Genomic DNA, 57,671 nt, shown 5'->3' on the forward strand with positions numbered 1-57,671 from the left:
GCCGTGGGCGGCGACGAACGCGGTCACCGGCTTCCAGGCGTCGATGTGCGCGCCGGACCAGAGGCCGGTGTCCTGCGGGCTGATCCGGCCCTCGGGGAGTACGGCGGTCGCCTCGGTCAGCACCAGGCCGGCACCGCCGACCGCGCGGCTGCCGAGGTGGATCAGGTGCCAGTCGGTGGGCAGGCCGTCGGGGCCGGCGGAGTACTGGCACATGGGTGCCATGGCGATCCGGTTGGGCAGTGTGACCCCGCGCAGGGCCAGGGGAGTGAACAGGGAGCTCATGGGGTCATCCTCTCCGACACGGCGACGGGCCCCCGGGGAGAGGGGCCCGTCGCCGTACTGGTGAATCGGTCAGGCAGGAACAGGGCTGAGCTCGGGCCGGGTGTCGGCGACCGGCCCCGGGTCGGTCAGGTCACGCCGGCCTGCGGACTCGTACGCGGCGCGGTCGAGAGTGCCCTCGCGGGCGGCGACCACTGTCGGCACCAGCGCCTGCCCCGCGACGTTGGTGGCGGTGCGGATCATGTCGAGGATCGGGTCGATGGCCAGCAGCAGGCCGGCGCCGGCCAGCGGCAGGCCCAGCGTGCTGAGGGTCAGGGTCAGCATCACGATCGCGCCGGTCAGGCCGGCGGTGGCTGCCGAGCCGACCACCGAGACGAAGGCGATCAGCAGGTAGTCGCCGATGCCGAGGTGCACGCCGAACACCTGGGCCACGAAGATCGCGGCGAGGGCCGGGTAGATGGCGGCGCAACCGTCCATCTTCGTGGTGGCGCCGAAGGGCACCGCGAACGAGGCGTACTCGCGGGGCACGCCGAGCCGCTCGACGGAGCGCTGGGTCACCGGCATGGTGCCGACCGAGGAGCGGGACACGAAGCCCAGCTCGATCGCCGGCCAGGCACCGGCGAAGAAGCGCAGCGGGTTGAGGCGACCGGCCAGGATCAGCACCAGCGGGTAGACCACGAACAGCACGATGGCGCAGCCGACGTAGACGGCTGTGGTGAACTTCGCGAGGGGGGCCAGCAGGTCCCAGCCGTACGAGGCGACGGCGTTGCCGATCAGGCCGAGGGTGCCGATCGGGGCGAGCCGGATGACCCACCAGAGCGCCTTCTGGACGATCTCCAGCAGGGAGCGGTTCAGCGCCACGAACGGTTCGGCGGCCTCGCCGACCAGCAGGGCCGCGGCACCGATGACGACGGCGAGGAAAACGATCTGGAGGACGTTGCCCTCGACGAACGCGCCGACCGGGTTGGTGGGCACGATGCCGGTGAGAAAGTCGGTCCACGAGCCGGTCTTCTTCGGCGCCGCGGCGCCACCCAGGTCGAGGGTCACGCCCTTGCCCGGGTTGGTGAGCAGGCCGAGGCCGATGCCGATGCTCACCGCGATCAGCGCGGTGATGCCGAACCACATCAGGGTCTTGACGGCGAGCCGGGCGGCGTTGGCGACGCCGCGCAGGCTGACCACGCTGACCACGATGGCGGTGAAGACCAGCGGCGGCACGGCCAGCTTGAGCAGTTGGACGAAGAGGCTACCGACGGTGTGCAGGGTGCTGGTCAGCCAGCTCAGGTCGTTGCTGCGGGCAAGGAAGCCCAGCGCGACGCCGAGCACGAGGCCGAGCAGGATCTGCACGGAGAAGGGAATTTTGCGCAGGCTGAAGGGCATGAGGATGTATCCAATTGTCCGGTCCGATCGGGGCAGGCGTAGGAACGCGGCTAGCCCGGACAGATGCCACTGGCCTGCAGTCGGAGATCGACATACAGGCGGACAGTGAGGCCCCAGACATTGGTCATCGCTGGCCGACGATACGCCGATTCCCGCTCATCGGAAGGACCGGAACGCGTGAGGCTCCTTACAGAGGGCCAGCGCGGTGGCGGTACTCACGCCCCACAGCACCGCGAGGGCGAGGATCAGCCGTTCCAGCACCCCCACCACCGGGCCTCGACCGATCACGAGCATCGCCAGCCCCACAGTGGCGCAGAGCGGCAGGGCCAGCGCGGCGGCCATGCCGGCCAGCCGACGCACCGTCCGGCCGACCGGCCCGGAGACCGCCAGCGTGATCATGGCGAAGACCACCGCAGCGGTCGCCGCGATGCTCGCGCCGCCGTGCACCAGATCCGCCGCCGTCGCGCGCTCGAACGGCGGCAACGGGCAGCCGCCGGAGCAGGTCACCGCCCCCGACACGGCGGTGAACACGGCCCCGGCGGCGAGCAGCGCCGGGGCCGCCGCCCACACCCCGGGGGGCAGCGCCGCGCCGATCAGCAGCAACGCGCCGGCAAGGGCAAGGATCCCGATCCGGTACGTCGCGGCGTGGGCGCTGCCGGCGATGCCCGCCTCGCTGACGTACCCGGTGAACCCTGGACCGGGACCGGCGACCACGGCGAGCGTCACCGCCACCGCACCGGCCAGGGTGCAGCCGGCCGCCGCGGACCCGGCGACCCGACGGGCGACCTCGCCGCGGGCCCTCGACACGGTCGGGGAGGCCGGCCGACCCGGCTCAGCCACGCCCGTGCGGCGTGCTCCAGCCGGACTCGTCCGGCCCGAGTGGCACGATGCCGCTGGGATTGATCTCCCGGTGTGTGCCGTAGTAGTGCCGCTTGATGTGGTCGAAGTCCACCGTCTCGCCGAAACCCGGCGTCTGGAACAGGTCCCGGGCGTACGCCCAGAGCACCGGCATCTCGGTCAGCTTGTTGCGGTTGCACTTGAAGTGCCCGTGGTACGCGGCGTCGAAGCGGACCAGCGTGGTGAACAGCCGCACGTCCGCCTCGGTGATCGCTCCGCCCATCAGGTAGCGCTGCCCGGCCAGCCGCTCGGAGAGCGCGTCCAGCCGGGCGAAGAGCGCCCGGAACGCCTCGTCGTACGCCTGCTGGGAGGTGGCGAACCCGCACCGGTAGACGCCGTTGTTCACGTCGGTGTGGATCTCGGCCATCAGCGCGTCCATCTCGGGGCGCAGTTCCACCGGGTACAGGTCCGGTGCCCCCGCACGGTGCAGCGACCGCCACTCGGTGGAGAAGTCGAGCGTGAGCTGCGGATAGTCGTTGGTGACCACCCGGCCGGTCAGGGTGTCGACGAGCGCCGGCACTGTCACCCGGCCGGTGTAGTCCTGGTCGGTGGCCAGGTACGCCTCGGACAGGAAGCTCACGCCGAGGACCGGGTCGAAGCCGTCCGGGTCGAGGGCGAACGCCCAGCCCCGCTCGTCCCGGATCGGGTCGACGGTGCCCAGCGAGATCGCGTCGTCCAGCCCGAGCAGGCCACGCACGATCCTCGCCCGGTGCGCCCACGGGCAGGCCCGGCACCAGATCAGCCGGTAACGGCCGGCCTCCAGCGGCCAGCGGTCCTGCTCGTCCGGGCCGCCGCCGGGTGGCGAGGTGGAGTCGGCGGTGACCCGACCGGTGAACCGGTTCGGCTGGCGGACGAACGCTCCGCCGCCGCTGGTCTCTGCGCTGAACTGGGCCCGGGCCATGCCGTCAACCTATCCGTTGCCGACGCGGATATCCTGGCGGCCGGCAGCCCTCGTGACCCGGTGGGCGTGCCCCACCCCCGCCGTCTGCACCCCCTAAGGACTCGCGATGACCGTGGCATACCTGGTGGCCGGTGTCCGCACCCCGATCGGCCGGTACGCGGGCGCGCTCGCCGGCGTCCGCCCCGACGACCTGGCCGCGCACGTGATCCGGGAACTGGTCGCCCGCCACCCGTCGGTGGACTGGGCGCGGGTCGACGACGTCGTGCTCGGCTGCGCCAACCAGGCCGGCGAGGACAACCGCAACGTGGCCCGGATGGCGGCGCTGCTGGCCGGTCTGCCCGAGGGGGTGCCGGGCAGCACTGTCAACCGGCTCTGCGGCTCGGGTCTGGACGCGCTCGCCACCGCCGCCCGGTCCATCGTCGCCGGCGATGCGGAGCTGGTGATCGCCGGCGGGGTGGAGAGCATGAGCCGGGCGCCGTTTGTCATGCCGAAGGCGACGTCGGCGTACTCCCGCTCGGCCGAGGTGTACGACACCACACTGGGCTGGCGGTTGGTGAACCCGTTGATGCGTGACGGGTGGGGGGTCGACTCGATGCCGGAGACGGCGGAGAACGTGGCCGCCGAGTACGGCGTGAGCCGGGCCGAGCAGGACGCCTTCGCGTACCGGTCGCAGCAGCGTGCGGCCAAGGCGCAGGCCGACGGCCGGTTCGCCGAGGAGATCGTGGCGGTGTCCGTGCCGGCCGGTCGTCGCGAGACCCGGCTGGTCGAGGTCGACGAGCACCCCCGGGAGACCTCGCTTGCGAAGCTGGCGGCGCTGCCCACCCCGTTCCGCGACGGCGGCACGGTGACCGCCGGCAACTCCTCGGGCGTCAACGACGGCGCTGTCGCGTTGCTGGTGGCCAGCGAGGCGGCTGTCGCCCGGTACGGCCTCACCCCGCTGGCCCGGATCGTCGGCGCGGCGGCGGCCGGTGTGCCACCCCGGATCATGGGGATCGGCCCGGTGCCGGCCACCCGCAAGCTGCTCGACCGCGTCGGCGTCGAGGTGGGCGCTGTGGACGTGGTGGAGTTGAACGAGGCGTTCGCCGCGCAGTCCGTGGCGGTGTTGCGGGAGCTGGGGCTGCCCGTGGACGCCGACCACGTCAACCCGAACGGTGGGGCCATCGCGCTGGGTCACCCGCTCGGCGCCAGTGGCGCGCGGCTGGCGCTGACCGCAGCCCTGGAGCTGCGCCGTCGCGGCGGGCGCCGGGCTCTGGCCACCATGTGCATCGGCGTTGGTCAAGGCATTTCGCTGTTGCTGGAGTCAGCCGCCTAGAGTGGTCCACACCACACGACCCGCGGGTCGACCGGTGCCCACGCGTGCCCGCTGCGCGCCCCGACGCCGGTGCCGTCCCGCGCCGCGGCGATGAACTGGGGAGCACGCTGATGCCGGACGGACTGCCGACCGAGATCGATCTGACCAGGCCGAGCGCGGCCCGGGTGTACGACTACTTTCTGGGCGGAGCGCACAACTTCGAGATCGACAGGCAGTTGGCGGAGCAGATCGCCAGCATGACCCCGAATCTCGCCGCCACCATGCGCTCCGGCCGGGAGTTCCTGCGCCGGGCCGTCCGGGTGCTGCTCGACGCCGGCATCGACCAGTTCCTCGACATCGGCTCCGGAATTCCCACCGTGGGCAACGTGCACGAGGTTGCGCAGGGGGTGAACCCCAAGGCCCGCGTCGTGTACGTCGACATCGACCCGGTGGCGGTCGCGCACAGCCGGGAGTTGCTGGCTGGCAACGAGCTGACCGGGGTCATCCACGCCGACCTGCGTGAGCCGGAGCGGATCCTCGCCGAGACCCGACAGCTCGGGCTGATCGACTTCAGTCGTCCGATGGGCATCCTGCTGGCCGGGGTGGTGCACTTCATCCCGGACGCCGACCAGCCCGAGGCGATCCTGGCCACCCTGCGGGCCGCAGCCGCGCCCGGCAGCTTCCTGGTCGTCTCCCACTCCACCTTCGAGGACCAGCCGCAGGAGATGTTGGACGCCCAGCGCCTCTCCGCCCGCACCGCCACCGAGATCACCCTGCGCTCCCGCGCCCAGGTCACCGGCTTCTTCGGCGACTGGACCGTAGTGGAACCGGGCGTGGTGCACATGCCGCTCTGGCGCCCGGACTCACCGTCCGACGTGGACGAGCACCCGGAGCGGTTCGGCGCCTTCGGGGGCGTCGCCCGGTACGACCAGCCCGCCGGCTGATCCCGTGGCCGCCGTCCCGGACCCCGCCGGGGTCGATTCCGGCCGGGACCCCGCCGGGGTCGTCGCCGGTCGGGCGGACGCCCAGGGGTACGCCGCCGACTGGGCCCGCGCGGTGCGCCGGCTCGGTTTCGTGCCGCTTAGCGTGGCCGAGACCGAGCGGCTGCTGCTGGCGCACACGATCCGGCTGGCTCAGGCGGTACGGGCGGAGCCCTTCAGCGCCTACCCGGCCGAGGAGGTCGGGCGGGCTCTGGTGGAGGCGCACCTCACCGAGCCGCAGGCCCTGGAGTGGACGCTGCACGCGCTCGGCGCGACCTTCGGGCGTCGGGTGCTGTGCGACGGTGACCGGCCGGCCGACCTCGCCGACCGGATCGCGGCGTTGCAGGGCGGGCTGGCCGCCGGGTTCGCCCGTGCGCTGCGCGACCGCACCTTCAGCCAGCAGGAGCGGATCGCCCGGTCCGCCTGGCAGGCGCGCGACGAGGTCGAGCAGGCGCTACGCGAGAGTGAGGCGCGGTTCCGGGCGGTGTTCACCGGCGCGGCGATCGGGATCGGGATCGCCGGCGTGGACGGTCGGATCATCGACGTCAATCAGGCGTTCGCCGACATGCTCGGCTACTCGATCGAGGAATTGCGCGAGATCAACGTGGCGTCGCTGTTCCACGCCGACGACGCCGCCGGGATGTGGGAGCTCTACCAGGAGCTGATCGAGGGAAAGCACGACGCCGCCCGGGTGGAGAAGCGCTACCACCGTAAGGACGGCACAGTGGTCTGGACGGATCTCGCCGTATCGCTGATCCGACACGATGGCCGGCCGCGATTCACCGTCGCGATGATCGAGGACATCACCGAGCGGTACGAACTCCAGCAGCGGCTGCGCTTCCAGGCGCTGCACGACCCGCTGACCGGGCTGCCCAACCGGACGCTGTTCTTCGAGACGTTGGGACGGGTGCTCGACACCGCGGACACCGGGCAGCGCGTCGGGGTGTGCTTCCTCGACCTGGACGGCTTCAAGGCGATCAACGACAGTCTCGGCCACGACCTCGGTGACCGGCTGCTCGTGATGATCGGCCGGCGGCTGGCCGCATGCGTGGCCGACCACGGCCACCTGGTCGCCCGGATGGGCGGCGACGAGTTCGTGATCCTCGTCGACGGAGGGGACGACACCGACGACCCGGTCGCCGTCGCGCAGGCCGCGCTGGCCGCCGTCGCGGCCCCGGTCCACGTCGGCGAGCACCAGTTGGCCGTCTCGGCCAGTGTGGGCATCGTGCAGTGCCCGGCCTCGGAAACCAGCGCGTCGGAGCTGATGAAGGCCGCGGACACCACGCTCTACTGGGCCAAGGCGGCGGGCCGCGGCCGGTGGGCGGTCTACGACCCCGAGCGCGGTGCCCGGGACATCGCCCGGTCGGCGCTGGTCGCCGGTCTGCCCGCCGCACTGGAGCGGGGCGAGTTCGTGCTGCACTACCAACCGATCGTGTCGCTGCTGGAGGGCACCATGCTCGCGGTGGAGGCGCTGGTCCGTTGGGAGCATCCGGAACTGGGCCTGATCGGGCCGGACCGGTTCATCGGCCTGGCCGAGGAGACCGGCCTGATCGTCCGGCTCGGCGAGTGGGTGCTGCGGCGGGCCTGCGCCGACGCCGAACGGTGGTGGCGGGAGTTCCCCGACGCTCGGCTGGTGGTCAGCGTCAACCTGGCCGCCCGGCAGGCCGACGAACCGGCCATCGTGGACACCGTCGCCGACGCGTTGCAGACCAGCGGGCTGCCCGCGGAGCTGCTCCAACTGGAGCTGACCGAGAGCGCCGTGATGGGCAGTGCCGGTGAACCCCTGCGCAGCCTGCACCGGCTCGCCGCGCTCGGCGTCCGGCTGGCCGTGGACGACTTCGGCACCGGGTACTCCAACCTGGCGTACCTGCGCCGGTTGCCGATCCACTGCCTGAAGCTAGCCGGTCCGTTCGTCGAGGGCATCCGCGCGGACGGGACCGACGCGGCGGCAGACCACCGCGACGAACGGATCGTCGACGCGTTGGTCCGGTTGGCGCACGCCCTGGAGTTGTGGGTCACGGCCGAGGCGGTGGAGACCGGCGTGCAGGCGGAACGGCTGCGGGCGCTGCGCTGCGACACCGGGCAGGGCCGATACTTCGGTGCGCCCGCCCCGGGCGACGTGATCACCGCCCGGCTGCGCGGCGGAGCGTTGGCGTGAGTGGGGACCGAACCGGTCCGGAGGGTGGCGACGGAGGGCAGCGGCGTGGACCTGACGGACTCGCAGACGGCGGTGACAGTGGTGGCCGGGCTGGCCATCCTGGCCGGGTTGGCCGGCGTGGTGGTGCCCGGTCTGCCGGCGCTGCCGCTGTGCTGGGGTGGCGTGCTGCTCTGGGCGATCTTCGGCGGCGCCGGCCTGGGTGGCTGGGCGGTGTTCGGCGCCGCCACAGTGGTCGCCGGGGGTGGCGCCGTGATCAAGTACGCGTGGCCGGGCCGGAACCTGAAGCGCACCGGTGTGCCGACGTCCACGCTGCTCGCCGGTGGGGTGCTCGGCATCATCGGGTTCTTCGTGGTGCCGGTCGTCGGCCTGGTGCTCGGCTTCGTCGCCGGGGTGTGGGCGGCCGAACGGCTCCGACTGGGCAGCAACCAGCTCGCGTGGCCCTCCACCGTGCAGGCCCTGAAGGCCGCCGGCCTGTCGATGCTGGTGGAGTTCCTGGCCGGCCTCCTGGTCGCGGCCCTCTGGGTAACCGGCCTCCTCCTGACCTGACCCACGCCTCTACCGGGTTGATCAAGAGCTTTCGGTCGGGCACGGCCGGAAATCTGACGCAAACCTCTTGATCACGAGGGGGAGTGGGGCGCGGGGCACTTTTCGGGTACGGCGGAGTGGCCGTACGTGAGAGAGAGGCGTGCCCCGCGCCACCGGGTCGGGCGGTCCGAGCGCCCGGGGTGGGCCCTTGTCGGGCCTGGTCACTGGTCCAGGATGCGGCGCGGGCGGCCGGTCGGCAACGCAATTAGCCCGACGGCGGTGAGATTCCCACCGACTACGTATTGACCGCCTTGATCGGCCGGGACGACACTTTGCCCACTCGCACGCGGAACCACCTCAGGGAGGTGTGCAGTGGCCACGACGCCCGTGCCGACCGCCGAGCAACCAATGGACGAGGATGCCCGACGGCTCGCCGAACTCGGCTACAAACAGGAGTTGCGCCGTAAGTGGAGTGGCTTCTCCAACTTCGCCATCTCCTTCTCGATCATCTCGATCCTGGCCGGCTGTTTCACCACCTTCGGTCAGGCGTGGAACAACGGCGGGCCGGTCGCCATCTCCTGGGGCTGGCCGCTGATCTCGCTGTTCATCCTGATCATCGGCTTCTGCATGGCGGAGCTGGTGTCGGCGTACCCGACAGCGGGTGGGATCTACTGGTGGGCGGCCACCATGGGTCGCCCGGTGCACGGCTGGTTCACCGGCTGGCTGAACCTGATCGGTCTGGTGGCGGTCACCGCCTCGGTGGACTACGGCTGTGCGACGTTCCTCAACCTCACCCTGTCGGCGCTCTTCGACGGCTGGGCCGGGACGCTGCGTCAGGCGTTCGTCCTGTTCGTGATCATCCTGGTGCTGCACGGGCTGATCAACATCTTCGGGCACCGGATCATCGACGTACTCCAGAACGTCTCGGTCTGGTGGCACGTTGCCGGCGCGGCTGTCGTGGTCGCCATCCTGGTCTTCGTGCCCGACAACCACCAGAGCTTCCAGTTCGTGTTCACCGAGCGGTTCAACAACTCCGGCTTCGGCGACGGGGACATCGGCGGACTGACGTTCTGGTTCTACGTGCTGCCGCTGGGCTTCCTCCTGACCCAGTACACGATTACCGGCTTCGACGCCTGCGCGCACGTCTCTGAGGAGACCCGGGGCGCCTCCCAGGCCGCGGCCCGCGGACTCTGGCAGTCGATCTTCTACTCGGCGGTCGGCGGCTGGATCCTGCTGCTGGCGTTTCTCTTCGCGGCCACCGACGTCGAGGCGGTCAACGCCGCGGGCGGCTTCTCCGGCGCCATCTTCGAGTCCGCGCTGACCCCGGTCTTCTTCAAGATCGTCATCATCATCTCGACCATCGGCCAGTTCTTCTGCGGCATGAGCTGCGTGACCTCGATGAGCCGGATGGCGTACGCGTTCAGCCGGGACCGTGCCGTACCCGGATGGCGGCTGTGGTCGAGGGTCGACCGCAACGGCACCCCGGTCAACGCGATCATCGGCGCCACTCTGGCCGGCCTGGTGCTGACCCTGCCGGCGCTGTACGAGAGCTCCGCCGGTATCCCGATCGCCTTCTACGCGGTCGTCTCCGTCGCGGTACTCGGGCTCTACCTGTCGTTCCTCATTCCGATCGCGCTCCGACTGCGGATGGGCGACCGGTTCGTCCCGGGGCCGTGGACGCTGGGCCGCAAGTACAAGCTGCTCGGCTGGATCGCGGTGATCGAGATCGCGATCATCGCCGTCTACTTCGTGCTGCCGATCGTGCCCGCCGGAGTGCCCGGCAACGACGAGTTCACCTGGTCGGCGGTGAACTACGCGCCGCTCGCCGTCGGCGGGGTGCTACTGGTGGTCGCCGTCTGGTGGTACGCCTCGGCCCGCAAGTGGTTCACCGGCCCTGTTCGTACCGTCGAGGAACCCGCTGTGGCGGCCGACCCGGCGCCGGTCGACGGCCCGGTCTGATCGGCACCCGGCGGGACGGGCGGTGCTGCCGTCCCGCCGGCCGACGGCCGGGTTTGCCGCACGTGCCGCCGGGGGCATTGACGGTGATCCGGTTTGCCAGTAGACCTTGGTGATGGAGGCCCGCGAATGAGGAAAGCTCCGCTCACGCTGGAACAACTGCGGGTCGCCGTCGCCGAGGGTGAGATCGACACCGTGGTGCTGGCCCTCGTCGACATGCAGGGTCGGTTGCAGGGCAAGCGGTTCCACGCGCCCTTCTTCCTCGACCAGGTGGTGACCAACGGCAGCGAGGGCTGCAACTACCTGCTCGCCGTGGACGTCGACATGAACACAGTCGACGGGTATGCGATGTCGAGCTGGGAACGCGGCTACGGCGACTTCGCGATGGTGCCGGACTTCGCCACGTTGCGTCGGGTGCCCTGGCAGCCCGGCTCCGCCCTGCTGCTGGCAGACCTGACCTGGCTCGACGGCTCGGGTGACGTGGTCGCCTCGCCCCGGCAGATCCTGCGCCGGCAGCTGGACCGGCTGGCCGAGCACGGGCTGACCGCGTACGCCGGCACCGAGTTGGAGTTCGTGCTGTTCCGCGACTCGTACGAGGACGCCTGGCAGCGTGGCTACCGCGACCTCACCCCGGCCAACCAGTACAACGTCGACTACTCGCTGCTCGGCACCGCCCGGGTGGAGCCGCTGCTGCGTCGCATCCGCGTCGAGATGGCCGGCGCGGGGCTCACCCCGGAGAGCGCCAAGGGCGAGTGCAACCTCGGGCAACACGAGATCGCCTTCCGGTACGACGAGGCGGTGGCCTGCGCCGACCATCACGTCATCTACAAGAACGGCGCCAAGGAGATCGCCGCCCAGGAGGGGATGTCGATCACCTTCATGGCCAAGCCGAACGAGCGGGAGGGCAACTCCTGCCACATCCACTTCTCACTGCGGGACCAGTCCGGCTCGTCGGCGATGCTCGGCGACGGACCGGCGCACCTGTCGCAGACCGGGCAGCGGGTGCTCGCCGGGCTGCTGGCCACCATGCGGGAGTTCAGCCTGCTCTTCGCCCCGAACATCAACTCCTACAAGCGCTACCAGCCGGGATCGTTCGCCCCGACCGCGCTGCGCTGGGGTGTCGACAACCGCACCTGCGCACTGCGGGTGGTCGGGCACGGGCAGGGCATGCGCGTGGAGAACCGGGTGCCCGGCGCCGACGTCAACCCGTACCTGGCGATCGCCGGGCTGGTCGCCGGGGCGCTGCACGGCATCGACGGCGAGCTGGAGCTGGGTGCGGAGTGCACCGGCAACGCGTACGACGACCCGGAGGCCGAGCGGGTTCCCGGCACCCTGCGCGACGCCCTGGCCCTCTGGGAAGGTTCCACTGTGGCCCGGGAGGCGTTCGGCGCCGAGGTGGTGGCCCACTACGCCAACCAGGCGAGGGTCGAGCTGGCCGCCTTCGACGCCGCGGTGACGGACTGGGAGCTGACCCGTGGTTTCGAACGCCTCTGACCACGTGAGGATGGAGGTGGCGGTGTGACGGTCCTGGTGGACCCGGCTAGTGGGGTGGGGTTTCGGGAGGTTGCGGCGGCCTCGGTGGACGAGGTTGACGCGGCCATCGCACGGGCGGCCGCCGCCTTCGAGACCTGGCGTCAGGTGGGTGCGGGTGATCGGGCACGGTTGCTGCGGCGGTTCGCCGCCGTGGTCGACGCGCATCTGGACGAGTTGGCAGTGCTGGAGGTGGGCAACTCCGGGCACACCGTCGGCAACGCCCGGTGGGAGGCGGGCAACGTCCGCGACGTCCTGGACTACTACGCCGGCGCGCCCGAGCGGTTGACCGGGCGGCAGATTCCGGTGCCCGGCGGGTTGGACGTCACCTTCCACGAGCCACTCGGTGTGGTCGGCGTGATCGTGCCCTGGAACTTCCCGATGCCGATCGCCGCCTGGGGGTTCGCCCCGGCGCTCGCCGCCGGCAACACAGTGGTGCTCAAGCCCGCCGAACTGACCCCGCTGACCGCACTGCGCCTGGCCGAGTTGGCCCGCGAGGCCGGCCTGCCCGACGGCGTCTTCACCGTCATCCCGGGCGAGGGCTCGGTGGTGGGGGAGCGGTTCGTCACCCACCCGGCGGTCCGCAAGATCTGCTTCACCGGCTCCACCGAGGTCGGCACCCGGATCATGGCCGGCTGCGCCGCCCAGGTGAAGCGACTAACCCTGGAGTTGGGTGGCAAGAGCGCGAACATCGTGTTCGCCGACGCCGACCTGGAACGCGCCGCCGCGACCGCGCCGGGCGCGGTCTTCGACAACGCCGGCCAGGACTGCTGCGCACGGTCGCGGATCCTGGTCCAGCGTTCGGTGTACGACCGGTTCCTGGAACTGCTCGAACCTGCGGTACGGGCGGTGCGGGTCGAGGACCCGTCCCGCGACACCGCCGAGATGGGCCCGCTGATCTCCGCCGCCCAACGGGACCGGGTAGCCGGTTACCTCGCCGGGGCGACTGTGGCCTTCACCGGCTCCTGCCCCGACGGCCCCGGGTTCTGGCACGCGCCCACAGTGCTGCTGGCCGACTCGCCGGCCGACCGGCACTGGCGGGAGGAGATCTTCGGCCCGGTGGTCTCGGTGCTGCCGTTCGACGACGAGGCGGACGCGGTCCGGCTCGCCAACGACACCGAGTACGGCCTCTCCGGCTCGATCTGGACCCGGGACGTGGGTCGGGCCCTGCGCCTGGCCCGCGCCGTCGACTCGGGCAACCTCAGCGTCAACTCGCACTCCTCGGTGCGCTACTGGACCCCGTTCGGCGGGATGAAGCGCTCCGGGCTCGGCCGCGAGCTGGGCCCGGACGCGCTGCACTCCTTCACGGACGTCAAGAACGTGTTCATCGCGACGGAGGAGTGACGCCAGTGCAGGGTCGGTTGCAGGACCGGGTGGCAGTGGTCACCGGAGCGGGCAGTGGCATCGGGTTGGCCACCGTGCGGCGGTTCGCCGCCGAAGGGGCCCGGGTGGTGTGCGTGGACATCGACGCGGCGGCCGGTACGAAGGCCGCCGAGGAGTGCGGCGGAGAGTTCGTGGCCACCGACGTGGCCGACGAGTCGGCGGTACGCGACCTGTTCGACGGGGTGGCCGACCGGCACGGCCGGGTGGACATCGCGTTCAACAACGCCGGCATCTCCCCGCCGGACGACGACTCCATCCTGGACACCGGCCTGGACGCGTGGGAGCGGGTGTTGCGGGTCAACACCACGAGCGTCTACCTGTGCTGCAAGTACGCCATTCCGCACATGCGTCGGCAGGGCAAGGGCTCGATCATCAACACGGCCTCGTTCGTGGCGTTGATGGGTGCGGCCACGTCGCAGATCGCGTACACCGCGAGCAAGGGCGGGGTGCTGGCGATGACCCGGGAGTTGGGTGTGCAGTTCGCCCGTGAGGGCATCCGGGTCAACGCCCTCTGTCCCGGCCCGGTGGCCACCCCGTTGCTGCTGGAACTCTTCGCCGCCGACCCGGAGCGGGCCGCCCGTCGGCTGGTGCACGTGCCGATGGGACGCTTCGGGCAACCGGAGGAGATCGCCGCCGCGGTGGCGTTCCTGGCCAGCGACGACGCCTCGTTCATGACCGCCGCGCAGTTCGTGGTCGACGGCGGCATCACTGGCGCCTACGTCACGCCTCTGTGAGCGCGAGGAGTGAGCCGGGTTTGCGAGCCCCGCAGTCGCGAACCGTGCCAGCTATGAGAAGGCCGCTGATCGGGGTCAGCGCGTACGTCGAACCCGCCGACTGGGCGGTCTGGCGGGGTGTGCGGGCGGTGCTGGTACCTGAGGCGTACCCGCGGGCGGTGGCGGCCGCGGGTGGCCGGGCGGTGGTCCTGCCACCGGACGACGTGGACGCGGACGTGGTGGCAGTCCTCGACGGGTTGCTGTTGGCGGGTGGCGCGGACGTCGGTCCGGGGCGGTACGGCCAGCCGCCCGACCCCCGTACCGAGGATCGGCCGGACCGGGACGCCGGCGAGTTGACAGTGTTGGCCGCCGCGCTCGCCGCCGAGGTGCCGGTGCTGGGCGTGTGTCGGGGGATGCAGTTGCTCGCTGTCGCGTACGGCGGCACCTTGCACCAGCACCTGCCCGACGTGGTGGGTCACGAGGCGCACCGCCCCGCGCCCGGGGTGTACGGGGCGCACGCGGTGCGGTTCGCGCCGGGGAGCCTGGCCGCCTCGGTGCTGGCCGGTGTCGACCAGGTCAACTCGTACCACCACCAGGCGGTCGCCGATCCGGGCCGGCTCACAGTGACCGGTTGGGCCGGGGACGGCGTGGTCGAGGCGGTGGAGGACCCGGCCCTGCCCTTCGTGCTCGGAGTGCAGTGGCATCCGGAGAACGAGTCGGATCCAGCCCCGATCACCGCGTTGGTGCAGGCCGCCGGCCGGCGGGTGTGACTGAGATCGCCCCCGCCCGTCGATGGCACCGGTGGGAGGATCGGGGCATGGGCAAGGTTTATCCGGAGATCGACTGTCGACTGCGTGACTTCATCGTGGCGCAGCCGCTCTTCTTCGTGGCGACCGCCCCGTCCGGGGTCGAGGGGCACGTCAACGTGTCTCCGAAGGGCATGCGGGGCACGTTCGTGATCCTCGGCCCGCACCGGGTGGCCTACCTCGACTATCACGGCAGTGGGGCGGAGACCATCGCCCACCTGCGGGACAACGGCCGGATCACGCTGATGTTCTGTGCCTTCGACGGCCCGCCGAAGATCGTCCGGTTGCATGGTCGGGGCAGCAGCGTCGCGGTCACCGAGGACGCCTTCGCCGATCGGCTCGCCGAGTTTCCCGCACCGCCGGACGTGCACGCCGTCCGGGCGGTCATCACGGTCGAGGTGGAGCGGGTCAGTGACTCCTGCGGATACGCGGTGCCACTGATGGACTTCCGCGCCGAACGTGATCTGTTACTCACCTCACACTCTCGCCGCAGCGCCGATGATCTGGTCGCCTACCGGGCCACCAGGAACGCGGCAAGCATCGACGGACTGCCGGTCTTCTGACTCGTCAGAGCGTTCCGCCCGCCGCCGTTCGACGCCGCCGTCCACCCGCACTGTCCGGTGCCCGACGACCCAGGTGTACGTAACCAGCGTCCGTCGCTCGTGATGCGTTACGTTGCTGGTCCGCTGGGGTACAAGTCGAAGCACGGCGGGTGAAGATCAACGGTCGAGGGGTACGGCCGGAGCGGGAGGCTGCATGAGCTCGGCCCAGGGGGGCGCGGACATCGGGCATCCCGCCCTGTCCGGTCGCGAGACCCCGCCGATGCTGGCGGCCGCGTTCGCGGCCGGCGGCGAGATGGGCGAGCGGCTGGCCTCCTTCGACTGGTCCTCCGGTCCGCTGGGCGAGCCCGGTCAGTGGCCTCCGGCGCTCTCCAACGCGGTCGGCATGATGCTCGCCTCCAGCGCGCCGATCGTCATGTTCTGGGGCGACGAGCAGTTGGCCTTCTACAACGACGCCTACCGGCCGACCATCGGCGGCAAACACCCGGACGTGATCGGCCAACCGGCCCGCGCGAACTGGGCGGAGACCTGGCCGGTGCTCGGCCCGCTGCTCGACAGCGTCCGGAGCACCGGCCGCTCCTACCGGGGCGAGGACCATCCCTTTCTGCTGGACCGTTACGGCTTCGTCGAGCAGACCTACTTCAACGTCTCGTACGACCCGATCCGGGGGGACGACGGCTCGGTCAGTGGCGTCTACTGCATCGTCAGCGAGACCACCGGGCGGGTGCTCGGCGAGCGTCGACTGCGAGCGCTGTCCGAGCTGGGTGCCGAGCTGACCGATATCGGCAGCGCCACGGAACTGGGTCGGACCGCCGCCGGGGTGCTCGGCCGGCACCGGGCGGACGTGCCGTTCGCCCTGATCTATCTGGCTGACGACAACGACCAGTTCACCCTGGCCGGTTGCACCGGCACCACCCCGCCCGCCGTCGATGTCACAGCGCAGTTGTTGGCCCGGCTGACCGCCGATGGCGCGCCCGCCACGATCGAGGTGGCCGCTCTGTTCGACGCGTTGCCTGTCGACGCCGCCGACCAGGCCCTCGTGCTGCCGCTCACGGCGACCAACCAGACCGTCGGCGCGCTGGTCGTCGGCGTGGCCCGTCAGCTGCCGCTGAGCGACGACTACCGCGACTTCCTCGGCCTGGTCGCCGCCCAGATCTCCCGGGCGGTCGGCATGCAGCGGGCGTACGAACAGGAACGGGCCCGCGCTGCCGAGTTGGCTGCGCTGGACCGGGCGAAGACCAACTTCTTCGCCAACGTCAGCCACGAGTTCCGCACCCCGCTGACCCTGGTGCTCGGCCCGCTGGAGGACATGCTGGCCGACCCGGAGCTGCCCGCCGCCGAAACCGACCGGCTCACCATGATGCACCGCAACGCGCTGCGCCTGCTCAAGCTGGTCAACACAGTGCTGGACTTCTCCCGACTGGAGTCCGGTCGGCTCGCGGCCCGCTACCAGCCCACCGACCTCGCCGGTTACACCGCCCGGCTGGCCAGTACCTTCCGCTCGGCCACCGACCGGGCCGGGTTGCGACTGGTGGTGGACTGTCCGCCGCTGCCGACGCCGGTCTTCGTCGACCGGGACATGTGGGAGAAGATCGTCCTCAACCTGGTGTCGAACGCGGTCAAGTTCACCTTCGACGGTGAGATCCGGGTGCGGATCCGGGCCGTCGAGGGCGCGGCCCGGCTGGAGGTGACGGACACCGGCGTCGGCATCGTGCCGGACGAACTGCCGCACGTCTTCGAACGGTTCCACCGGGTGCCCGGGGTGCGGGCACGCACCCACGAGGGCACCGGCATCGGCCTCGCGCTGGTCCGGGAACTTGTCGAGATGCACGGCGGTGAGGTCGGGTTGACCAGCACTGTCGACGTGGGCAGCACCTTCACGGTGACCGTCCCGTTTGGCTCGGCGCACCTGCCGGCGGACCGGGTGGCGGCGTTCGACCCGCTGCCCGTGGGTGAGCCCGAGCAGGCCCGGCTCTTCGTGGCGGAGACCGCGCTGTGGGCCGGTGTCGCGTCGGCACCCGAGCTCGACCGGCAGCCGGCGAAGGGCACCTCGGCTGGCCGGATCCTGGTCGTTGATGACAACGCCGACCTGCAGGAACACGTCAGTCGGCTGCTCTCCCCGACCTGGGACGTGGTCACCGCGAACGACGGGCTCGATGCCCTGCCGCTGGCCCGCGAGGGCGGGTTCGACCTGGTGCTCACCGACGTGATGATGCCCCGGTTGGACGGGTTCGGGCTGGTGAGCGCGCTGCGCTCGGACTCGCGTACCCGGCACGTGCCGATCGTGCTGCTCTCCGCCCGTGCCGGCTCCGCGGAGGCTGTCGCCGGTCTCGCCGTCGGCGCCGACGACTACCTCACCAAGCCGTTCTCCGCGCAGGAGCTGATCGCTCGGGTCCGGGCCAACGTCGAGCTGGGCCAGCTGCGCGGGCAGATCATCCGCCGGCTCCGCGCGCTGGCCGACGCGGCGGTGGCGGTGAACACCGCCCGATCCACCGCGGATGTGCTCCAGGTCGCCGCCCGACACGCGTTGAGCCTCGCCGAGGCGGCTCGGGTGGTGGTCACCGCCGCTGAGGCGCGCTTCGAGGCGGACGGCGGCGGCACCACCGCCGCCGACCCGTCCTTCGTGACCGAGCTGGCCGGCACTACCGGCAAGCAGCTCGGTGAGCTGCAGGTCTGGCGGGCAGCCGGCGACGAGGCGCAGGCCGACGACGCCGCGTTGACCCAGCTGGCCCGGCTCGTCGGGGTGCGACTGGAGAACGCCCAGCTCTACGAAGCCGAACACCGCATCGCCACCACCCTGCAGCACAGCCTGCTGCCCCGGTCGCTGCCTCAACTGCCCGGCGCGGTGGTGGCCAGCCGTTATCTGCCGGGCAGCGCCGACGTCGAGGTCGGCGGCGACTGGTACGACGCGATCGCGCTGAACGGCGACGAGCTGGTGCTGGTCATCGGCGACGTGGTCGGTAAGGGCGTCCGGGCCGCCGCGGCGATGGGGCAGCTGCGCAACGCGCTGCGGGCGTACGTGCTGGAGGGCTTCGATCCGGGTGAGTCGCTGACCCGGCTCAACCGGCTGGTCGGCTCCACCGAGGGCCGCTCCTTCGCGACGGTGGTCTGCCTGCTGTTCAACCCCCGCACCGGTCGGCTGCGGTACGCGAGCGCCGGTCATCCGTCCCCACTGTTGATCACCGGAGGCGACGTGGCGTTCCTGCACGACCGGGCGCTCGGTCCACCGGTCGGCGCCCTACCCAACGCGACGTACGAGTCGGTCGAGGGCGAGTTGCCGGCCGGCACTCGACTGCTGCTCTACACCGACGGGCTGATCGAGGACCGTCAGCTCGGCATCGATGCCTCACTGGCCCAGCTGCGCATCGACGCGGCCAGCCCGAGTGAGCACGTGGTGGACCTGATCGACGCGGTCGTGGACCGGGTCACCGGACGGCCGCGCCGTGACGACGTGGCGGTTCTCGCCCTGGAGGCGGCGGAGCTGAACCGCTTCGCGCTGCGGCTACCGGCGGACCCGACCCGGCTCAGCGTGCTCCGGAAGCGGCTGGAGGACTTCCTGATCGCGCACTCCGTCGGCGAGACCGACCTGTTCGACCTGACCGTCGCCGTCTCCGAGGCCGCCGCCAACGCCATCGAGCACCCGGTCCACCCCGCCGAGGCCATGATCAGTGTGGAGGTGGCCATCGAGGATCGGACGGTGACGGCCACGGTGCGCGACAGCGGGCAGTGGCGGGAGTCGACCGGCTCCGGCTTCCGGGGCCGCGGCCTGGCCCTGATCAGAGCGCTGGGCGATCTGTCGGTACGGCGTACAGCTGAGGGCACCGAGGTGACGCTGCGCCGGCAGTTGCAGGACTGACCGCGCGCCGGGTGCCTAGGCCGGGTCGAGCCAGCTCTGCTCGCCGAGGCCGGAGATCTCCAGCACCCGACGGACCTGCCGGGACGGGCGAACGGTGAGCCGGCCCGGCAACTCCTGGGCGAGCCGGACCAGGGCGTGGATGGCGGCCGAGTCGAAGAAGGTGACAGCACTCAGGTCGAGAGTGATCTTCCCGGCGGGCTCGCGCAGCGCCGTCTGGAGCATCGTGTCCGCGGTTGCCATGTCGACCTCGCCGGCCACCACGACGTGGAGGTGGTCACCGTCGATCTCGGCGCTGGCGGAGAAGACGGGCGGTGCTCCCCCTTGATCCACGCTGACACCATGGCACAGCCACCCTGGCAGGGCAACAACCTCCACCGGGCGGCCGTGGCGCGGGTCACCAGCGGCCCCGGCGATAGGCTTGCGGCATGACCGTCCGTCCGCCGCTGACACCAGGCACGCTCTCCCCGATGCGACCGGTGCCACCCCAGATCGCCCGACCCGAGTACGTGGGCAAGGCGCGTCCGCGGGAGTGGCGTGGCTCGCACGTGCAGACGCCGGAGACCATCGAGAAGATGCGGCTCGCCAGCCGGCTCGCCGCCCAGGCGACCCAGCTCGCCGGCGAGCACTGCAAGCCCGGCGTGACCACCGACGAGATCGACAAGGTGGTGCACGAGTTCCTCTGCGACCACGGCGCGTACCCGTCGACGCTGGGCTACAAGGGCTTCCCGAAGTCCTGCTGCACCAGCCTCAACGAGGTCATCTGCCATGGCATCCCGGACACCACGGTCCTGACCGACGGCGACATCATCAACGTCGACGTGACCGCGTACATCGGTGGGGTGCACGGTGACACCGACGCCACCTTCTGCGTCGGCGAGGTCAGCGAAGAGGCCCGGCTGCTGGTCGAGCGGACCCATGAGGCGATGATGCGCGGCATCCGCGCCGTCGCCCCGGGGCGCCAGATCAACGTGGTGGGCCGCGTCATCGAGTCGTACGCCAAGCGGTTCGGCTACGGCGTGGTCCGCGACTTCACCGGCCACGGCATCGGCGAGGCCTTCCACAGCGGCCTCTACGTGCCGCACTACGACAGCCCGCGCCCCACTGACATCATGGAACCCGGGATGACGTTCACCATCGAGCCGATGATCACCCTCGGCACCTACCAGTACGACATGTGGGACGACGGGTGGACAGTGGTCACCAAGGACCGGAAGTGGACGGCGCAGTTCGAGCACACCATCGTTGTGACCGACGACGGCCACGAGATTCTGACCCTGCCGTGACCGACACCCCAGCGGCGCTGCGCGAGGCGCACCACGCGGACGTCTCCGGCGGCTGGCTGCGCCCGGCCGTCTTCGGCGCGATGGACGGCCTGGTCACCAACATCGCCCTGATCGCCGGCGTCGGCGGCGGCGGGGTCTCGCCCCGCAGCATCGTGCTCACCGGCAGCGCCGGCCTCGTCGCCGGTGCGATCTCCATGGGCCTCGGCGAGTACACCAGCGTGCGCTCCGCCAACGAGCAGGTCGCCGCCGAGGTGGCCAAGGAACGACGGGAACTGGAACGGCACCCCGAGGCGGAGGCCCGGGAGCTGGCCGACGCGTGGGTGGCCCGGGGCCTGCCCCGGGACCTCGCCACCCAGGTCGCCGAGGCGGTGCGGCGCGACCCGGAGGAGGCGCTGCGGGTGCACGTCCGCGAGGAGCTGGGCGTCGACCCTGACGACCAGCCCAGCCCGTGGGCCGCGGCGATCTCGTCGTTCCTGTTCTTCTCGATCGGCGCGCTGGTCCCGCTGCTGCCGTACCTGCTCGGCGCCACCGAACTGTGGCTGGCGCTCGCCGTCGGCGGGCTCGGGCTGTTCGCCGCCGGTGCCGTGGTGGCCCGCTTCACCCACCGTCCCTGGTGGACCAGTGGGCTGCGCCAGCTGCTGCTGGGCGCCGCGGCGGCCGGGGCCACCTACCTGATCGGCTCGCTGATCGGCGTACCGGGCGGGCTGTGACGCGCCTCAGGTGCTGAGCAGCTCGTCGATCGTGCCGTCGACCGCACGACCACGGGCGGCCAACTCCTCGGCCTGCCGGGCCAGCACCACACCCACCTCGGTCATGTCCGCGCCGGCCAACCCGGTGCGCCGCACCGCGTCCCCCGGGTCGCGGAAGTACGTGCGACTCAGCAGACCGTTCACCGTGGCCGCTGCCAGCCGGGCCTCACCGAGCATCAGCAGAGCCTGATCGGTCTCGTACCACTCGGCGAGCCGGGCCGCCCGGGAGTGCGCCGCGCTGCCCCTGTACCACGCCTGGCGGGCCGCTGTGCTGAACTCCGCCGGCCGGGCCCGAGCCAGCCGGCCGAGGTGCTCGTCGCGCAGCGTCCGCAACCAGCCCGTCGGATCGTGCAACGCCTGCGTGGTGACGTACCGGTCGGCGGTCAGCGGCCAGAGCGGGGAGAGCACCCGGGCCTGGGCCAGGTAGTCCTCGGCGGCGGCCACCGTCAGATCGACGAGCACCCCGTCCACCCGCCGGGTTGCCGGCGGCGGGCCCGTCCCGGGCCGATAGGTGACGACCAGCATTCCCGCCTCGCGGTCCCCGCCGCCGTCGTCGTCCCCGTGCGCCAGAGGCCCGTGCACCGCGATCGCGAGCGCATCGGCCGGGAACCGCCGTCGGACCGCCTCGGCGACCCGCTCCGCGACCGTCCACCGTCGATCGTCGACGCCCCGGTCGACACCGGCCAGCTCGCTCACCGGGCCAGCTCTGTTCGCGGCTGCGGGGCTCGCAACCCCGGCTCACGCCTCGCGCTCACGGGACCACCTCGCTTTGGCTACCGAGCGTCAGCCTAGCCAGCCGACGGCGGAGCTTCGGGTGCGCCGCGCCCGGTCGGGGCCAGCCGGAAGATGTGGATCTCCCGGCCACCGGCCCGCTGCACGTACGTGTGGTACGCGGGCCACGCGGTGACCAGCAGCTGCCACAACCGGTCCCGTTCGGCGCCGGAGGCCCGCTCGGCCCGCACCGCGAACCGCCGGCCCTTCACGTCCACCTCGGCGGCGGGATCGGCGAGCAGGTTCATCGCCCAGCCGGGGTGGTGGGTCTGCCCCCAGTTGGAGCCGATCACCACGTACGCGTCGCCGTCGGGGACGTAGAGCAGCGGATTGCTGCGGGGCTTGCCGGAGCGGCGGCCCGTTGTGGTGATCAGCAGGGAGGGGAGGAGGCCGAGCGCTACCACCCGGCCCCGGGTGAGTCGACCAACCATCCGATCGGCCGGAACCAGCAGGCGCGCGGTGGCGCCGAACCAGCGCTGATGACCGACTCGACGGACGACATTCCTGAGCACTGACACGCCGATCAGTCTGCCGGCTGCCCGGCCCCGGCGGCACCCCCGCGCGGTCCCCTTTCGGTCGCCCGGCGGATCGGTCAGTCCAGCCGCCGTTCGATCGGCAGTCGGGCCCGGGTGAACAGGCCCGCCCCGAGCATCGCCACCACCGGCACCAGCACCAGGACCCCGAGCGCGGGCCACGGCACCAGAAAGGGGTACGGATCTGATACCGGCCAGTCGCTGGCGTACTGTCGGTTCACCGATACCAGCACGATCGCGGCGGTGCCGAGACCGGCCACGATGCCGAGCACCGAACCGAGACCGGCGATGACCCCGGCCTGGCAGATCGCCAGCAGCCGGCGTACCGCTGGGGCCGCGCCGACGGCCGCGAGGGTGGTCAGCTCGGCGCGTCCCTCGGCGGCGGCGAGCGCGGTGGCGATCCCGGCCGCCCCCACGGTGATCAGTCCGGCCGCCGCCGCGAGCAGCAGGAGCAACGGTGAGACGTCGCGTGGGGCGCCACCGCTCTCCACGCTCAGCGCGAGCGTCCCGAATGGCCGCAGGACGGCGGCGAACCGTGCCTGTTGCTCCTCGTCGGGCGGGGTCGTGGTGCCGATCACCCAACCGGTCTGGGACCAGCTCAGGTCGAGTTGGCGGGCGGCGGCGGCGGACAGCAGCAGACGGGACTGGCCGGTCGCACGGGTCAGCGCGTACCCCGGAAGATCGTGGACGGTGATCGGCCGGTCCGGCCCGGCCTCCACCTCGCCGACCCGGACGGTCACCAGGCCGTCGTGCAGGTAGCGCGGGTCGGTCACCACCACGCCGCCGGCGCGCAGGACGGCCGTGGCGGCGGCGGTCGTGGCCGGGTCCACCCCGGTGAGCAGGGGCAGTGCGGTCCCGTCGTCGACTCCGGGTTCCACGTAGCCGCCGAAGTAGTCCGCCTCGCGGATCTGGCAGCGGGGATCGGCGCGGGCCTGCTGGCGCTGGGCCGCGGGAAGTTGAACGCCGGGCTGCCAGGGGCAGGCCCGGGTCAGCGGGAGCACCGGTGCGATGTCGCAGTAGCCGGTGCGCCCCGCCCCGCAGGTTGGCGTCTGCACCGGGGCGACAGCGCCGACCCCGAGGTGATTCCGGGCCGCGTCGGTGATCTGGGCCAGCGTGGGCTGCCCGGCCGATCCGACCGGGTTGACCATCACGTGGCCGGTCGGCAGCGCCGGCCGGTAGGCACGCGCGTCGCGGGCGTCGTCGCTGGCCAGGTATCCGCCGAGGGCGACGCTGCTCGCGACGGCGGCCATCACGGCGCAGATGGCCGGTGCCGCGGCTGCCCGGTTGCGGCTGGCATCGCGCAGCGCGATCCGTGGTGCCAGCGGCAACACCCGGCCGAGGCGGGCGAGCACCCCGAGCAGCGTGGGCGTGCAGCAGACCAGGCCCAACTCGCCGAGGATCAGCCCGGTGAGAACCACCGCCGGCGAAGTCTTGGTGGCCCCGAACGCCGCCAGCCCCGCCCCGCCGACCACCAGTGCCAGGCCGAGAGCCAACCACCGGCCCGGGGATTTCGCCGGGGTGCGTCGTCCGGCGAGCCCGGCGCTGACGTCCTGCCGGGCGGCGGTCCAGGCCGGTGCCAGCGCGGCGAGCACCCCGGCCAGCACCGCGACGCCACCGAGCAGGACCAGCGCGCTCGGCCAGCAGCGGTAGCCGCCGAAACGGGCGCTGAAGACGTACTGCTCCATCAGCGGGCGACCGGCGAACGCCGCGCCGACGCCGACCAGCAGGCCGGCGGCGGCCCCGAGCACACCCAGCACCACACCGTCGGCCAGCACGACCCGGCGAAGCTGGGCGGCGTCCCCGCCCGCCACCGCGACCAGCGCCAGATCCCGTCGGCGGCGACGGACTCCGACGGCGAAGGCCGGCCCGACCAGCAGGACGACCTCCAGCAGCCCGAGGCCGGCGATCAGGACGACGGTGCCCAGGTCGTTCGGGTTGTCCCCCATGATCGACCCGAGCCATGTCCGGTCCGTACCGGCGGCCGAGCCGAGGTGCCGCGCGGTGACCACCACCCCACGGTCGTTGAGCCGGGACACCAGCGCCGCGTCGATGGTGCCCGGCAGGTCCGCCAGCCAGACTCCGTCCAGCTCCGGGCCGGTCGATGGCGCGGCCCCCGGGTGCAGCGCCACCACCGGTCCGAGGTCGTCGGGAAACTCGACCACCCCCACCACGGTGTACGCCCTGCTCCCGTCGGCGGCGGCCACGGCGTGGCCGAGGCGCAGGTCCAGGCGACGCAGCGCCACCGGACTGACCGCGACCTCACCGGGCTGCTGCGGCGCCCGGCCGGCCCGGAACCGCACCAACCCGCGGGCCAGCGGATCGCTGAGGTCCAGCACCCGACCGTTCACGACCTCGTCGCGGTGCGGGCCGCGCAGGTTCAGCGGGACGTGCTGACGCACCTCGGTGACTCGGCTGCCCGGCCCGAGCAGTGCCGTCAGCTGGGCCGCGCTGACCTTCGCGGGGGGCTCGCCGTCGCGGGTGTACCAACCCTCACCCCACTCGTCCTGTCCCACCGGGCCGTTGGCGATCCACTGCAGCTGCGCGTCGGCCACGCCGAGCCGGCGCTCGATGCGTTCCTGTGGGGTCAGCTCGGCCATGTCGTAGCTCGCCGCCAGGAAGGCCAGCGCCGCCACCGGCATGGCGATCATCGCGAGCACCAGCGCGGTCCGCCGCCGGGACCGGCGCGACTCGCGCCGGGCGATCCGCAGCGCTGCCCGCCAGGAGCCGGTCAGCTCGGCGAACCGTCGTCGGCCGACCGGGGCGGGCGGCGCGACCGGCCGCGGCGTCGCGGTGTCGGCCCGACCGGGGACCCGCGTCGGACGGCGAGTGGTCACCGGTCGCTGCCGGACAGCAGCTGCTCGACACTGCCCAGCGGTGCCGTCGTGTCGACCAGCACGCCGTCGCGGAGGAACACCACCCGGTCGGCCCAGCCGGCGTGCCGCGCCTCGTGGGTGACCAGCACTCCGGCGGCTCCGGCGTCGATCCGGCGGCGCAGCAGGTGCAGCACCGCCTCACCGGTCTGGGAATCCAACGCCCCGGTGGGCTCGTCGGCGAGGACCAGCCGGCGTTCGCCCACCAGTGCGCGCGCGATCGCCACCCGCTGTTGCTGCCCTCCGGAGAGCTGGTCCGGGAAACGGTCACCCAACGCGGGCAGACCCACCTCGGTGAGCGCGGCCATGGCCAGTGCGCGGGCCCGACGTCCGCTGGTCCCGTCGAGTTCCAGTGGGAGCGCGACGTTCTCCAGTGCGCTCAGACTGCCCAGCAGATTGAGCTGCTGGAAGATGTAGCCGATCCGACGGCGGCGCAGCTGGGCCAGCCCGCGGCGGTCCAGGGCCCCCAGCGGTTGCCCCTCGACCCGGACCTCGCCGCCGGTCGGACGGTCCAACCCACCGGCGAGAGCCAGCAGGGTCGATTTGCCGGAGCCGGACGGCCCCATCACGGCGACCAGCTCGCCGGGCCGGACGACCAGGCTGACGCCGCGCAGCGCGTGCACCGCCGCCGGCCCGGCGCCGTGGGTGCGGTGGACGGCGCGTAGCTCCAGCACCGCGTCGTCCGATCCGCTCACCGTCTTGCCTCCTCGCCGGCCCATCGAGCCACGTCCCGCGCGTCGGCGTCATCGGGGCGGGGAACGGGAGGCGCCGGGCCGCTGGGTTGGTGCCGGACCAGACTGGTCTCGCAGTGGTCCAGCCAGCGCACCTCGGCCTCGGCCTGAAACACCATCGAGTCCAGCACGAGGCGCCAGGGAAGGTCCTCCGGCCGGTTGCTGCCGTACTTCAACCGGGTCAACTCCTGAAGGGCCCGCATCGTCGCGCTGCGTTGGGCCTGCACCACCGACCGGACGTCGACCCCGGGGGTGGTCAGCGCCAGCGCCAGCTTGATCGCCAGCTCGTCGCGAGGGCGGTCGGTACGGCTGATCGGGGTGGCGAACCACAGCGCCAGGTCCGCCCGGCCGGCGTCGGTGATCTCGTACGGGCGCTGCCCGGCCTCGCTCTCCGGCAGCGGGCGCACCAGACCGTCCCGTTCCAGCCGGGACAACGTGGTGTAGACCTGCCCGATGTTCAGTGGCCAGGTCGAGCCGGTCGACTCCTCGAACGCGGCGCGCAGCTGGTAGCCGTACATCTGGCCGCGTTCGAGCAGGGCGAGCAACCCGTGACGGATGGACATGGCAACGGAGTATGCATACCTGGTATGCGTACCGCAACCGGAGTGGAGCGGCTCAGGTCGGTCGACCGGGAAACGGGACAGTCAGCGGGGTCAGCCCGGCAGTCTTGCGCCACCGGGTGGCCCGCACGGCGTACTCGACAAGGGCGGCCAGCGCCTGGTCCCGGTCGGCGCCGGTGGTGGACGCAAGGGCGGCCCGCCAGTGCGCGGCCGTGCGCTCCTCCACCTCGGCGGCGAGCCGCAGGGCGCTGGCCCGGTCGGTGACCGGGAACGGCAGGGCGTACCCGGCGCGGTCCGGCGGGACGACGCCGCCGGCCGTGGTGAGCTGCACCACCAGCGCGTCGCGCCGGCGTCGATGCGCGGCCTCCGCCTGGCGTGCCGCGTCCCGCGCCGCTCCGCTGAGCCGGACACCGATCCGTCCGTAGGCGTAGATGGCCGCGTACTCGGCGGACAGGGCGGAGGCGAGTGCCTCTCCGGCGGACGGCTGCCTCACTTCAGTGCCTCCTGGTGAGTTGCCCGGGCGGCGACGATCGACCCGAGCAGCGCCGCCCGTTCCGCGGGCGCCGCGGCGCAGGCGGCGGTGGCGGACTGCTGGGCGGTCTTCTCCAACGCCCGCAGGGCGGCGCGCGCGCCCTTCGGGTCAGCGGCCGGGGCGGCGGTCGGGGCGGCGGAGGCTGCCGACGGCACTGTCACGCCGATCACCCGGGCCAGTTCGGTGGCGTGCGCGGTGTGCGTCTCGGCGATCGGGTTGAGCCGGTCGGCGAGCTCGGGATGGGCGGTCGCGCTCGCCCGGTACGCGGCGGCCAGCGCGAGTGACTCGTCCACCATCGGCCGCAGCGGGTCGGGCGGCGGGGCTGGTTGGTCGTCGCGGTCGAAAAGATCACAGCCGGTCAGCGGCGTCACGGCGCCGCCGAGCACCAGCAGCGCCCCGGCACTCAGGAGCTTTCGCCGGGAATGTCCGGATGCTTGGTCGCGCTGTGTCGTTCTGCCGATCCCCACCGGCCAAGTCAACACCATCCGTGCCGGTCCGGGGGTCACCGGCGTCGGTGCGCCGCCCGGTCCGCCGCCGGGCAGGCGCGTTACGCTCTGCGCAACCACCGGCGTGTCCACTCCGGTGGCGTGCCGGCATGGCGGGACGACCGGTCCCCGTCGACCAGGGAGAGGGTGCGGAGATGACGCAGCGTGGCCGTGCCACCAGGCCGACGGGTCGACCCCGCGGTGCTGCGGGCCCGCGCGGCGGTGACCTCGCCGCCCGGCGGGACCGACTGCGGGCCGTGATCGAGCCGGTGGTCAACGACGCCGGCTACGACCTGGAGGACCTGTCGGTCTCCCGGGCCGGCCGCCGGCACGTGGTGCGGGTGATGGTGGACACCGACGGCGGGATCGACCTGGACGCCGTCGCGGACGTCTCCCGCGCGGTCTCGGCCGCGCTGGACGCCGCAGAGGAGACCGGTGGCGACATCGTCGCCGGCGAGTACCAGCTGGAAGTCAGCTCGCCCGGCGTCGACCGGCCGCTCACCCTGCCCCGCCACTGGCGGCGCAACGTGGGCCGCCTGGTCAAGGTCACCGCCCGGGGCGCGGCCGCGCTGCCGGGCCAGCGGGGCGAGCAGCCCGCGGGTGACCGTCAGCTGACCGGCCGGGTGGTCGCGGCCGACGACGAGGGCGTGCACCTGGAGACCGACGACGGCCGCGCCGCCTGGGCGTACGCCCAGCTGGGCCCGGGCCGCGTGCAGGTCGAGTTCACCCGGCTCGCCGAGCTGGGTGAGCCGGACGACGAGTTCGACGACGCGGACGATTCCGACGAGATCGACGACGATTCAGACGACATCGACGACGAAGATGATGTGGAGGACGAGGAGAGGTGAACATCGACCTCGCGGCGCTGCGCGCACTCGAGCGCGAGCGGGAGATCCCGTTCGACACGATTCTCGCGGCGATCGAGACCGCGTTGCTGACCGCCTACCGGCACACCGACGGGGCCGAACCGCACGCCCGGGTGGAGATCGACCGCAGGTCGGGCGCCGCCCTGGTGTACGCGCAGGAGATGGATGCCGACGGCAGCCTGGTGCGGGAGTGGGACGACACCCCGCACGACTTCGGCCGGATCGCCGCCATGACCGCCAAGCAGGTGATCCTCCAGCGGTTGCGGGAGGCCACCGACGAGGTGCACTTCGGTGAGTACGTCGGCCGCGAGGGTGACCTGGTCACCGGCGTGGTGCAGGCGCACGAGACGCGTACCGAGAAGGGCATCGTCAGCGTCGACCTGGGCAAGCTGGAGGGCGTGCTGCCGCAGTCCGAGCAGGTGCCCGGCGAGCGGTACGCGCACGGCGAGCGGGTCCGCTGCGTCGTGGTGCACGTGGCCAAGGGCATGCGCGGGCCGCAGATCACCCTGTCCCGGTCGCACCCGGCTCTGGTCAAGAAGCTCTTCGCGCTGGAGGTGCCGGAGATCGCCGACGGCACCGTCGAGATCGGCGCGATCGCCCGTGAGGCGGGCCATCGCACGAAGATCGCTGTCCGCTCCACCACCCCCGGGGTGAACGCCAAGGGCGCCTGCATCGGCCCGATGGGTCAGCGGGTGCGTGCAGTGATGAGCGAGCTGCACGGTGAGAAGATCGACATCATCGACTGGTCGGACGACCCGGGCACCTTCGTCGGCAACGCGTTGTCGCCGGCCAAGGCGCTGCGGGTCGAGGTGGTCGACTTGGCCAACCGGGCCGCCCGGGTGACCGTTCCCGACTTCCAGCTCTCGCTGGCGATCGGTCGGGAGGGGCAGAATGCCCGACTCGCGGCCCGATTGACCGGTTGGCGGATCGACATTCGTTCCGATGCGGAGCAGGCGGCGCCGGCCGCGCGTGGGGTAACTGATCACGTGCGGGAGCCGGGCGGCGCGATCTCGGGGAGCTAGGGGTAGACTTCCTCCAGTGGTACGACGCGCGCAGCCGGAGCGCACCTGTGTGGGTTGCCGGCAACGTGCGCCGGCCAGCGAATTGCTGCGGGTCGTCGCGGTCAGGGACGAGGCTGGTCACAGTCTCCGGCCTGATCCGCGCCGCAGGCTGCCGGGTCGGGGAGCGAACATGCACCCGGATCCGGCCTGCTTCGCGCTGGCGGTGCGGCGCCGCGCCTTCGGGCGTGCGCTGCGCAGCACCGAGGTCCTCGACCACGGTGCGCTGGCGGAGCACGTCGATGCGCCAACCACTACGTCCGGTCAGCCCGACCGGGCGAGGGTCGCTAGCAGGGTAGGACGACCGACATGAGCACACGATGAAGTCCCTGAAATGACCAGGCTTCAAGTGCACGAGTGAGGTCGCTGCGGGTGCTGCCCGCACGACCTCGGAGTGAGGAGTGCAGTGGCAGGCAAGGCCCGCGTACACGAGCTTGCAAAAGAGCTCGGGGTCGAGAGTAAGACCGTTCTCGCCAAGCTGAAGGAAATGGGCGAGTTCGTGAAGTCCGCGTCCAGCACCGTCGAGGCGCCCGTCGCCCGGCGGCTGCGTAACGCATTCGTCGCGTCCGCCGGAGCCCCGGCTCCGGCCGCCCCGTCGGCGCCCGCGTCGACGCCGGCTTCAAGCCCGACCCCGACGCCAACCCCGGCCCCGGGCGCGCCCCGGGTCTCGGCCAAGCCGATGCCGCCTCGGCGGCCGGCCGCGCCGGCACCCGGTCCGAAGCCCAAGGGTCCGGTTCCCGGTGCCCCGCAGCCGGCGACCCCGGTCGCCAAGCCGGCGAGTGCCCACGACATCGAGGTGGCGGCCGCGGAGGCGCGTGCCGCCGCGCTGAAGGCTGAGCAGGAGGCCGCGGTCAAGGCCGCGCAGGCCGCCCGCCAGCAGCAGCGGGACAATCCCGTTCGCCGGGAGCCTCCGGCAGACGGCGGTAACCGCCCCGGCCCTCGGCCGGGTCCTGCGGCGATGCCGCCCCGTCCCGGTTCGCCGGCAGCTCGTCCGAGCACGCCGGCTCCCGGTCCGGGTGCCCGTCCGGGCGGTCGTCCGCCGGCGCGCGGTGCCGGTAACAACCCGTTCGGCATCCAGGGTGGCCAGCAGCAGCGGCCCCCGGCCGCCGGTGCGGGTGGCCCTCGGCCCAACAGCCCGGCGGGCATGCCGCCGCGGCCGAGCCCGAACTCCATGCCGCCGCGGCCCAGCCCGGCGTCCATGCCGAGTCAGCGTCCGGCTGCTGGTCGCCCCGGTCCCGGTGGCGCTGGTCGCCCCGGTGGCGGTGGCGCTGGTCGTCCCGGTGGCGGTGGCGGTGGCTTCCGTGGCGGTCCCGGCGGTGGTGCCGGCGGCGGCGGTGGCGGTTACCGAGGTGGCCCTGGTGGCGGCGCGGGTGCCGGCGGTGGCGGTGGCTACCGTGGCGGTCCCGGCGGCGGCGCGGGTGCTCCCGGTGGCGGTTTCCGTCCGGGTGGTCCGGCCGGTGGCGGCGGTCGTCCGGGTGCGGGCGGTCGTGGCCGTGGCGGCGGCGCCGCGGGTGCCTTCGGGCGTCCGGGTGGTCGGCCGACGCGCGGTCGCAAGTCCAAGAAGCAGCGCAGACAGGAGTTCGACAACCTGTCGGCTCCGACCATGAGCTCGGGTGCTCCCCGGGGTCAGGGTCAGATCGTCAGGCTCTCCCGTGGCGCCTCGCTGTCCGACTTCGCGGACAAGATCAACGCCAACCCGGGTTCGCTGGTCCAGGAGATGTTCAACCTGGGCGAGATGGTCACCGCGACCCAGTCCTGTTCTGACGACACCCTGCACCTGCTGGGTGAGCACCTGGGCTTCGACATCCAGATCGTCAGCCCGGAGGACGAGGACCGCGAGCTGCTCGCGCAGTTCAACATCGACCTCGACGCGGAGGTGGCCGAGGAGCGTCTGGTCAGCCGTGCGCCGGTGGTGACCGTCATGGGTCACGTCGACCACGGTAAGACCAAGCTGCTCGACGCCATCCGTAAGGCGAACGTCGTGGCCGGTGAGGCGGGTGGCATCACCCAGCACATCGGTGCCTACCAGGTCCACGTCCCGCATGAGGGCGAGGACCGGGCGGTCACCTTCATCGACACCCCGGGTCACGAGGCGTTCACCGCCATGCGTGCTCGTGGTGCCCAGGTCACGGACATCGTGATCCTGGTCGTCGCGGCCGACGACGGTGTGATGCCGCAGACGATCGAGGCGTTGAACCACGCCAAGGCGGCCGACGTGCCGATCGTGGTCGCGGTCAACAAGGTCGACAAGCCGGATGCCAACCCGGACAAGGTCCGCCAGCAGCTGACCGAGTACGGCCTGGTCGCCGAGGAGTACGGCGGCGAGACCATGTTCGTCAACGTGGCAGCCAAGCCGGGCATCGGCATCGAGGAGCTGCTCGAGGCCGTCCTGCTGACCGCCGACGCGTCGCTGGAGCTGACCGCTCCGATCGACGGGCCGGCTCAGGGTGTGGCCATCGAGGCGCACCTGGACAAGGGTCGCGGTGCGGTGGCGACGGTGCTGGTCCAGAAGGGCACTCTGCGGGCGGGCGACTCGATCGTTGCCGGTGGGGCGCACGGCCGGGTCCGGGCCATGCTCGACGAGAACGGCAACCAGCTCACCGAGGCTGGGCCGGCGCGTCCGGTCATGGTGCTGGGTCTGACCGCGCCGCCCGGCGCGGGAGACACGTTCCTGGCCGCGGCGGACGACCGCACGGTGCGGCAGATCGCCGAGCAGCGGCAGGCACGGCGGCGGGCGGCGTCCTTCGCCAACTCCCGTGGTCGGGCCACCCTTGAGACGCTCATGGAGCAGCTCAAGGAGGGCGAGAAGACCTCGCTCAACCTCATCCTCAAGGGCGATGTCTCCGGTTCGGTGGAGGCTCTCGAGGACGCGCTGTTCAACCTCGACATCCCCGAGGAGGTCCAGCTCAAGGTCCTCGACCGGGGCGTCGGCGCGATCACCGAGAGCAACGTCATGCTCGCGAGCGCCTCGTCCGAGCCGGTCACGATCATCGGCTTCAACGTGCGGGCCTCGAACAAGGTCCGTGAGATGGCCGACCGCGAGGGCGTGGAGATCCGGTACTACACCGTCATCTACCAGGCCATCGAGGAGATCGAGGCAGCGCTCAAGGGCCTGCTCAAGCCGGAGTACGAGGAGGCCGAGCTGGGCAGCGCGGAGATCCGCGATGTCTTCCGCTCGTCCAAGATCGGCAACATCTCCGGTTGCATCGTCCGGTCGGGCATCATCCGACGCAACGCGAAGGCTCGCCTGCTTCGGGACGGGGCGGTCGTGGCGGACAACCTCACGATCACCTCGCTCAAGCGGTTCAAGGACGACGCCACCGAGGTCCGCGAGGGCTTCGAGTGCGGTCTGACCCTGGGTGGTTACAACAACGTCCAGGTCGGCGACGTCATCGAGACCTTCGAGATGCGGGAGAAGGTTCGCGCCTGATCCGGCAGTGACACGCTGATCAAGGGGTTTACGCCGACTCGGCGTAAACCCCTTGATCATGCGGGGCGCGTTGGCGGTATCGTCCGGGGCGATGTTCACCGGAACCGCGGTCTTCGACCTGCTGCTGCCGGGCGACTCACGGTCGCTCAAAGCCAAGAGATCATATGTACGGCCGATCGTGGCGGCGCTGCGCCGCTTCGAGGTGTCGGCCGCCGAGGTGGGTGCGCTCGACCTGCATGGTCGAGCGCAGCTGGCGGTGGCCGTGGTGGCCGCCGAGACGGCGCACGTCCGCGAGGTGCTCGACTCCTGTGAGCGCCTGGTGGCCAATCGCCCCGAGGTCGAGTTGCTGTCGGTTCGACGCCGGCTCTACGGCGTGGACGACGACTGACCATGGTGCCGGGCTGTGCCGGGCGACCGGAGCGGCCCCGAAGGTAATGTTCGAGATGTTGGCCGGTCGGCCGGCGGCCTGCGGGCCGCCGGGTCGGCCGGAAGCAGGACGCCGTGGAGGTGGCGAGATGTCTGATCCGGCCAAGGTACGCCGGCACGCGGAACGGGTGCGTGAGCTGGTCGCGTCGGTGGTGCGGAGCCAGATCAAGGACCCGCGGCTCGGGATGATCACCATCACCGATGCCCGGATTACCGCTGACCTGCGTGACGCGACGGTCTTCTACACAGTGCTCGGTGACTCGGTGGCCCAGGCGGACACCGCGGCGGCGCTGGAGAGCGCCAAGGGGCTGCTGCGCAGCACTGTCGGCAAGGCCCTCGGGCTGCGCCACTCGCCGACCCTCACGTTCGTCCTCGACGACGTGCAGGACCAGGTCAAGCACATCGACGACCTGCTCGCCGCCGCCCGCAACGCCGACGCCGAGGTGCAGCGGCTCGCCGCCCAGGCGAAGTACGCGGGCGAGGCCCAGCCGTACCGGGTGGACGACGAGGATGAGGCGGACGAGACGGACGAGGCCGACGAGGCCACCGACGTCAAGGAGACCCCGCGGGGTGGGGAAACTCGGTGACCAGCACCGCAAGCGCCCCGTCCGCCGGGGCAGCCGGGCTCGGCCCCGCCGAGGCGGACTGGGCCGCGGCCGAGGCGTTGGTGCGGGCTCTCCCGGCGACCGCCCGGGTGCTGCTGATCTGCCACATCAATCCGGACGGCGACGCGCTGGGCAGCATGCTCGGCTTCGGCCTGGGCCTGCGGCAGTTCGGCGTACGCGACGTGCAGGCGACCTTTCCCGGGCCGCCGGAGCTGCCGGAGCCGTTCCGGGGGCTGCCCGGGCTGGACCTGCTGGTCCCGGCGGACGCCGCCGACCCGGCACCCGATCTCGTGATCTGCTTCGACGCGGCGAGCGAGTCGCGTCTCGGCGACTTGGCCGGGCGGTTGTCGTCGGCGGGTGCGGCGCTGGTGCTCGACCACCACGCCTCCAACCCCGGTTTCGGCACTGTCAACCTGGTCGACGCGGGTGCGGCGGCCACGTCGGTCGTGGCCGAACAACTGTTGGCCCGGCTCGGGGTGGTGGTGGATCCGGCCATCGCCGAGTGCCTCTACGTGGCGCTGACCACTGACACCGGCTCGTTCCGGTTCGAGGCGACCACTCCGGCGGTGCACCAGATGGCCGCGCGATTGCTGGCGACCGGCATCTCGCCGGGTGACATCTCCCGGCGGGTCTTCGACACCCGGCCCTTCGGCGCGGTCCGCCTCTTCGGTGAGGTGCTCGGCCGGGCTCGACTGGAGCCGGCCGCCGCCGGAGGTCGCGGCCTGGTCTGGACCTTCGCCACCCTCGATGACCTGGCCCGGCACGACCAGCGGCCGTACGTGCTGGAGGCGCTGATCGACTCCGTGCGCTGCACCGCCGAGGCGGATGTGAGCTGTGTGGTGAAGCAGACCAGGCCTGCCGAGTGGGCGGTGTCGATGCGCAGCAAGGGCGCGGTGGACGTCAGTCGGGTCGCGGTGGCGTTGGGCGGTGGTGGGCACACGTTCGCGGCCGGGTTCACCGGTCGGGGCACCGCCGAGCAGGTGGTCGAGTCGATCCGCGGTCAGCTGGACGCGGCGCTCATCGGCTGACGAGCCTTCGGCCGCCATCGATCCGTCGGTCCGGAAGATCAGGGTCAGCTCCGGGGAGTGTTGGTCTTCCCGCGTTCCGTGATACCGGGAAGAATTGCGGGATGGAGCAGCCGCACGACCTCACCGTGGAGGCCCCCCGCGCCTGGGACCGGCCCGCCGTCTCCGTTCCGGTCCTCGTCTGCCTGTCGCTCGTCGGTGGCCGGTTCGCGTCCTTCTCCACCGAGGCGAATCTGTTCACCCTCGGGACGGGTGGGGTGCTGATCTGGCTCGGTCTGAGCAACCGGGTGCCCCGTCGGCCGGCGCCGCGCCGGCTGGGCACGGGGGCGGTCTGGTGGGCGGTGCCGGTGGTGGTCTTCGGGGTCTTCGAGGGCGTGACCTTCGTGCTGGCTGCCGGCGATGACTTTCCCACCTTCTCCCGGTTGGCCGATCCTCTCCTGGAGGATCAACTGACCCGGTCAGCGGTCTGGTTCGCCTGGTTGGCCGCCTTCTGGGGGCTGGTGCGGCGATGATGCGCGCGCTCGCGATCGGCGGCTTCCTCGCCGCGCTGATCCTCTTCGCGGTGGTCGAGTGGTTGGCCCGGCGGGAGGGGTCACGGATCCCCACCCTGGGCGAGGTCTGTGCCTATGTGATGCGCTACGAGGTCGGTCCGGTGCCGGTGGGCCGGATCGGTCTGTTCGGGTTCTGGTGGTGGCTGGGCTGGCACTTCCTGGCTCGCTGAGCCGGGCTGCCGACCGTCCAAATGGCGGGAACCGTAAGCAGTATGTGGACCTGAACGATAACTTGGGAGAAGGCCGGTGCCGCGTAGCGGTGCAGGTCATGGGCGGTGGTGCCACACCCCGTGCCGCCTCCCTCCAGGGTCGGATCGACCCGGGCTCACGCTGCCCAGTCGGCTGCTCCGGTAACCCCGGACCGCCGTGGGGCGCTCAGCAGGACCGCCCGTGAGGGCCGCCGCGTGTCGGCGGCTCACGCCCTGGGAAGGGGAGCGCCACCATGCCGAACAAGCCCAAGCCCGAGACCACCACCGACGACGCCCGCGAGCAGGCCCGCCGCGCGCTGCAGACGTCGATGGACACCCGTCAGTGACTCGTCTCGACCGGTGGTGACGCCGCCGACGCGCCGCGCCGACGGCGTGACCGTCCGGCCGCCACTGGGGGTCGAGTCGTTCAGGACAGGAACGTGTCCAGGGCCGCCTCGATGGTGCCGGAGTCCGGCGTCGCGTACGCCCTCATGGTGGTCTTGTCGTACGAGATGAAACTCGGGCACCTGTTCGTCGGGGCGGTCACGGTGCCGCCGTCGCCGATCTTCTCGGCGGTCCTGGCCGCGTAGAAGGTCAGGGTGTAGCGCGACGAGACGTAGTCGATGGTGACCTTCTTCTCCGCCTTGTCCTTGTACTGACACTTCTTCGGGGCGCCCTGGCTGCCCTCGTCGAACTTCAGGCAGCCGACCACCGACACCTTCTGGTAGTCCGCGCCCTTGGCGTAGTAGGACTTGTCCGAGGGGACGTACGTCGACGACCAGGACGTCGGCCGGTCGGGGTTGTTCGAGAACGTGTACGCCTTGGCGCCGGCCGGGCCGCTGTAGGGCGCCGCGTTCAGGATCGGGCTGCCTTCGCAGACGTTCGCCAGGTCGCTGGAGTATCGGGCGGTCATCGAGTTGTTGTTCGGTGGGTCCGCCTGCCCCGGCGTGGGGACGGTCCCCGCGCCCGGCGTGCTGCCGGTGCCCAGCGTGGGGGTGGAGGACGTGCCCCGTGCGGGCTCGTCGTCATCGTAGGCGAGCAGGAGGCCGATTCCCGCGCCGCAGATGGCGAGTATGACGACCACCGCGCCGGCGACCAGCCCGATGATCAGGCCCTTGTTCGACCTGTCCGGCGCCGGTGACGGTGGTGTGCCGTAGTACGGCTGGGGTGGTGGCTGTCCGTACGGCGGGTAGCCGCCCTGCTGCGGGGCCGGCGGGCCGCTCCAGGGGGTGACGTTCGGGTCGGGCGGAGGGTAACTGTCGCTCACTGTAATAAGGCCTATCGCTGTCGTGATGCCCCCCGCGTGGGAGCCTCGGACAGGGTAGTGAGCGCCGCAAACCGGGATGCCGGCGACACGGAGCGCAGCAGGGCCTCGATCCCCGGTGACGTCCGCCGAGCCGGTCGAGTGTGGGTTCGTAAGTTACCAGTGGCCTTGTGCTCCTTACCGTGGCCATGCCAGGATCGGCGGCGATGAACCACGCCACCACCGCTCACCGACCCGCCTCGCCCCGGCGGATCGCCGCGCTCGCACTGCCGGCCCTCGTGGTGCTCGCCGCCGAGCCGCTCTACGTGCTGGTCGACACCGCCGTGGTCGGTCACCTCGGCCGGGTGCCACTCGCCGCGCTCGCCGTCGGAGGCACGGTCATGACGCTCACCGCCTGGGTGGGCACCGTGGTCGCCTACGGCACCACCGGCCGCGCCGCCCGCCGCTTCGGCGCCGGTGACCGGGCCGCCGCTGTCGCCGAGGGCGTCCAGTCGTCCTGGTTGGCGTTCGGCGTCGGTCTGCTGATCGCGATCGGCATGCAGGTCGGCGGCGGCGCGCTCGCGCGTACCCTCGCCGGTGGTGGTGGCGAGGTCGCCGACGCCGCCGCCCAGTGGTTGCGGATCGCGGCCCTCGGCGCTCCCGGCCTGCTCCTCGCCGCCGCCGGCAACGGCTGGCTGCGCGGCGTGCAGGACACTCGCCGCCCCCTGTTCTTCGTGCTCGGCCCCAACCTGCTCTCCGCGCTGCTCTGCCCGCTGCTGGTCTACCCCGGCGGGCTGGGTCTGGTCGGCTCGGCCGTGGCGAACGTCGTCGCGCAGACGCTCTGCGGGGTGCTCTTCGCCGCCGCCCTGGTCGGTGAGCGGGTGTCGCTGCGACCCCAACCTCGTGTGATCCGCCAACAACTGGTGCTCAGCCGCGACCTGCTGATCCGTGGGCTGGCGTTCCAGGCCAGCTTCCTGTCCGCGACCGCCGTCGCCGCCCGCTTCGGTGCCGCCGCCGTCGGTGCCCACCAGATCGCCCTGCAACTCTGGTTCTTCACCGCCCTGGTGCTCGACGCCCTCGCCATCGCCGCGCAGTCCCTGGTCGGTGCCGCGCTCGGCGCCGGCGACGACGCGGGTGCGCGGGCGCTCGCCCGCCGAGTCGGGCTGCTCGGCGGCGTCTGCGGCGTGGGCTTCGCGCTGCTCGTCGCCGCCGGCGCGAGCGTGGTGCCGTCGTGGTTCAGCTCCGATCAGGGAGTACGCGAGCAGGCCATGGTGGCCTGGCCGTGGTTCGTCGTCATGCTTCCGCTGGCCGGGGTGGTCTTCGCCCTCGATGGCGTGCTGATCGGCGCCGGTGACGTGCGTTACCTGCGCAATCTCACCATCGTGGCGGCGCTCGGCGGCTTCCTGCCGGCCATCTGGCTGGCGTACGCGCTCGACCTCGGGCTGGGCGGCATCTGGGCCGGGCTCACAGTGTTCGTGGTGATCCGGCTGGTCGCCCTGCTGCTGCGACTGCGCAACGGCAGGTGGGCGGTGACCGGCGCGGTCCGGTGACCGGTCGCCGGTGCCCGCCGGTCAGCAGCGCGTGGTGGTCGGCGCGGGCGCGTCGAGGTCGAAGATGGTGCCGGGATCGCCCGCGGGTATCCGGTCCCGGTGCACGTCGGCCACCCAGAACTGCTCCTGCACCCAGCCCTCACGGAGTTGGGCGCAGTCCGCGTTCCAGGTCACCGCCTCCGCCGAGGTGACCCAGAGGCCCCGGGCGGAGGCCGGCACGTCGTCCGGGTGCGGCACCTGCCACACCACCTGGTCGCGCAGCGCCACCACTGTCGCGCCTGCGGGCGCCCGCAGGTCCACGTCGAACGGGTACGCCCAGACGAATTCCGTGGCGACCTCCAGCAGTCGGATGCCGTTCTGCCTGGTGGCCCGGTAACTGACCCGGCCGTCGGCGCGGACGCCGAACTCCCACTCCGACGGCGACGCCATCCTCGTGGCGTACCGCAGGAAGCTGCCGTTGGTGAAGTCTCCCCGGAGCCGTTCGCGAGCGTCCGGGGCGAGCAGCGCGAGGAACGGCTCCGGATCCCCGGAGAACATCGAGATGTCCACCCGACTCTCGATCAGTGCCTTGCGCACCGACTCCAGCGCGGTCCGCACCTGGGCCGCGGTGAACGGCCCGGTGCTCTTGGCCGCCGGCATCCGCACGGCCTCCTCGGCTGGCGCGAAGGAGGCCGCCGGTGACCCGGCGAAGAGGTCCCGTGGTTCGCCGACCCTGCTCACCGGCGGGGTGAGGCTCGGTGTGGGGCTCGCCGAGGCGGACGTGCGGACACCGTCGGCGACCCGACCGACCAACACCACCCCGCCGACGACCATCAGCAGTGCCATCACCAGCCCGAGGCCGAGCAGCAGGGCCCCGTTGTGTCGGGCCGAGAAGAAACGGACGCGGTTCCACCCGGTGGGCTGGTGCTCGGTCTGCGATGACCGTAGCCAATCCGGTAGCAGCACCGGGTTGACCTGCGCCACCGCGGCGGGCGGCGGTGGCGGGTCGACCGGGTCCGTCGGTGTGGGCTCGCTCGACGACGTGTTGTCCATGGTTCCCCCGTCAGTTTCGCCGCTGGTGGCGCGCGCGAGCAGATAGTAGGTGCGGGGCACCAGCGCGGCCCCGAGCACGGCTGCCCCGCTCGACATTCCGCCGGATGGACGCCTCGTCGCGACGAACCGGCTCAGACCGCGTGAGCGGAGGCTGGGGTCACGCCGGGCGTGCCCACGCACTGCGGAGTACGTGCCATCTGGCAGGCTTGGCCGACGTGAGCACCGATGGTCTGATCGTGGTCGACAAGCCCGGCGGCATGACGTCGCACGACGTGGTGGCGCGCATCCGCCGACTGGCGAAGACCCGACGGGTCGGGCACGGCGGCACCCTCGACCCGATGGCGACCGGCGTGCTGGTGATCGGTGTCGGCCGGGCCACCCGGCTGCTGACCTACGTGATCGGCGCGGGCAAGAGCTACACCGGCACCATCCGGCTGGGCCAGACCACAGTCACCGACGACGCCGAGGGCGACGTGACCGCCACCGTGCCGGCCGGGCAGGTCACCGACGACGCGATCCGGTCGGCGCTGGCCGGGCTGAGCGGTGAGGTCGACCAGGTGCCGAGCGCGGTCAGCGCCATCAAGATCGACGGGCAGCGGGCGTACAAGCGGGTCCGCGACGGGGAGAGCGTCGAGCTGCCGGCGCGGCGGGTCACCATCTCCCGGTTGGAGGTGCTGGCGATCCGTCGCAGCGAGCCGGACGTGGTCGACGTGGACGTGGACGTGACCTGCTCCTCCGGCACGTACATCCGGGCCATCGCCCGGGACGCCGGCCTGGCGCTCGGCGTCGGCGGGCACCTCACGGCGCTGCGACGTACCGCTGTGGGTGGCTTCACCCTCGCCGAGGCGGCGACGCTCGACGAGTTGGAGCAGCGCGCCCCGGACGTGGTGAACCTGCCACTGGACGCGGCGGCCGACCGGTTCTTCGCGCGCCGGGAGGCCACGCCGGACGAGGCCCGGGTGCTCGCCCACGGTGGGCCACTGGACCCGGCCGGCCTCACCGGGCCGTACGCCGTCTTCGGGCCGACCGGCGGCCTGATCGCTATCGTCAGCGAGCGGGACGGGCGGGCCCGCGCGGAGATCGTGCTCGCACCGGCCTGACAGCGCAGCGCAGGTCCGCCGGCCCGCAGCCGGCGGTGTCGACCCGCCGCCGGCGGGACAGCAGAGAGGAACGGCATGCAGCGGTGGCGGGGCTACGACGCGGCGCCCGGCGGGTGGGGACGCTCGGTGGTCACCATCGGCGTCTTCGACGGCGTGCACAAGGGGCACCAGGCGACGATCGGGCACGCCGTGGCCCGGGCCCGCGAGTTGGGCGTGCAGTCGGTGGTGGTCACCTTCGACCCGCACCCGGCCGAGGTGGTCCGCCCCGGTTCGCACCCGGCGGTGCTCACCGAGCCGGCCCGTAAGGCCGAGCTGATCGAGGCGCTGGGCGTGGACGTGCTCTGCGTGGTGCCGTTCACCCCGGAGTTCTCCCGGGTGCCGGCCGAGCAGTTCGTGCACGACGTCCTTGTCGAGCACCTGCACGCGGCGTTGGTGGTGGTCGGCAGCAACTTCCGCTTCGGGCACCGGGCCGCTGGCGACGTGGCGTTGCTGGAACGGCTGGGTCAGACGTTCGGCTTCGGCGTGGAGGGCGCCCCGCTGGTGGCCGAGGCCGGCACCGTCTTCTCCTCCACGTACATCAGGTCCTGCGTCGACGCGGGTGACGTGGGCGCGGCGGCCGCCGCTCTGGGCCGCCCACACCGGGTGGAGGGCGTCGTGGTCCGCGGCGACCAGCGGGGCCGGGAACTGGGCTTCCCCACCGCAAACCTGCTCTGCCACCGGTACGCGGCGGTGCCCGCCGACGGTGTGTACGCGGCCCGGCTGATCCGCCGCGGTCAGCACGAGCCGCTGCTGGCGGCGGTGTCAGTGGGCACCAACCCGACCTTCTCCGGCCGGGAGCGGAGGGTGGAGGCGTACGCGCTGGACTTCTCCGGCGACCTGTACGGCGAGCGGCTGGCGCTGGACTTCGTGGCGCACCTGCGTGGTCAGATCCGGTACGACTCGATCGAGCCGTTGATCGCCCAGATGAATCAGGACGTCGAGCGCACCCGGCGCGTACTGGCCTGATCGTGGTGGGGTGACGGGCCGGCACCGAGGCCCTTCGCCGGGTGTTACCGGCGAGTGCTGGTAGTCTTGCCGGGACGTCGGGTGACCGGCGTGGGGCCTCGCGTGCCTGCTCGACGCCGCGGGTGCGAGGTACCGGTCCGTTCCCGGTCCATCGGGACGACGGACACCCACTTGATCAACCCATCGAAACAGGGAGAACATGGCGCTCGATCAGGAAGCCAAGGCCAGCATCCGCGCGGAGTACGCGACCGCCGAGGGCGACACCGGTTCGCCGGAGGTCCAGGTTGCGGTCCTCACCAAGCGGATCGCCGAGCTGACCGAGCACCTGAAGGTGCACAAGCACGACCACCACAGCCGCCGTGGGCTGCTGCTGCTGGTCGGCCGGCGCCGTCGGTTGCTCAACTACGTCCAGAAGAAGGACATTGCCCGCTACCGGTCGCTCATCGAGCGGCTCGGTCTGCGCCGGTGACGTGACGGGGGAGTGGCCGGACGGCCGCTCCCCCGTACCGCGTCCCACCTGAAGAAACACGGGCCGCGCGACCACCCGAGAGGGAGCCGGTCAGCGTACCGGTCTCCGGTAGTGGCCCCCGGGAACTCCGGCATCATGCCGGCCACCCGGGCGCTTCGATCGAAGACCGGCCGGCTGAGCAGCTCCCCGATGTCGTGGGCCCACGACGCGAAGGAGCACGACAGCACATGACCGAGACCAAACTCGGCACCGAATCCCGCACCGCCGTGATCGACAACGGGTCCTTCGGCACCCGCGAGATCACCTTCTCCACCGGTCGGCTGGCTCGCCAGGCCGCCGGTTCCGTCATCGCCCAGCTGGGCGAGACGGTCGTTCTCTCCGCCACGACCGCCGGTAAGCACCCGAAGGAGCAGTTCGACTTCTTCCCGCTGACCGTCGACGTCGAGGAGCGGATGTACGCCGCGGGCCGCATCCCCGGCTCGTTCTTCCGCCGTGAGGGTCGGCCCAGCGAGGACGCGATCCTCACCTGCCGGCTGATCGACCGGCCGCTGCGCCCGTCCTTCGTCAAGGGCCTGCGCAACGAGGTCCAGGTCGTCGAGACCATCCTCGCGCTCGACCCGCAGCACCCGTACGACGTCGTGGCGATCAACGCCGCCTCGATGTCGACCAAGCTCTCCGGCCTGCCGTTCTCCGGCCCGATCGGGGCGACCCGCGTCGCCCACATCGACGGCCAGTGGGTCGCCTTCCCGACCCTGGAGGAGCTGGCTCGCGCCACCTTCGACATGGTCGTGGCCGGCCGCACGCTCGAGGACGGCGACGTCGCGATCATGATGGTCGAGGCCGAGGCCACCCCGAACGCCGTCGCCCTCATCTCGGCCGGTGCCACCGCCCCGACCGAGGAGGTCGTCGCCAGCGGTCTGGAGGCCGCGAAGCCGGCGATCCGTGAGCTGTGCCGCGCGCAGAGCGAGCTGGCCGAGGTTGCCGCCAAGCCGGTCACCGAGTTCCCGGTCTTCCTGGACTACCAGGACGACGTGTACGACGCCGTCTCCGAGCTGGCCCGCGGCGACGTGGCCGAGGCGATCACCATCGCCGGCAAGGCCGACCGCGAGGAGGCCCTGGACCGGGTCAAGGGCCGGGTCGCCGAGGAGCTGGGCGCACGGTTCGAGGGTCGGGAGAAGGAGCTCAGCGCTGCCTTCCGGTCGCTGACCAAGTCCGAGGTGCGCAACCGCGTGCTGCGCGAGCAGGTCCGCATGGACGGGCGTGGCCCGCGCGACATCCGGGCGCTGACCGCCGAGGTCGGCGTGCTGCCCCGGGTGCACGGTTCGGCGCTGTTCGAGCGGGGCGAGACCCAGATCCTGGGCGTCACCACGCTGAACATGCTCCGCATGGAGCAGATGGTGGACACGCTGTCCCCCGAGAACCGCAAGCGCTACATGCACAACTACAACTTCCCGCCGTACTCGACCGGTGAGACCGGCCGGGTCGGCTCGCCGAAGCGTCGCGAGATCGGCCACGGCGCCCTCGCCGAGCGTGCGCTGATCCCGGTGCTGCCGTCGCGCGAGGAGTTCCCGTACGCCATCCGGCAGGTGTCGGAGGCGCTCGGCTCCAACGGCTCCACCTCGATGGGTTCGGTCTGCGCCTCGACGCTGGGTCTGCTCTCCGCGGGTGTCCCGCTGAAGGCGCCGGTCGCCGGCATCGCGATGGGGCTCATCTCCGACGAGGTGGACGGCAAGACCCAGTACGTGACGCTGACCGACATCCTCGGTGCCGAGGACGCGTTCGGTGACATGGACTTCAAGGTCGCCGGTACGCCGGAGTTCGTCACCGCGCTCCAGCTCGACACCAAGCTCAACGGCATCCCGTCGGACGTGCTGGCCGCCGCGCTGCAGCAGGCGAACGAGGCCCGCCAGGTCATCCTCGGGGTCATGAAGGCGGCGATCGAGGCTCCGGCCGAGATGTCCGACTACGCTCCGCGGGTCACCACCGTCAAGATCCCGGTGGACAAGATCGGCATGGTGATCGGCCCGAAGGGGCAGACCATCAACGCGATCCAGGACGAGACCGGCGCCGAGATCTCCATCGAGGACGACGGCACGATCTACGTCGGCGCCACCAACGGCCCGTCGGCCCAGGCGGCCGTCGACCGGATCAACGGCATCGCCAACCCGACGCTGCCGAAGCAGGGCGAGCGGTTCCTCGGCACTGTGGTCAAGACCGCCGCGTTCGGCGCGTTCATCTCGCTCCTGCCGGGCCGTGACGGCCTGCTGCACATCTCCAAGGTGGGCGACGGCAAGCGCGTCGAGCGTGTTGAGGACTTCCTCAACGTCGGTGACCGGGTCGAGGTCGAGATCGCTGACATCGACGCCCGCGGCAAGATCTACCTCGACAAGGTCCGCCCGGAGGGCACCGAGGCTCCGGCCGCCGGTGAGGCCGCCGCTGGCGACCGGCCGGCTGGTCGGGACCGGGGCGACCGGGCTCCGCGTGACCGCGGCGACCGCGAGCGTGGCGGCGACCGTGGCGGGCGTGGCCCGGAGCGCGGCGGCGAGGGCGGCAACGGCGGCGGCGGCGAGGGTGGCGAGGGCGGCGAGCGTCCGCGCCGTCGGACCCGGCACAGCTGACCGTCGTACAACGCATCACCCACCCCTCGTCGAACCGGGAGCAAGTCGTGAGTCGGGCCATCAGCGCGCCGTTTCCACCGGATCGACGGGGGGTGGCCCCGTCTCGGGACACCGGGGCGGGCCGCTCCGGCGGCACCGCCCGCGCGGTGACCCGGACGCTCAGCGACGACCCGCTGGGCGGCACGGTACGTCGTACCGTGCTGCCCAGCGGTCTGCGCGTCCTCACCGAGGCGATTCCGGCGATGCGCAGCGTCTCGTTCGGCATCTGGGTGGCGGTCGGCTCGCGTGACGAGACCGGCCCGCAGGCCGGTGCCGCGCACTTCCTCGAGCACCTGCTCTTCAAGGGCACGCACAAGCGCACCGCGCTGGAGATCTCCTCGCAGATCGAGGCGGTGGGTGGCGAGACCAACGCCTTCACCACGAAGGAATACACCTGCTACTACGCCCGCGTGCTGGACGAGGACCTGCCGCTGGCGATCGACGTGATGTGCGACCTGGTCGCCGACTCGCTGTTGGAGCCGGCCGACGTCGAGACCGAGCGTGGCGTGATCCTGGAGGAGATCGCCATGCACGACGACGAGCCGGGTGACGAGGTGCACGACCTCTTCGTCCAGGCCGTCTACGGCGATCACCCGCTGGGCCGGCTGATCTCCGGCACCGCGGAGACCGTCACCCCGATGACCCGGCGGCAGATCCAGAGCTTCTACCGGGGTCGCTACACCGCGCCGCAGATCGTCATCGCCGCCGCCGGCAACCTCGACCACGCGGCGGTGGTCAAGCTGGTCCGTCAGGCCGTGCGCGGCACCCCGCTGGACAGCGACCCGGCCAGCCCGGCGCCGCACCGCGCGGCGACCCCGGCGGTACGCACCAAGCCGACGACCACAGTGGTGGAGCCGAAGGAGACCGAGCAGGCGCACGTCATCCTCGGCTGCCCCGGCATCGACCGGCTCGACGATCGGCGGTTCGCCCTCGGGGTGCTCAACAACGTGCTCGGCGGCGGCATGTCCAGCCGCCTGTTCCAGGAGATCCGCGAGCAGCGCGGCCTCGCGTACTCGGTCTACTCCTACGCCAGCCAGTACGCCGACACCGGCTTGTTCGCCGTCTACGCTGGCTGCGCCCCGGGCAAGGTGGATGAGGTGCTGGCCCTGACCCGCGCCGAGCTGGCCCGGGTGGCCGCTGACGGGTTGACCGAGGCCGAGGTGGCCCGGGGCAAGGGGATGAGCAAGGGCTCGTTCGTGCTCGGCCTGGAGGACACCGGTTCGCGGATGAGCCGGCTGGCCAAGGGTGAGCTGCTCTACGGCGACCTGATGCCGGTCGACGAACTGCTCCGCCGGGTCGACGAGGTCACCGTGGAGGACGTGAACGTCCTCGCCGCCGAGCTGCTCAGCCGGCCGATGTCGCTGGCCGTGGTGGGCCCGTTCGGTGCCGGCGACTTCGCGGTCTGAGGTCTGCCGTCCGGCCCGGTTGAGGCACCCCGATCGGGCGTCCCGGCCGGTGGAGCAGAGCGGATCCGGCCGGAAGCGCCCGTCCCGATTGGGATAGGTTGTGCCCCGTGACTGACGAGCAGGGAAAGACCCCGGCCCAGCAGCTGCGGGTCGGCGTGTTTGGTGCGCGCGGCCGGATGGGCATCGAGGTCTGCAAGGCGGTCGACGCCGCCGACGATCTCGCCCTGACCGCGGCGGTCGACCAGGGCGACAGCCGCTCCGCCGTCTCCACCGCCGAGGTGGTCGTCGACTTCACCACGCCGGACGTCGTGATGGACAACCTCCGGTGGTCCATCGAGCAGGGCATCAGCGCGGTGGTCGGCACGACCGGCTTCACCGAGCAGCGGCTGGAGCAGGTACGCGGCTGGCTGGCCGACAAGCCCGAGGTGGGCGTGGTCATCGCCCCGAACTTCGGTATCGGTGCGGTGCTGATGATGCAGTTCGCCGCACGGGCCGCCCGACACTTCGAGTCCGTCGAGATCATCGAGCAGCACCACCCGCGCAAGCTGGACGCCCCGAGTGGCACCGCCACCCACACCGCCCGGCAGATCGCCCGGGCCCGCGCCGAGGCCGGCCTCGGCCCGGTCCCGGACGCCACCAAGGACGAGGTGCCGGGTGCGCGCGGCGCCGACATCGAGGGGGTACGCGTCCACGCGGTGCGCGCCACCGGCCTGGTCGCCCACCAGGAGGTGCTGTTCGGCGGCACCGGCGAGACCCTGACCATCCGGCACGACTCGTACGACCGGGTGTCGTTCATGCCGGGTGTGCTGCTGGCCGTCCGCGCGGTGCGCAACCGCCCCGGCCTCACCGTCGGCCTGGACGCCCTGCTCGACTGACCGGGCCGCTCGCCCGCTCCTCCACATCGCGGTGCGGGCCGGGTAGCATCCGCCGGATGATCGATGCGGGACACCTGGACCGGCGCGGGCGGCGACTCACGCTCCGGCCTGTCGACGACGACAACTGGCGGGCGGTGGCCGACGTCGCCCCGCGCGACGACCAACGCCGGTTCGTGGCCGCGCTGGGCGCGCGCTATCTGCTGTTGAGCACCCGCTCCGAGGTGTGGAACTCCCTCGCGGTGTACGCCGACGAGACCGTCGTCGGCCACGTCATGTGGGGCGTGGACGACGACGGTTCGCACTGGATCGGCGGGATGCTGATCGACGCCGCCGAGCAGGGCCAGGGCGTCGGCCGGGCCACAGTGCAGACGCTGGCCCCCTGGCTGGCGGCCCGGAACGGCAACCCCCCGGTCCGGCTGTCGTACCACCCCGACAACACCCTAGCCGCAGCCCTCTACGCCTCCCTGGGCTTCCACCCCACAGGCGCCATGGATGACGACGAAGTAGTAGCCGAACGAACCCGCTAACCCGAGCCCTACGTCCCAGCGCCCGCCCTCGCGATCTTGCACTTTCTGTTGCGACGTATCAGACCTTCCGTACATCTCAACAACCGAAACTGCAAGATCACCGGGGTGGTCGGGCCGGCCTAGCGGGGGAGGGACGGGGTTGTGGGGCGGCGTTGGGTGGGGAGGGACGGGGTTGGGGTCAGGCGGGTGGGGAGACCGGTGACGGTGGCTTCGCCGGTGCTGTCGACAGTGACGTGCACCGGGGTGTCGGCCACGCGGAGGCCGTCGACCGCTACGGCACCGAACTCTGTTCCCGCGAGGGGTGCCAGCCGGACAGTGCCGCCCGGCACGTCCGGGTAGAGCCCCGTGGCGGCCTGGAGCAGCAGCACCGCGCCCGCCGCGGCCCACGCCTGCGGCCGGCACGAGGCCGGGTACGGCACCGGGCGGTTGACCAGTGCCCGGTCGTCGCCGCCGTACAGCTCCGGCATCCGGTAGTCGAACGCCTCGGCCGCGCTGAGCAGCCCGTCGGCCAGACCGAGCGCGGCCTCGCGGTGCCCGGCGCGGGCCAGCCCACCGAGCACGATCGCGGTGTCGTGGGTCCAGATCGAGCCACAGTGGTACGACAACGGGCTGAACCCGGCGTCGTCGCTGGACATGGTGCGTAGCCCGAACCCGGCGGCCATCGTGTCGGTGGTGAGCAGGTGCGCGACCTGGGCCTCCTCGTCGCGGTCGAGCAGACCGGTGCCGAGCAGGTGGCCGATGTTGCTGGTCAGCGAGTCGACCGGGCGCTTGTCGCGGTCGAGGGCCAGCGCGGGTTGCGGTCCGTGACGACCGTCAACCCAGAAGCTCTTGCGGAACCGGCCGACCAGTGCGGCGGCGTGCTCGCGCCAGCGGTCGGCGCCCGGGCGACCGAAGGCGTCCAGCAGGGCCGCGCCGTTCACGGCGGCCTCGTGCGCGTACCCCTGCACCTCGGCCAGCACGATCGGCGCGGTGGCCAGGGACCCGTCGTGGAAGCGGACGGCGTCACCGGAGTCCTTCCAGCCCTGGTTGGACAGCCCGTGCCCGGTGGTGTCGACGTACTCGACCAGGCCGTCACCGTCCGGGTCGGCGTGCTCGCCGAGCCAGCGCAGCGCCGCCTCCAGGTGCGGCAGCAGGGGCTCGATCTGCTCGGCGGGCATTCCCCAACGCCACGCGTCGTGCAGCAGGTTGATCCAGAGCATTGTGGCGTCGACGGTGCCGTAGTACGCCGGCGGAAGGCGCAGGCCGTTGTCGGGCAGGGCGAACGCGTGGCGGCGCAGCTCGTGCAGGATCTTGCCCGGGGCCTCGCCGGTCGTCGGGTCGACGCGGGTGCCCTGCCGACGGGCGAGCACGCGCAGGGTGCCGGCGGCCAGGTCGGTGCCGAGCGGCAGCATCATCCGGGCGGCCCAGAGGCTGTCCCGGCCGAACAGGGTGAGGAACCAGGGCACGCCGGCGCCGAGGAACACGTCGTCGGGTGCGCCGGTCTCGGCCAGTCGGAGGCCGCGCAGGTCGTCCAGGCTGCGGTCGAGCAGCCGGATCAGCCGTCGGTCGTCGGCGGTCACCTCGGGTCGGGACCACTCGGGCTCGCCGGCCGGGCCGACGACGACGGCGCGCGGGTCGTCGACTGTCACCTGCCAGCGCAGCACCGTCTCGCCGCCGGGGGGCAGGTCGACCGGCCAGACCAGCCGGGGTGCGGTGGCCCGCTCGCCGTCGACCAGCAGGTCGGCGCCTGGCGCGGTGACGGTGACGGTGATCCCGGCGCCTGACCAGGTGAGCGTGCCGGGCTGACCGGTCGTGGCCGTCAGCGCGTCGGTGCCGCCACCGGACTTGACGACCTCGATGGGTGCCAGGTCGCAGCCGAGGTCGACGGAGACGGTGGCCCGTACGCCGATCGTGGCGGTGGAGACGATCCGCAGCTCCTCGGTGAGGCCGTTGCGGGCGGCCCGCCGGAGCCGGTCGACGCGGACGGTGGGGTCGGGCGTCGGGTCACCGAGCCAGCGGGCCAGGCTCACGAAGTGTGCGCCGTGCGGCCCGTCGTCGCCGCGGGTCAGCCCTTCGAGTTCCCGCTCGTCGACCCGCAGCTCGGCGCGGGAGAGCACCCGGGCATCGGCGTGGAAGACGCCCTGGACGCCGGTCGGGCGGATCTGCCCGGTCGCGTCCCCCAGCGCGCTGGTCGGGGCGAAGACCACCCCGACCAGCTCGTGCAGGAGGGGTTGCAGCTGGCGTTCGATCACGGTGTGGCTCCAGATCCTCGGGGTGCGGGGCGGCCATCTTGACAACGCGCCCCTGGCGGTGCAAAGTGCGAAACATTCCAGAAACTTGAACGATCCAATCCTGCCTTATCCAAATTGGATCGTTCAAGATGGCGAGAGGGATTAAGTGGCCGAAAAGGTAACCATCGCGACGGTGGCCCGGCACGCCCGAGTCAGCCGGCAGACGGTGTCCAACGTGCTCAACAGCCCGCACATCGTGCGGCAGGAGACCCGTCAGCGGGTCGAGGACGCGATCAACGCGCTCGGCTACCGGGCCAACCAGGCCGCTCGACAGATGCGCACCGGCCGGTCCCGCCTCATCGCCGCCCGGATCGACCCGACCCGCGACGGCATCAACGGCTCCGTGCTCGACCGCTTCCTGCACGGCCTCACCGAGACCGCCGACGCCGCCGGCTACCGGGTGCTGCTCTACACCGCCACCGACGACGATCGGGAGATCGCCACCTACGGCGACCTGCTCGGCACCTACGAGTTGGACGCGTTCGTGCTGGTGGGCACCAAGCACGGCGACCCGCGTACCGAATGGCTCGCCGACCGGGACGTGCCGTTCGTGACCTTCGGTCGCCCCTGGGACGCGCTCGACGCGCACCCCTGGGTGGACGTGGACGGCGCCGCCGGCACCGCCCAGGCCACCCGGCGTCTGCTCGACGCCGGCCACCGGCGGATCGCCTTCATCGGCTGGCCGGTCGGCTCCGGCGTCGGCGACGACCGGCGGGCCGGCTGGCGCGACGCGCTGCGTGCGGCCGGCGTCGACCCGACCGGGCTGCACCGGGAGACCGAGGACGGCATCGCCGAGGGCGAACGCCTGATGCACGACCTGCTCGACACCGTGGCACCGAGCGCCGTGGTCTGCGCCAGCGACTCACTCGCCCTCGGCGCCCTCCAGGCGATTCGCGGCGTCGACCCGCCCGTGTCGGTGATCGGCTTCGACGACACGCCGGTGGCCGCCGCGATTGGGCTGACCAGCGTCAGCCAACCGCTCGGCGAGGCCGCCGCCCGCTGCGTGGACCTGCTCACCGGGGTCCTCGACGGCGACCACGAGACCCCCACCCCCGTGCTGCTCCAGCCCTCGCTGGCACTGCGGCACACCGCGTAGTCCCACCCCCACCAGGAGAAACCATGGCACCCCGAACAATCACCCGGGCAGCGGTGGCCGGCCTCGCCGCCGTCGCGCTCCTCGGCTCCGCCGCCTGCGGCAGCGGCTTCGACGACTCCTCCGGCGACACCGCCCAGTCCAGCGGCCCGGCCAGCCTGCAGATCATGATCGGCTCGTCCGGCGAGGCCGAGACCAAGGCCGTGCAGGACGCCGCCGCGAAGTGGGCCAGCAGCTCCGGCAACACCGCGACGGTCACCCCGGCACAGGACCTCACCCAGCAGCTCGGTCAGGCCCTCGCCGGCGGTACCCCGCCGGACGTCTTCTACGTGGACGCGGCCCAGTTCGCCAACTACGCCAGCGTCGGCGCCCTCGAGCCGTACGGCGACAAAATCAGCAACCCGGGCGACTTCTACGAGAGCCTGCGCAGCGCCTTCACGTACGACGGCAAGGTCTACTGCGCGCCCAAGGACTTCTCGACCCTGGCCCTGCAGATCAACACCGACCTGTGGACCAGGGCCGGGCTGACCGACGCCGACGTGCCGACGACCTGGGAGCAGCTCACCGCCGTCGCCCAGAAGATCAAGGCCAAGGGGCAGGTCCCGCTGGCCCTCGGTGACACCCGGGACCGGATCGGCGCCTTCATGGTGCAGAACGGCGGCTGGCTGGTGAGCAAGGACGGCAAGCAGCCCACGGCCGACACCCCGGAAAACCTCGCCGCCCTCCAGTACGTCAAGACCATGCTCAGCACCGGCCTGGCCAAGTACCCGAAGCAGCTCGACGCCGGCTGGTCCGGTGAGGCGTTCGGCAAGGGCAAGGCCGTGATGACCATCGAGGGCAACTGGATCAAGGGTGCCCTGCAGAACGACTTCCCGAACGTGAAGTACAAGGTCGTGGCGCTGCCGGCCGGCCCCAAGGGCCAGGGCACCCTCTCCTTCACCCAGTGCTGGGGCATCGCCGCGAAGAGCAAGTACAAGGATCAGGCGATCAAGTTCGTCGAGGCGATGACCAGCGGCGAGCAGCAGATGACCTTCGCCAAGGCGTTCGGTGTCATGCCGTCCCGCCAGTCGGCCCGCGACCAGTACACCGCCGCCTTCCCGGCGGACAAGGTGTTCATCGACGGCGCCGCGTACGCCCAGGGCCCGGTGAACGCCCCGAAGATGGACAGCGTCCTCAAGGACCTCGACACCGGTCTACAGGGGCTGGCCAACGGCGACCCGAAGACCGTGCTGCAGAACTTCGACAAGAACGCCAAGGCGGCGCTCGGCGGCAGCTGAGGTGATGGCGGGGGCCCCGGCGAACACCGGGGCCCCTGCCGCACGTCGGCCGGAGAGAAGAAGGGAGGGAAGATGGCAACCGAGACACTGACCGCCGCGGCGACCGCGGGCGGGGTCGGCCCCCGCCGACGCAGGGGCGGCATCCGGAGCAACGAGAACCTCGCCGGCTGGCTCTTCGTCGCGCCGGTGATCGTCATTCTGGGGCTGTTCCTGCTGCTGCCGATCCTGATGGCGCTCTGGGTCAGCCTGACCGACTGGAACGGCCAGGGCAGCCCGTTCACCGGCGACGTCCCGTTCGTCGGCGCGCACAACTACACCCAGTTGTTCACCGAGGACGGGCTGGCCCGCCGCGACTTCATGACCAGCATCCGCAACAACATCTACTACGTGGCGATCGTGGTGCCGGCGCAGACCGTGCTCGCTCTCGGACTGGCGTTGGTCGTCAACAACCGGATGCTCAAGGGCAAGGGCTTCTTCCGCAGCGCCTTCTACTTCCCCTCGGTGACCAGCTCGGTAGCTATCAGCGTGGTGTTCCTGTTCCTCTTCGCCAACTCCGGCGCGGTGAACGCCCTGCTCGGTTTCCTCGGAATCGACGGCCCGGAGTGGTTCGCCGACTCCCGAGGCGTGCTGCACCTGCTGTTCGGCGCGGTCGGCGTCGACTCGCCACCGGCGGCACTGGCCGGCGGCGGCCCGTTCGGGCTGACCTGGTGGGACTGGCTGGCCGGCCCGAGCGTCGCGATGATCTCGATCATCACGCTGGTCGTCTGGACCACCTCCGGCACCTTCATGCTGATGTTCCTGGCCGGGCTGCAGAACGTGCCGGTCACGCTGGACGAGGCGAGCACCCTCGACGGCGCTTCCCGGTGGCAGCGCTTCCGGTACGTCACACTGCCGATGATCAGGCCCACCACCTTCCTGGTGCTCACCCTCGGCATGATCGGTTCCTGGCAGGTCTTCGACCAGGTGTACGTGATGAGCCAGGGTGACCCGGCCAAGACCACGCTCACCCCGGCGTACCTGTCGTACCGGACCGCCTTCCGGGACTTCGACTACGGCTCCGGCGCGGCGATCTCCTTCGTCCTGTTTCTGATCATCATCGTGCTCACAGTGATCCAGCGCCGGGCGCTGGCCGAGCGGGACACCGACCGGCCGCGCCGAGGCCGCTGGCGTCGGCGCGTACCGGAAAGGTCCTGAGATGGCCGTGCTCACCGACCGCCCGGCCGCGGCGCCCGCGCGGCGTCAGCAGCACGCGGCCCGCACCCTGGCCACCCGCTTCCTGGGGTACGCCACGCTGGTCTTCTTCGGGCTGGTGTTCCTCTACCCGTTCGTCATCCAGATCGGCAACGCGCTCAAGACCGAGCCCGACGCGGCGGCGAACCCGCTGTCACCGTTTCCGGACCCGCTCACGCTGGCCGGCTTCGAACGGATCTTCGCCGGCACCAACTTCCCGCTGTGGCTGGGCAACTCGCTGCTGGTGACGGTGCTGGTCAGCATCGGCCGGGTCTTCTTCGACTCGCTCGCCGGGTACGCGCTGGCCCGGCTGCGGTTCGCCGGCCGCGGCGGGCTGTTCGCCGCCGTCATCGCGGTGATGGCGGTGCCCGGGGTGGTGCTGCTGATCCCGAAGTTCCTGGTGCTCAACCAGCTCGGCCTCTACAACAGCTACGCCGGGCTGGTGGTGCCGCTGCTGGCCGACGCGGCGGGCGTGTTCATCATGAAGCAGTTCTTCGAGTCGATCCCGGTGAGTGTCGAGGAGGCCGCCCGGATAGACGGCGCGAGCATCTTCCGTACCTTCTGGTCGGTGGTGCTGCCGATGGCGAAACCGGCGCTGATCACCCTCACCATCCTGTCGTTCCAGGGCTCCTGGAACGAGTTCCCGCACAGCCTTGTGTCGGTGCAGGACCCGGACCTGTTCACCCTGCCGCGCGGGTTGGCCGACCTGGTCAGTGGCTCGCTCGGCAAGGGCACCCAGTACCCGCTCAAGCTCGGCGCCGCGCTGCTGGCCACCATCCCGGTAGCGATCATCTTCGTGCTGTTCCAGCGGTACTTCGTCCGCGACGCCAACGACGGCTCGGACAAGGGCTGACCGGCCCGGTGTGGCGGCCCTGCCGGGGCCGCCACACCGGTTCACTCGGCCGGTACCTTCTCGGTCGGCACGCCCACGTGCAGGCGCACCTGGGGCACCAGCATGTCGTCGACGTCCAGCGCCCGGGCCGCGCCGTCGGGCTCCCACCCGGTGCTGGTAAGGAACTTGCGGGTCGCCTCGTCACCGTCGAACGCCCACGCCACCGCCCGACTCATCCCGTCCTCGCGCCACAGGTCGACGGCGGCCGCGAGCAGCCGACTGCCGTGCCCCCGCCGGCCCCACCGCGGCTCCACCAGCAGGTCGGTCACCGCCGCCACGTCCGGGCCGAGCGCGTCGGCCGGTTCACCCGGAGCCAACGCCTCGCCGTCGGCCGGGCCGGAGGCGGCGAACCCCACCAGATACGATTGCTCGGCCTGTTCGACGGCGACCAGCACCCGGTGCGCGCCCGAGGGCGGCTCCAGCACCGCGGCGCTCCACCGCCGGGCGAGGAACGCCTCGTCCAGGTTGTCGAGCACATGCCGAGGAAGGATCCGGCGGTACGCGACCCGCCAGGTCGCGAGCTGGATGCGTGCGATCTCGCCGGCGTCCTCGGGACGCGCCGGGCGGACGTACCCGAGAGCCATGGGACGGAAGCCTACGCAGGGCGAGGGAGACGACGGTGGCGCAGGGTGCCAACAGGACGACCGCGCAGGTCGTCGGGGTGGTGGTGCTCGCCGCGGCGGTCACCGGGTTCCTCGCCGTCGCCGCCGTCCGGCACGGGTTCTTCGACCTGAAGGTCTACTACGGCGCGTTGACCTGGTGGGTGCACGACGGCGGGGAGATCTACGACTATCTCAAGCCGGGCACCCAGTACGGCTTCACCTATCCGCCGTTCGCAGCGCTGGTCATGCTGCCGATGGCGTACCTGCCGTGGACGGCCGCGATCGTGGTGAGCGTGCTCGCCAGCGTGGCCACCACCACGGTGCTGATCTGGTGGCTGGTCGACCCGGTCGCCCGCCGCGCCGGCTGGACCCGGTGGTTCGCCCTCGCCGTGGCGCTCTGCCTGGCCGCCGCGTTCGAACCAATGCGGGAGACGGTCAACTTCGGCCAGGTCAACACGCTGCTGCTCTTCCTGGTGGCGGTGGACCTGCTGCGGCTGCTGCCGGCCGGCAACCGGTGGGCCGGGGTGGGGATCGGCCTCGCCACGGCGATCAAACTGACCCCTGGCGTGTTCATCGTCTACCTGCTGGTGACCGGGCGGTGGCGGGCGGCGCTCACCGCCAGCGGCACGGCCGCCGGGGTGTCGCTGCTGGCCGCCGCGCTCTTCCCCGACGCGTCCCGGGAGTTCTGGACCGAGGCGCTGTGGAACACCGGGCGGGTGGGCGAGCTGGCCTTCGTCTCCAACCAGTCGCTGCGCGGGGTGGTCGCCCGGCTCGACCCGGAGCACCCGAGCACAGTGCTGTGGCTGCTGCTGGTGCTCGGCACCCTGGCGCTCTGGGCCTGGCGCTCCCGGGCCGCCGTCGCGGCCGGCGACGAGGCGACCGGTCTGGCGCTGACCGGCGCAGTGATGTGCCTGGTCAGCCCGGTCACCTGGGTGCACCACCTGGTCTGGCTGCTGCCCGCGTTGATCCTGCTGGTCGACAACGCGATGGCCGCGCCGGCCGGCCGCCGACGGCAGGTCCTGCTGCTCACCGCGACCATCGGGTACGCGCTGCTGATCAGCCGGACCGTCTGGCTCTGGGAGAAGGACTTCACCGGCGTCGACGGCTTCCTGGGCAGCAACGCCTACGTGTGGGTCAGTCTGGCGCTGCTGGCTTTCCTGCCGATCCGCCGGTGGCTGACCCCGAACGGGTCAGTGGTCGAGGCGTCCGGCGTACCGCAGCTCGACCAGCCCGACCGGCGGGCCCCCACCGGCCAGCGGCACCTGGTAGGTCGACCGCTCACCGTCCGGTGACAGGCCGGCGCGCTCGCAGAACCGCCGGGCCCGCCGGTTGTCCGCCAGCACCCACGCCCGGTACCCGGCCCAGCCCCGCTCGGTGAGCCCGCTCCGGGCGGCGTCCAGCAGCGCCGCGGCGGTCCCGTCACCCCAGTGGGCCGGCTCCACGTAGAGCGCCACCACCTCGCCGACCGTCGGGTCCAGGTCGTCCCGGTCCTGGTTGCGGCGGTACGGCCCGAAGGTGGTGAAACCCACGACCAACCCGTCCACCTCGCCGAGCACTGTGGTGAACGGGTGTTCCGGATCGGCGGTGCCGACGTCGCGACGACGCTGCGCCCAGGCCACCACGTTGAGCCGCCCGAGCACCTCGTCCGGCATGAAGCCGGCGTAGCCCGCCTGCCAGCCGTGCACGTGTACCTGGGCGACCGCCTCGGCGTCGTCCGGTTCCTCCCGACGGATGGTCAGCATTGCACCGTTCTATGCCCCGTTGGTCGTCACGTCCAGCTTCCCGCACCGGCGTCGTACCGATGAATTAAGGTCGCCGACGATGACCGCACCGGAATCACTCTCGCTCGCCCAGGCCCGCCGCGTGGCGCTCGCCGCCCAGGGCTTCGCCGACCCGGCGCCGACGGGCGTGCCCACCCGCCGGCACCTGCGTCGCGTGCTGGGCCGGGTCGGGCTGATCCAGATGGACTCGGTCAACGTGCTGCAACGCGCGCACTACCTGCCGCTCTACAGCCGGCTCGGGCCCTACCCGACCACGTTGCTCGACCAGGCCGCCTACCGGCGCCCGCGTGAGCTGTTCGAATACTGGGGCCATGAGGCGTCGCTGGTCCCGGTGGAGCTGCACCCGATGCTGCGCTGGCGGATGGCCCGGGCGCACAGCGAATCCTGGGGCGGCATGCGGCGGATCGCCCAGGAGCAGCCGGAGCTGGTCGCCTGGGTCCGGGACGAGGTGGCCGCCCGGGGGCCGCTGACCGCCGCCGAGATCGAGCACGACGCGCCCCGGGAGACCGGCAACTGGGGTTGGAACTGGTCGGCGGTCAAGCGGGCGTTGGAGTTCCTGTTCTGGGCCGGGGAGGTGGCCGCCGCCGAGCGCAGCACCTCCTTCGCCCGCCGCTACGACCTGCCCGAGCGGGTGCTGCCCGCGGCGGTGCTGGCCGCGCCCACCCCGACCGACGCCGAGGCGTACCGAACGTTGGTTGCCCTCGCCGCGCGGTCCCTCGGGGTGGCCTCCGAGCCGGAGCTGCGCGACTATTTCCGGTTGCCGCTGGCCGGCGCCCGGCAGGCCGTC

At 71.9% G+C, this 57,671-nt stretch carries 53 protein-coding genes (2 of these 53 running past the window's edge); 36 read left to right on the forward strand and 17 right to left on the reverse strand.

What is annotated here, in order from left to right:
* The 4 genes from MED15_RS17885 to MED15_RS17900 form a co-directional block, all read right to left on the reverse strand.
* Positions 1-282: the 5' end (the start) of an NADH:flavin oxidoreductase/NADH oxidase gene (locus MED15_RS17885; protein WP_112736247.1), read on the reverse strand. Its footprint begins 786 nt before the window's first position; the window shows 282 of its 1,068 coding nt (coding positions 1-282); the start codon lies at positions 280-282; its stop codon lies off the left edge, out of view.
* Between the two features lie 69 nt (positions 283-351).
* The gene (locus tag MED15_RS17890) at positions 352-1,644 is read right to left on the reverse strand and encodes a dicarboxylate/amino acid:cation symporter (protein ID WP_208646682.1); all 1,293 of its coding nucleotides are present in this window, start codon (positions 1,642-1,644) and stop codon (positions 352-354) included.
* Positions 1,645-1,812: 168 nt separating this feature from the next.
* Complete coding sequence (locus MED15_RS17895; protein WP_225855203.1) at positions 1,813-2,463, reverse strand: DUF998 domain-containing protein; 651 nt, start codon at positions 2,461-2,463, stop codon at positions 1,813-1,815.
* A gap of 25 nt (positions 2,464-2,488) precedes the next feature.
* Complete coding sequence (locus MED15_RS17900; protein ID WP_112586510.1) at positions 2,489-3,454, reverse strand: glutathione S-transferase family protein; 966 nt, start codon at positions 3,452-3,454, stop codon at positions 2,489-2,491.
* Positions 3,455-3,560: 106 nt separating this feature from the next.
* On the opposite strand from MED15_RS17900, the gene pcaF reads away from it, so the two are divergent.
* The 11 genes from pcaF to MED15_RS17955 all read left to right on the forward strand — a co-directional run bounded on the left by pcaF (position 3,561) and on the right by MED15_RS17955 (position 19,212).
* Positions 3,561-4,766, forward strand: coding sequence for a 3-oxoadipyl-CoA thiolase (pcaF, locus tag MED15_RS17905; RefSeq protein WP_112586512.1), 1,206 nt, complete (start codon positions 3,561-3,563; stop codon positions 4,764-4,766).
* Between the two features lie 110 nt (positions 4,767-4,876).
* A complete protein-coding gene (locus MED15_RS17910; protein ID WP_112602000.1) occupies positions 4,877-5,689 on the forward strand; it encodes an SAM-dependent methyltransferase in 813 nt (270 codons plus the stop codon).
* Positions 5,690-5,693: 4 nt separating this feature from the next.
* Positions 5,694-7,883, forward strand: coding sequence for a putative bifunctional diguanylate cyclase/phosphodiesterase (locus MED15_RS17915; protein WP_244220485.1), 2,190 nt, complete (start codon positions 5,694-5,696; stop codon positions 7,881-7,883).
* A 45-nt stretch (positions 7,884-7,928) separates the two neighbouring features.
* On the forward strand, positions 7,929-8,429 hold the full coding sequence (locus tag MED15_RS17920; RefSeq protein WP_112736316.1) for a DUF456 domain-containing protein: 501 nt from the start codon (positions 7,929-7,931) through the stop codon (positions 8,427-8,429).
* Positions 8,430-8,780: 351 nt separating this feature from the next.
* Positions 8,781-10,367, forward strand: a complete 1,587-nt coding sequence (locus tag MED15_RS17925) for an amino acid permease (protein WP_112586516.1) — start codon at positions 8,781-8,783, stop codon at positions 10,365-10,367.
* A 126-nt stretch (positions 10,368-10,493) separates the two neighbouring features.
* The gene (locus tag MED15_RS17930) at positions 10,494-11,858 is read left to right on the forward strand and encodes a glutamine synthetase family protein (protein WP_112586518.1); all 1,365 of its coding nucleotides are present in this window, start codon (positions 10,494-10,496) and stop codon (positions 11,856-11,858) included.
* Positions 11,859-11,891: 33 nt separating this feature from the next.
* Positions 11,892-13,238 (forward strand): aldehyde dehydrogenase family protein, encoded by a 1,347-nt coding sequence (locus MED15_RS17935; protein ID WP_425271081.1) that lies wholly within the window; start codon positions 11,892-11,894, stop codon positions 13,236-13,238.
* Between the two features lie 5 nt (positions 13,239-13,243).
* The gene (locus MED15_RS17940) at positions 13,244-14,011 is read left to right on the forward strand and encodes a 3-oxoacyl-ACP reductase (RefSeq protein WP_030489498.1); all 768 of its coding nucleotides are present in this window, start codon (positions 13,244-13,246) and stop codon (positions 14,009-14,011) included.
* A gap of 53 nt (positions 14,012-14,064) precedes the next feature.
* Positions 14,065-14,760: a gamma-glutamyl-gamma-aminobutyrate hydrolase family protein gene (locus tag MED15_RS17945; protein WP_112601978.1), complete on the forward strand. Its 696-nt coding sequence runs from the start codon at positions 14,065-14,067 to the stop codon at positions 14,758-14,760.
* Positions 14,761-14,807: 47 nt separating this feature from the next.
* Complete coding sequence (locus MED15_RS17950; RefSeq protein WP_112586524.1) at positions 14,808-15,359, forward strand: pyridoxamine 5'-phosphate oxidase family protein; 552 nt, start codon at positions 14,808-14,810, stop codon at positions 15,357-15,359.
* 193 nt (positions 15,360-15,552) lie between these two features.
* On the forward strand, positions 15,553-19,212 hold the full coding sequence (locus MED15_RS17955; RefSeq protein WP_112736253.1) for a SpoIIE family protein phosphatase: 3,660 nt from the start codon (positions 15,553-15,555) through the stop codon (positions 19,210-19,212).
* Positions 19,213-19,227: 15 nt separating this feature from the next.
* Here MED15_RS17955 and MED15_RS17960 read toward each other — a convergent pair whose 3' ends face one another.
* A complete protein-coding gene (locus tag MED15_RS17960) occupies positions 19,228-19,542 on the reverse strand; it encodes an STAS domain-containing protein (protein ID WP_181518489.1) in 315 nt (104 codons plus the stop codon).
* 95 nt (positions 19,543-19,637) lie between these two features.
* Here MED15_RS17960 and map point away from each other — a divergent pair, with 95 nt between their 5' ends.
* Both map and MED15_RS17970 read left to right on the forward strand, forming a co-directional pair.
* Complete coding sequence (gene map / locus MED15_RS17965; RefSeq protein WP_112586528.1) at positions 19,638-20,495, forward strand: type I methionyl aminopeptidase; 858 nt, start codon at positions 19,638-19,640, stop codon at positions 20,493-20,495.
* On the forward strand, positions 20,492-21,205 hold the full coding sequence (locus MED15_RS17970; RefSeq protein WP_091400358.1) for a VIT1/CCC1 transporter family protein: 714 nt from the start codon (positions 20,492-20,494) through the stop codon (positions 21,203-21,205). Before map ends, MED15_RS17970 begins: the two co-directional genes overlap by 4 nt.
* A gap of 6 nt (positions 21,206-21,211) precedes the next feature.
* Here MED15_RS17970 and MED15_RS17975 read toward each other — a convergent pair whose 3' ends face one another.
* The 7 genes from MED15_RS17975 to MED15_RS18005 form a co-directional block, all read right to left on the reverse strand.
* Entirely contained in the window at positions 21,212-21,940 is a 729-nt protein-coding gene (locus tag MED15_RS17975) for a nucleotidyltransferase domain-containing protein (protein ID WP_112601981.1), read from the reverse strand.
* 92 nt (positions 21,941-22,032) lie between these two features.
* The gene (locus MED15_RS17980; protein ID WP_112736255.1) at positions 22,033-22,533 is read right to left on the reverse strand and encodes a nitroreductase/quinone reductase family protein; all 501 of its coding nucleotides are present in this window, start codon (positions 22,531-22,533) and stop codon (positions 22,033-22,035) included.
* A gap of 74 nt (positions 22,534-22,607) precedes the next feature.
* A complete protein-coding gene (locus tag MED15_RS17985; RefSeq protein ID WP_112736257.1) occupies positions 22,608-25,382 on the reverse strand; it encodes an FtsX-like permease family protein in 2,775 nt (924 codons plus the stop codon).
* A complete protein-coding gene (locus MED15_RS17990) occupies positions 25,379-26,113 on the reverse strand; it encodes an ABC transporter ATP-binding protein (protein ID WP_225855205.1) in 735 nt (244 codons plus the stop codon). Before MED15_RS17990 ends, MED15_RS17985 begins: the two co-directional genes overlap by 4 nt.
* On the reverse strand, positions 26,110-26,712 hold the full coding sequence (locus MED15_RS17995) for a PadR family transcriptional regulator (RefSeq protein ID WP_112586538.1): 603 nt from the start codon (positions 26,710-26,712) through the stop codon (positions 26,110-26,112). The genes MED15_RS17990 and MED15_RS17995 overlap by 4 nt, the downstream gene beginning before the upstream one ends.
* 52 nt (positions 26,713-26,764) lie before the next feature.
* Positions 26,765-27,202, reverse strand: coding sequence for a ferritin-like domain-containing protein (locus tag MED15_RS18000; protein WP_030337610.1), 438 nt, complete (start codon positions 27,200-27,202; stop codon positions 26,765-26,767).
* Positions 27,199-27,726, reverse strand: coding sequence for a hypothetical protein (locus MED15_RS18005; protein ID WP_244220486.1), 528 nt, complete (start codon positions 27,724-27,726; stop codon positions 27,199-27,201). Before MED15_RS18005 ends, MED15_RS18000 begins: the two co-directional genes overlap by 4 nt.
* Positions 27,727-27,881: 155 nt before the next feature.
* Here MED15_RS18005 and rimP point away from each other — a divergent pair, with 155 nt between their 5' ends.
* The 9 genes from rimP to MED15_RS18050 all read left to right on the forward strand — a co-directional run bounded on the left by rimP (position 27,882) and on the right by MED15_RS18050 (position 35,857).
* On the forward strand, positions 27,882-28,574 hold the full coding sequence (gene rimP, locus MED15_RS18010) for a ribosome maturation factor RimP (protein WP_091400370.1): 693 nt from the start codon (positions 27,882-27,884) through the stop codon (positions 28,572-28,574).
* On the forward strand, positions 28,571-29,614 hold the full coding sequence (gene nusA / locus MED15_RS18015) for a transcription termination factor NusA (RefSeq protein ID WP_091400372.1): 1,044 nt from the start codon (positions 28,571-28,573) through the stop codon (positions 29,612-29,614). The genes rimP and nusA overlap by 4 nt, the downstream gene beginning before the upstream one ends.
* Before the next feature lie 16 nt (positions 29,615-29,630).
* On the forward strand, positions 29,631-29,963 hold the full coding sequence (locus MED15_RS18020) for a YlxR family protein (RefSeq protein WP_112586542.1): 333 nt from the start codon (positions 29,631-29,633) through the stop codon (positions 29,961-29,963).
* Positions 29,964-30,056: 93 nt separating this feature from the next.
* Entirely contained in the window at positions 30,057-33,080 is a 3,024-nt protein-coding gene (gene infB, locus MED15_RS18025) for a translation initiation factor IF-2 (protein WP_112725549.1), read from the forward strand.
* 91 nt (positions 33,081-33,171) lie between these two features.
* Positions 33,172-33,468: a DUF503 domain-containing protein gene (locus MED15_RS18030; protein WP_091400377.1), complete on the forward strand. Its 297-nt coding sequence runs from the start codon at positions 33,172-33,174 to the stop codon at positions 33,466-33,468.
* Positions 33,469-33,595: 127 nt separating this feature from the next.
* On the forward strand, positions 33,596-34,093 hold the full coding sequence (gene rbfA, locus MED15_RS18035; RefSeq protein ID WP_112586546.1) for a 30S ribosome-binding factor RbfA: 498 nt from the start codon (positions 33,596-33,598) through the stop codon (positions 34,091-34,093).
* The gene (locus tag MED15_RS18040) at positions 34,090-35,139 is read left to right on the forward strand and encodes a DHH family phosphoesterase (RefSeq protein ID WP_112586547.1); all 1,050 of its coding nucleotides are present in this window, start codon (positions 34,090-34,092) and stop codon (positions 35,137-35,139) included. The genes rbfA and MED15_RS18040 overlap by 4 nt, the downstream gene beginning before the upstream one ends.
* Before the next feature lie 101 nt (positions 35,140-35,240).
* Positions 35,241-35,648 carry a hypothetical protein gene (locus MED15_RS18045; protein ID WP_112586549.1) on the forward strand — a complete coding sequence of 136 codons (408 nt, stop codon included), beginning with the start codon at positions 35,241-35,243 and terminating at the stop codon, positions 35,646-35,648.
* Positions 35,648-35,857 carry a DUF6186 family protein gene (locus MED15_RS18050; RefSeq protein WP_181518492.1) on the forward strand — a complete coding sequence of 70 codons (210 nt, stop codon included), beginning with the start codon at positions 35,648-35,650 and terminating at the stop codon, positions 35,855-35,857. Before MED15_RS18045 ends, MED15_RS18050 begins: the two co-directional genes overlap by 1 nt.
* 445 nt (positions 35,858-36,302) lie before the next feature.
* On the opposite strand, the gene MED15_RS18055 is transcribed toward MED15_RS18050, so the two are convergent.
* Positions 36,303-37,142, reverse strand: a complete 840-nt coding sequence (locus tag MED15_RS18055; protein WP_112736261.1) for a hypothetical protein — start codon at positions 37,140-37,142, stop codon at positions 36,303-36,305.
* Between the two features lie 203 nt (positions 37,143-37,345).
* Between MED15_RS18055 and MED15_RS18060 the strand changes: the two genes are divergently transcribed.
* Complete coding sequence (locus MED15_RS18060; RefSeq protein WP_112736263.1) at positions 37,346-38,668, forward strand: MATE family efflux transporter; 1,323 nt, start codon at positions 37,346-37,348, stop codon at positions 38,666-38,668.
* 21 nt (positions 38,669-38,689) lie between these two features.
* On the opposite strand, the gene MED15_RS18065 is transcribed toward MED15_RS18060, so the two are convergent.
* Complete coding sequence (locus MED15_RS18065; RefSeq protein ID WP_112586557.1) at positions 38,690-39,796, reverse strand: hypothetical protein; 1,107 nt, start codon at positions 39,794-39,796, stop codon at positions 38,690-38,692.
* A gap of 119 nt (positions 39,797-39,915) precedes the next feature.
* On the opposite strand from MED15_RS18065, the gene truB reads away from it, so the two are divergent.
* The 7 genes from truB (at position 39,916) to MED15_RS18100 (ending at position 47,739) form a co-directional block, all read left to right on the forward strand.
* Positions 39,916-40,800, forward strand: a complete 885-nt coding sequence (truB, locus tag MED15_RS18070) for a tRNA pseudouridine(55) synthase TruB (RefSeq protein WP_112736318.1) — start codon at positions 39,916-39,918, stop codon at positions 40,798-40,800.
* A 75-nt stretch (positions 40,801-40,875) separates the two neighbouring features.
* Complete coding sequence (locus tag MED15_RS18075) at positions 40,876-41,805, forward strand: bifunctional riboflavin kinase/FAD synthetase (RefSeq protein WP_112586561.1); 930 nt, start codon at positions 40,876-40,878, stop codon at positions 41,803-41,805.
* Between the two features lie 199 nt (positions 41,806-42,004).
* Positions 42,005-42,274: a 30S ribosomal protein S15 gene (gene rpsO / locus MED15_RS18080; protein ID WP_030337594.1), complete on the forward strand. Its 270-nt coding sequence runs from the start codon at positions 42,005-42,007 to the stop codon at positions 42,272-42,274.
* A 227-nt stretch (positions 42,275-42,501) separates the two neighbouring features.
* A complete protein-coding gene (locus tag MED15_RS18085) occupies positions 42,502-44,892 on the forward strand; it encodes a polyribonucleotide nucleotidyltransferase (RefSeq protein ID WP_112726582.1) in 2,391 nt (796 codons plus the stop codon).
* 47 nt (positions 44,893-44,939) lie between these two features.
* Positions 44,940-46,337 carry a M16 family metallopeptidase gene (locus tag MED15_RS18090; RefSeq protein ID WP_112586566.1) on the forward strand — a complete coding sequence of 466 codons (1,398 nt, stop codon included), beginning with the start codon at positions 44,940-44,942 and terminating at the stop codon, positions 46,335-46,337.
* Between the two features lie 107 nt (positions 46,338-46,444).
* Positions 46,445-47,212 (forward strand): 4-hydroxy-tetrahydrodipicolinate reductase, encoded by a 768-nt coding sequence (gene dapB, locus MED15_RS18095; RefSeq protein ID WP_112586568.1) that lies wholly within the window; start codon positions 46,445-46,447, stop codon positions 47,210-47,212.
* 56 nt (positions 47,213-47,268) lie between these two features.
* Positions 47,269-47,739 (forward strand): GNAT family N-acetyltransferase, encoded by a 471-nt coding sequence (locus MED15_RS18100; protein WP_112736265.1) that lies wholly within the window; start codon positions 47,269-47,271, stop codon positions 47,737-47,739.
* Positions 47,740-47,858: 119 nt separating this feature from the next.
* Here the strand turns inward: MED15_RS18100 and MED15_RS18105 are convergent, their stop codons facing one another.
* Positions 47,859-49,970, reverse strand: coding sequence for a glycogen debranching N-terminal domain-containing protein (locus MED15_RS18105; protein ID WP_112736267.1), 2,112 nt, complete (start codon positions 49,968-49,970; stop codon positions 47,859-47,861).
* A gap of 145 nt (positions 49,971-50,115) precedes the next feature.
* Between MED15_RS18105 and MED15_RS18110 the strand changes: the two genes are divergently transcribed.
* The 4 genes from MED15_RS18110 (at position 50,116) to MED15_RS18125 (ending at position 54,462) form a co-directional block, all read left to right on the forward strand.
* A complete protein-coding gene (locus MED15_RS18110) occupies positions 50,116-51,105 on the forward strand; it encodes a LacI family DNA-binding transcriptional regulator (protein ID WP_112586574.1) in 990 nt (329 codons plus the stop codon).
* Positions 51,106-51,128: 23 nt separating this feature from the next.
* Positions 51,129-52,379 carry a sugar ABC transporter substrate-binding protein gene (locus MED15_RS18115; RefSeq protein WP_112586576.1) on the forward strand — a complete coding sequence of 417 codons (1,251 nt, stop codon included), beginning with the start codon at positions 51,129-51,131 and terminating at the stop codon, positions 52,377-52,379.
* A gap of 72 nt (positions 52,380-52,451) precedes the next feature.
* Complete coding sequence (locus MED15_RS18120) at positions 52,452-53,573, forward strand: carbohydrate ABC transporter permease (RefSeq protein ID WP_181549340.1); 1,122 nt, start codon at positions 52,452-52,454, stop codon at positions 53,571-53,573.
* A gap of 1 nt (position 53,574) precedes the next feature.
* Complete coding sequence (locus tag MED15_RS18125; protein WP_112736269.1) at positions 53,575-54,462, forward strand: carbohydrate ABC transporter permease; 888 nt, start codon at positions 53,575-53,577, stop codon at positions 54,460-54,462.
* Positions 54,463-54,503: 41 nt separating this feature from the next.
* Here the strand turns inward: MED15_RS18125 and MED15_RS18130 are convergent, their stop codons facing one another.
* Positions 54,504-55,085, reverse strand: coding sequence for a GNAT family N-acetyltransferase (locus tag MED15_RS18130; RefSeq protein WP_112586581.1), 582 nt, complete (start codon positions 55,083-55,085; stop codon positions 54,504-54,506).
* 35 nt (positions 55,086-55,120) lie between these two features.
* On the opposite strand from MED15_RS18130, the gene MED15_RS18135 reads away from it, so the two are divergent.
* Complete coding sequence (locus MED15_RS18135) at positions 55,121-56,395, forward strand: glycosyltransferase 87 family protein (RefSeq protein WP_112586584.1); 1,275 nt, start codon at positions 55,121-55,123, stop codon at positions 56,393-56,395.
* Here MED15_RS18135 and MED15_RS18140 read toward each other — a convergent pair.
* Positions 56,294-56,845 (reverse strand): GNAT family N-acetyltransferase, encoded by a 552-nt coding sequence (locus tag MED15_RS18140; RefSeq protein ID WP_112586586.1) that lies wholly within the window; start codon positions 56,843-56,845, stop codon positions 56,294-56,296. The genes MED15_RS18135 and MED15_RS18140 overlap by 102 nt on opposite strands.
* A 79-nt stretch (positions 56,846-56,924) precedes the next feature.
* On the opposite strand from MED15_RS18140, the gene MED15_RS18145 reads away from it, so the two are divergent.
* A protein-coding gene (locus MED15_RS18145; RefSeq protein WP_112736272.1) for a winged helix-turn-helix domain-containing protein crosses the window boundary here: on the forward strand, positions 56,925-57,671 show its 5' portion. It continues 483 nt past the right edge of the window; 747 of the gene's 1,230 nt are visible here — the first part of the coding sequence; it begins with the start codon at positions 56,925-56,927; its stop codon lies beyond the right edge, outside the window.

This window comes from Micromonospora noduli (assembly GCF_003264475.1).
Taxonomy (GTDB): domain Bacteria; phylum Actinomycetota; class Actinomycetes; order Mycobacteriales; family Micromonosporaceae; genus Micromonospora; species Micromonospora noduli.

Coding starts and splice junctions, on each gene's coding strand:
- MED15_RS17930 (WP_112586518.1), top strand. CDS start 10,494: ATGAGGAAAGCTCCGCTCACGCTGGAACAACTGCGGGTCGCCGTCGCC.
- MED15_RS18045 (WP_112586549.1), top strand. CDS start 35,241: ATGGAGCAGCCGCACGACCTCACCGTGGAGGCCCCCCGCGCCTGGGAC.
- MED15_RS17950 (WP_112586524.1), top strand. CDS start 14,808: ATGGGCAAGGTTTATCCGGAGATCGACTGTCGACTGCGTGACTTCATC.
- MED15_RS18125 (WP_112736269.1), top strand. CDS start 53,575: ATGGCCGTGCTCACCGACCGCCCGGCCGCGGCGCCCGCGCGGCGTCAG.
- MED15_RS17910 (WP_112602000.1), top strand. CDS start 4,877: ATGCCGGACGGACTGCCGACCGAGATCGATCTGACCAGGCCGAGCGCG.
- MED15_RS18115 (WP_112586576.1), top strand. CDS start 51,129: ATGGCACCCCGAACAATCACCCGGGCAGCGGTGGCCGGCCTCGCCGCC.
- MED15_RS18085 (WP_112726582.1), top strand. CDS start 42,502: ATGACCGAGACCAAACTCGGCACCGAATCCCGCACCGCCGTGATCGAC.
- MED15_RS17955 (WP_112736253.1), top strand. CDS start 15,553: ATGAGCTCGGCCCAGGGGGGCGCGGACATCGGGCATCCCGCCCTGTCC.
- rimP (WP_091400370.1), top strand. CDS start 27,882: ATGACGCAGCGTGGCCGTGCCACCAGGCCGACGGGTCGACCCCGCGGT.
- map (WP_112586528.1), top strand. CDS start 19,638: ATGACCGTCCGTCCGCCGCTGACACCAGGCACGCTCTCCCCGATGCGA.
- rpsO (WP_030337594.1), top strand. CDS start 42,005: ATGGCGCTCGATCAGGAAGCCAAGGCCAGCATCCGCGCGGAGTACGCG.
- MED15_RS18100 (WP_112736265.1), top strand. CDS start 47,269: ATGATCGATGCGGGACACCTGGACCGGCGCGGGCGGCGACTCACGCTC.
- MED15_RS18005 (WP_244220486.1), bottom strand. CDS start 27,726: ATGGTGTTGACTTGGCCGGTGGGGATCGGCAGAACGACACAGCGCGAC.
- pcaF (WP_112586512.1), top strand. CDS start 3,561: ATGACCGTGGCATACCTGGTGGCCGGTGTCCGCACCCCGATCGGCCGG.
- rbfA (WP_112586546.1), top strand. CDS start 33,596: ATGTCTGATCCGGCCAAGGTACGCCGGCACGCGGAACGGGTGCGTGAG.
- MED15_RS18060 (WP_112736263.1), top strand. CDS start 37,346: ATGAACCACGCCACCACCGCTCACCGACCCGCCTCGCCCCGGCGGATC.
- MED15_RS18075 (WP_112586561.1), top strand. CDS start 40,876: ATGCAGCGGTGGCGGGGCTACGACGCGGCGCCCGGCGGGTGGGGACGC.
- MED15_RS18065 (WP_112586557.1), bottom strand. CDS start 39,796: ATGTCGAGCGGGGCAGCCGTGCTCGGGGCCGCGCTGGTGCCCCGCACC.
- MED15_RS17900 (WP_112586510.1), bottom strand. CDS start 3,454: ATGGCCCGGGCCCAGTTCAGCGCAGAGACCAGCGGCGGCGGAGCGTTC.
- MED15_RS17995 (WP_112586538.1), bottom strand. CDS start 26,712: ATGTCCATCCGTCACGGGTTGCTCGCCCTGCTCGAACGCGGCCAGATG.
- MED15_RS18030 (WP_091400377.1), top strand. CDS start 33,172: ATGTTCACCGGAACCGCGGTCTTCGACCTGCTGCTGCCGGGCGACTCA.
- MED15_RS17945 (WP_112601978.1), top strand. CDS start 14,065: ATGAGAAGGCCGCTGATCGGGGTCAGCGCGTACGTCGAACCCGCCGAC.
- MED15_RS18130 (WP_112586581.1), bottom strand. CDS start 55,085: ATGGCTCTCGGGTACGTCCGCCCGGCGCGTCCCGAGGACGCCGGCGAG.
- MED15_RS18120 (WP_181549340.1), top strand. CDS start 52,452: ATGGCAACCGAGACACTGACCGCCGCGGCGACCGCGGGCGGGGTCGGC.
- MED15_RS18050 (WP_181518492.1), top strand. CDS start 35,648: ATGCGCGCGCTCGCGATCGGCGGCTTCCTCGCCGCGCTGATCCTCTTC.
- MED15_RS18140 (WP_112586586.1), bottom strand. CDS start 56,845: ATGCTGACCATCCGTCGGGAGGAACCGGACGACGCCGAGGCGGTCGCC.